The 57,671-nt window shown below is 47.9% G+C and carries 42 protein-coding genes and 1 rRNA gene (1 of these 43 running past the window's edge); 18 read left to right on the forward strand and 25 right to left on the reverse strand.

The window, feature by feature from the left end:
- Positions 1-345: ribosomal RNA gene (locus B5P39_RS15090) — 16S ribosomal RNA — on the reverse strand; the annotation flags it as partial.
- 553 nt (positions 346-898) lie between these two features.
- The gene (gene gmhB, locus B5P39_RS15095; protein ID WP_088212104.1) at positions 899-1,450 is read right to left on the reverse strand and encodes a D-glycero-beta-D-manno-heptose 1,7-bisphosphate 7-phosphatase; all 552 of its coding nucleotides are present in this window, start codon (positions 1,448-1,450) and stop codon (positions 899-901) included.
- A gap of 316 nt (positions 1,451-1,766) precedes the next feature.
- Between gmhB and B5P39_RS15100 the strand changes: the two genes are divergently transcribed.
- Both B5P39_RS15100 and B5P39_RS15105 read left to right on the forward strand, forming a co-directional pair.
- Positions 1,767-2,438 carry a GntR family transcriptional regulator gene (locus B5P39_RS15100; protein ID WP_086904656.1) on the forward strand — a complete coding sequence of 224 codons (672 nt, stop codon included), beginning with the start codon at positions 1,767-1,769 and terminating at the stop codon, positions 2,436-2,438.
- A gap of 92 nt (positions 2,439-2,530) precedes the next feature.
- Complete coding sequence (locus B5P39_RS15105) at positions 2,531-3,595, forward strand: ketoacyl-ACP synthase III (protein WP_088212105.1); 1,065 nt, start codon at positions 2,531-2,533, stop codon at positions 3,593-3,595.
- Positions 3,596-3,637: 42 nt separating this feature from the next.
- On the opposite strand, the gene B5P39_RS15110 is transcribed toward B5P39_RS15105, so the two are convergent.
- Positions 3,638-4,237: a lecithin retinol acyltransferase family protein gene (locus B5P39_RS15110; protein WP_088212106.1), complete on the reverse strand. Its 600-nt coding sequence runs from the start codon at positions 4,235-4,237 to the stop codon at positions 3,638-3,640.
- A 588-nt stretch (positions 4,238-4,825) separates the two neighbouring features.
- Positions 4,826-5,821: an NADP-dependent oxidoreductase gene (locus tag B5P39_RS15115; protein ID WP_088212107.1), complete on the reverse strand. Its 996-nt coding sequence runs from the start codon at positions 5,819-5,821 to the stop codon at positions 4,826-4,828.
- A 236-nt stretch (positions 5,822-6,057) separates the two neighbouring features.
- Between B5P39_RS15115 and B5P39_RS15120 the strand changes: the two genes are divergently transcribed.
- The gene (locus B5P39_RS15120; protein WP_011716622.1) at positions 6,058-6,483 is read left to right on the forward strand and encodes a MarR family winged helix-turn-helix transcriptional regulator; all 426 of its coding nucleotides are present in this window, start codon (positions 6,058-6,060) and stop codon (positions 6,481-6,483) included.
- Between the two features lie 155 nt (positions 6,484-6,638).
- Here the strand turns inward: B5P39_RS15120 and B5P39_RS15125 are convergent, their stop codons facing one another.
- The 11 genes from B5P39_RS15125 to smc all read right to left on the reverse strand — a co-directional run bounded on the left by B5P39_RS15125 (position 6,639) and on the right by smc (position 22,285).
- On the reverse strand, positions 6,639-7,325 hold the full coding sequence (locus tag B5P39_RS15125; RefSeq protein ID WP_088212108.1) for an exonuclease domain-containing protein: 687 nt from the start codon (positions 7,323-7,325) through the stop codon (positions 6,639-6,641).
- Entirely contained in the window at positions 7,325-9,187 is a 1,863-nt protein-coding gene (locus tag B5P39_RS15130) for a DUF294 nucleotidyltransferase-like domain-containing protein (RefSeq protein ID WP_088212109.1), read from the reverse strand. Before B5P39_RS15130 ends, B5P39_RS15125 begins: the two co-directional genes overlap by 1 nt.
- Positions 9,188-9,354: 167 nt before the next feature.
- Positions 9,355-11,091 carry a sodium:solute symporter family protein gene (locus tag B5P39_RS15135; protein WP_088212110.1) on the reverse strand — a complete coding sequence of 579 codons (1,737 nt, stop codon included), beginning with the start codon at positions 11,089-11,091 and terminating at the stop codon, positions 9,355-9,357.
- A gap of 11 nt (positions 11,092-11,102) precedes the next feature.
- A complete protein-coding gene (locus B5P39_RS15140) occupies positions 11,103-11,369 on the reverse strand; it encodes a DUF4212 domain-containing protein (protein WP_011622295.1) in 267 nt (88 codons plus the stop codon).
- A gap of 447 nt (positions 11,370-11,816) precedes the next feature.
- Entirely contained in the window at positions 11,817-12,440 is a 624-nt protein-coding gene (locus tag B5P39_RS15145; protein ID WP_088212111.1) for a thiol:disulfide interchange protein DsbA/DsbL, read from the reverse strand.
- A 130-nt stretch (positions 12,441-12,570) separates the two neighbouring features.
- Positions 12,571-13,422 (reverse strand): SDR family oxidoreductase, encoded by an 852-nt coding sequence (locus B5P39_RS15150; protein ID WP_088212213.1) that lies wholly within the window; start codon positions 13,420-13,422, stop codon positions 12,571-12,573.
- 62 nt (positions 13,423-13,484) lie between these two features.
- Entirely contained in the window at positions 13,485-14,690 is a 1,206-nt protein-coding gene (locus B5P39_RS15155; RefSeq protein WP_088212112.1) for an HD-GYP domain-containing protein, read from the reverse strand.
- 210 nt (positions 14,691-14,900) lie between these two features.
- Positions 14,901-15,389: a DUF2919 domain-containing protein gene (locus B5P39_RS15160; protein ID WP_088212113.1), complete on the reverse strand. Its 489-nt coding sequence runs from the start codon at positions 15,387-15,389 to the stop codon at positions 14,901-14,903.
- A gap of 232 nt (positions 15,390-15,621) precedes the next feature.
- Positions 15,622-17,691 carry an NAD-dependent DNA ligase LigA gene (gene ligA, locus B5P39_RS15165; RefSeq protein WP_088212214.1) on the reverse strand — a complete coding sequence of 690 codons (2,070 nt, stop codon included), beginning with the start codon at positions 17,689-17,691 and terminating at the stop codon, positions 15,622-15,624.
- Between the two features lie 98 nt (positions 17,692-17,789).
- Positions 17,790-18,830 carry a cell division protein ZipA gene (zipA, locus tag B5P39_RS15170; protein WP_088212114.1) on the reverse strand — a complete coding sequence of 347 codons (1,041 nt, stop codon included), beginning with the start codon at positions 18,828-18,830 and terminating at the stop codon, positions 17,790-17,792.
- 26 nt (positions 18,831-18,856) lie between these two features.
- The gene (gene smc, locus B5P39_RS15175; RefSeq protein ID WP_088212115.1) at positions 18,857-22,285 is read right to left on the reverse strand and encodes a chromosome segregation protein SMC; all 3,429 of its coding nucleotides are present in this window, start codon (positions 22,283-22,285) and stop codon (positions 18,857-18,859) included.
- 241 nt (positions 22,286-22,526) lie between these two features.
- Here smc and cysZ point away from each other — a divergent pair, with 241 nt between their 5' ends.
- Together cysZ and B5P39_RS15185 are read left to right on the forward strand one after the other, a co-directional pair.
- Positions 22,527-23,306: a sulfate transporter CysZ gene (gene cysZ, locus B5P39_RS15180; RefSeq protein WP_088212116.1), complete on the forward strand. Its 780-nt coding sequence runs from the start codon at positions 22,527-22,529 to the stop codon at positions 23,304-23,306.
- Positions 23,307-23,435: 129 nt separating this feature from the next.
- A complete protein-coding gene (locus B5P39_RS15185; protein ID WP_176399956.1) occupies positions 23,436-25,835 on the forward strand; it encodes a carbohydrate binding family 9 domain-containing protein in 2,400 nt (799 codons plus the stop codon).
- Positions 25,836-25,894: 59 nt separating this feature from the next.
- On the opposite strand, the gene B5P39_RS15190 is transcribed toward B5P39_RS15185, so the two are convergent.
- From B5P39_RS15190 to B5P39_RS15200, 3 genes are all read right to left on the reverse strand, one after another.
- Complete coding sequence (locus B5P39_RS15190) at positions 25,895-26,425, reverse strand: hypothetical protein (protein WP_249554678.1); 531 nt, start codon at positions 26,423-26,425, stop codon at positions 25,895-25,897.
- 89 nt (positions 26,426-26,514) lie between these two features.
- Positions 26,515-27,636 carry a beta-ketoacyl-ACP synthase III gene (locus B5P39_RS15195; RefSeq protein WP_088212117.1) on the reverse strand — a complete coding sequence of 374 codons (1,122 nt, stop codon included), beginning with the start codon at positions 27,634-27,636 and terminating at the stop codon, positions 26,515-26,517.
- Positions 27,633-28,967 (reverse strand): RDD family protein, encoded by a 1,335-nt coding sequence (locus B5P39_RS15200; RefSeq protein ID WP_088212118.1) that lies wholly within the window; start codon positions 28,965-28,967, stop codon positions 27,633-27,635. The genes B5P39_RS15195 and B5P39_RS15200 overlap by 4 nt, the downstream gene beginning before the upstream one ends.
- A gap of 245 nt (positions 28,968-29,212) precedes the next feature.
- On the opposite strand from B5P39_RS15200, the gene cysK reads away from it, so the two are divergent.
- From cysK to B5P39_RS15220, 4 genes are all read left to right on the forward strand, one after another.
- A complete protein-coding gene (gene cysK / locus B5P39_RS15205; RefSeq protein ID WP_011622282.1) occupies positions 29,213-30,181 on the forward strand; it encodes a cysteine synthase A in 969 nt (322 codons plus the stop codon).
- A gap of 213 nt (positions 30,182-30,394) precedes the next feature.
- Positions 30,395-31,468: a methyltransferase gene (locus tag B5P39_RS15210; RefSeq protein ID WP_088212119.1), complete on the forward strand. Its 1,074-nt coding sequence runs from the start codon at positions 30,395-30,397 to the stop codon at positions 31,466-31,468.
- 121 nt (positions 31,469-31,589) lie between these two features.
- On the forward strand, positions 31,590-32,579 hold the full coding sequence (locus tag B5P39_RS15215) for a TDT family transporter (protein WP_088212120.1): 990 nt from the start codon (positions 31,590-31,592) through the stop codon (positions 32,577-32,579).
- A gap of 665 nt (positions 32,580-33,244) precedes the next feature.
- Positions 33,245-35,893 carry a TonB-dependent receptor plug domain-containing protein gene (locus B5P39_RS15220; protein WP_088212121.1) on the forward strand — a complete coding sequence of 883 codons (2,649 nt, stop codon included), beginning with the start codon at positions 33,245-33,247 and terminating at the stop codon, positions 35,891-35,893.
- Between the two features lie 151 nt (positions 35,894-36,044).
- Here the strand turns inward: B5P39_RS15220 and yfcC are convergent, their stop codons facing one another.
- Positions 36,045-37,613, reverse strand: coding sequence for a putative basic amino acid antiporter YfcC (yfcC, locus tag B5P39_RS15225; protein WP_217895745.1), 1,569 nt, complete (start codon positions 37,611-37,613; stop codon positions 36,045-36,047).
- Between the two features lie 269 nt (positions 37,614-37,882).
- Positions 37,883-38,857: a formate transporter FocA gene (gene focA, locus B5P39_RS15230; RefSeq protein WP_011716602.1), complete on the reverse strand. Its 975-nt coding sequence runs from the start codon at positions 38,855-38,857 to the stop codon at positions 37,883-37,885.
- A 1,019-nt stretch (positions 38,858-39,876) separates the two neighbouring features.
- On the opposite strand from focA, the gene pflB reads away from it, so the two are divergent.
- Together pflB and pflA are read left to right on the forward strand one after the other, a co-directional pair.
- A complete protein-coding gene (pflB, locus tag B5P39_RS15240; protein WP_088212123.1) occupies positions 39,877-42,159 on the forward strand; it encodes a formate C-acetyltransferase in 2,283 nt (760 codons plus the stop codon).
- 63 nt (positions 42,160-42,222) lie between these two features.
- Positions 42,223-42,963, forward strand: a complete 741-nt coding sequence (gene pflA, locus B5P39_RS15245) for a pyruvate formate lyase 1-activating protein (protein WP_088212124.1) — start codon at positions 42,223-42,225, stop codon at positions 42,961-42,963.
- A 15-nt stretch (positions 42,964-42,978) separates the two neighbouring features.
- Here the strand turns inward: pflA and yfbV are convergent, their stop codons facing one another.
- Entirely contained in the window at positions 42,979-43,422 is a 444-nt protein-coding gene (gene yfbV, locus B5P39_RS15250; RefSeq protein ID WP_083757889.1) for a terminus macrodomain insulation protein YfbV, read from the reverse strand.
- A 141-nt stretch (positions 43,423-43,563) separates the two neighbouring features.
- On the opposite strand from yfbV, the gene ackA reads away from it, so the two are divergent.
- The 4 genes from ackA (at position 43,564) to B5P39_RS15275 (ending at position 48,724) form a co-directional block, all read left to right on the forward strand.
- On the forward strand, positions 43,564-44,763 hold the full coding sequence (gene ackA / locus B5P39_RS15255; protein WP_011716599.1) for an acetate kinase: 1,200 nt from the start codon (positions 43,564-43,566) through the stop codon (positions 44,761-44,763).
- Between the two features lie 125 nt (positions 44,764-44,888).
- Entirely contained in the window at positions 44,889-47,042 is a 2,154-nt protein-coding gene (gene pta, locus B5P39_RS15260) for a phosphate acetyltransferase (RefSeq protein ID WP_088212125.1), read from the forward strand.
- 472 nt (positions 47,043-47,514) lie between these two features.
- The gene (locus B5P39_RS15265; protein ID WP_088212126.1) at positions 47,515-47,949 is read left to right on the forward strand and encodes a hypothetical protein; all 435 of its coding nucleotides are present in this window, start codon (positions 47,515-47,517) and stop codon (positions 47,947-47,949) included.
- 550 nt (positions 47,950-48,499) lie between these two features.
- A complete protein-coding gene (locus tag B5P39_RS15275; RefSeq protein WP_088212127.1) occupies positions 48,500-48,724 on the forward strand; it encodes a hypothetical protein in 225 nt (74 codons plus the stop codon).
- Positions 48,725-48,852: 128 nt separating this feature from the next.
- On the opposite strand, the gene B5P39_RS15280 is transcribed toward B5P39_RS15275, so the two are convergent.
- Together B5P39_RS15280 and B5P39_RS15285 are read right to left on the reverse strand one after the other, a co-directional pair.
- Positions 48,853-49,764 (reverse strand): class I SAM-dependent methyltransferase, encoded by a 912-nt coding sequence (locus tag B5P39_RS15280; RefSeq protein ID WP_088212128.1) that lies wholly within the window; start codon positions 49,762-49,764, stop codon positions 48,853-48,855.
- 6 nt (positions 49,765-49,770) lie between these two features.
- Positions 49,771-50,877 carry an AI-2E family transporter gene (locus B5P39_RS15285; protein ID WP_088212129.1) on the reverse strand — a complete coding sequence of 369 codons (1,107 nt, stop codon included), beginning with the start codon at positions 50,875-50,877 and terminating at the stop codon, positions 49,771-49,773.
- A gap of 97 nt (positions 50,878-50,974) precedes the next feature.
- On the opposite strand from B5P39_RS15285, the gene folX reads away from it, so the two are divergent.
- The 3 genes from folX to gltS all read left to right on the forward strand — a co-directional run bounded on the left by folX (position 50,975) and on the right by gltS (position 54,093).
- Entirely contained in the window at positions 50,975-51,343 is a 369-nt protein-coding gene (gene folX, locus B5P39_RS15290; protein WP_011622266.1) for a dihydroneopterin triphosphate 2'-epimerase, read from the forward strand.
- Between the two features lie 70 nt (positions 51,344-51,413).
- On the forward strand, positions 51,414-52,304 hold the full coding sequence (locus B5P39_RS15295) for a TIGR01777 family oxidoreductase (RefSeq protein ID WP_088212130.1): 891 nt from the start codon (positions 51,414-51,416) through the stop codon (positions 52,302-52,304).
- A gap of 565 nt (positions 52,305-52,869) precedes the next feature.
- A complete protein-coding gene (gene gltS, locus B5P39_RS15300; protein ID WP_088212131.1) occupies positions 52,870-54,093 on the forward strand; it encodes a sodium/glutamate symporter in 1,224 nt (407 codons plus the stop codon).
- 100 nt (positions 54,094-54,193) lie between these two features.
- Here gltS and lepB read toward each other — a convergent pair whose 3' ends face one another.
- Together lepB and B5P39_RS15310 are read right to left on the reverse strand one after the other, a co-directional pair.
- The gene (gene lepB, locus B5P39_RS15305) at positions 54,194-54,856 is read right to left on the reverse strand and encodes a signal peptidase I (protein ID WP_088212132.1); all 663 of its coding nucleotides are present in this window, start codon (positions 54,854-54,856) and stop codon (positions 54,194-54,196) included.
- Between the two features lie 340 nt (positions 54,857-55,196).
- Positions 55,197-57,671 carry the 3' portion of an ABC transporter permease gene (locus B5P39_RS15310; protein WP_088212133.1) on the reverse strand. Its footprint extends 27 nt past the window's final position, so 2,475 of the gene's 2,502 nt are visible here — the last part of the coding sequence; the start codon falls outside the window, past its right edge; the stop codon is at positions 55,197-55,199.

Here is a 57,671-nt window from a genome sequence, read left to right on the forward strand (position 1 = left end):
GTAGGAGTCTGGGCCGTGTCTCAGTCCCAGTGTGGCTGATCATCCTCTCAGAACAGCTAGGGATCGTCGCCTTGGTGAGCCATTACCTCACCAACTAGCTAATCCCACCTAGGTTCATCCAATCGCGAAAGGCCCGAAGGTCCCCTCCTTTCCCCCGTAGGGCGTATGCGGTATTAGCAGTCGTTTCCAACTGTTATCCCCCTCGACTGGGCAGATCCCTAGGCATTACTCACCCGTCCGCCGCTCGCCACCCCAGGAGTAAACTCCCTTGTGCTGCCGCTCGACTTGCATGTGTTAGGCCTGCCGCCAGCGTTCAATCTGAGCCATGATCAAACTCTTCAATTAAAAGTTTTTTGTTTAACTCGCGTTAAACGACTCAATGAATTCTGATTTGTCGTTTCGACTCAAAAGTCAAAACAAACTGTACATATTGCTATGAACACTCATTCATTGATTTAAATTTTGATTACTCGCCAAACGGCAGAGTAATTTCGATTAACTCAACATCTGTGAGTGTCCACACAGATTTGCTTGATAAATTGTTAAAGAGCATGGTTATTTGCCTTGAGCAGTTAACGCTTTTGGCTTTCACCGTCTGACCCCGCTGGACCAGTGGATGCGCATTATAGGGATGTCAGATTTTACCGCAACCCCTTTAGGCAAAATAATTAGAAAAACCAAAGTGAGTGCGCATTTTTTAAACCAAACGTCGATTTTAGCGCCTAATTCGCTGTAATTTCCATCACTTTGGCTATATCAATCACCTAGCTAACGCCGTTAGCATCGGTCACAAAGCAAAACGATAAAGCCAATACCGCACTTTTTGCAGTTAAGCTCGCGCCTCAAGTTCAATATTACGATTCGAATAGATTGATGCGCACTTTAAGTAGCAAATAGGCTACTTCTTTAAAAACCTCGGCACATCGGCAATGCTATCGAGCACCACAGACGCCTCGCTGTCATCGGCGATTTCTTTGCCAGTACGGACGAGGATACGTGTCGGCACCCCTGCCGCTTTAGCCGCAAGCATATCATCGGCTTTATCGCCCACCATCACCGACTGCGACAAATCGATTTTCAGGAATTTTGCCGCATCGAGTAGCATGCCAGGTTTTGGCTTGCGGCAATCGCAATCGACTTTATATTCACCGAGACCTTTTTCATTATGATGCGGGCAATAATAAATGCCATCGAGGTCGACACCTTTATCGGCAAAGTTCCAATCCATCCATTCGGTGAGACTGTGGAATTGGTCTTCGCTATACATGCCACGGGCAATTCCCGACTGATTGGTGACCACCACCAATTTGTATCCCATTTGTTTTAAGGCGAGGCAGGCTTCAAACACACCTTCTATATATTCAAAGTCATCCACCTGATGCACATAACCATGATCTTTGTTGATCACACCATCACGGTCTAAAAATACGGCTCGATTGACTGTACCCACAGTACTACTCCACTCACTAAAAACGGCGCTTAATGCGTAATTTCCCTATTATTCCATCCATTGCAAGAAATTGCACCGCGAAGTTGTCAGCGACATGACGGAGTTTGAACAAGTTCCGGCTTATCTCGCCCCAAGCGGCCGTAAAACGGTATTAAATCGTACTTATCCCGATGCATTTCGCCGATAAAATCGGCCGATAATGCTTTTTTAGGCTTAAGGGATGCGGTATTCAATCGAGCTTTTCCCTTTATTTGTGCTGTTTTTAACGGTAATCTTGCACGGATAACAATAAAACACCTAAAAATAGACGGTCATAATGAGTCGAACTACGCCTATAGTCCATAAAACCCGCACCCAATTAGTTGTAGAAGTGCTCAGAGAGAAAATTCTTTCGGGTGATATAGCCGCAGGGGAACCACTCAGACAAAGCGCCTTAGCCGAAGCCTTACATGTAAGCCGCATTCCCGTAAGAGAAGCCTTACTACAACTTGAGGCGGAGGGGCTGGTGAAGTTCGAACCCCATAAAGGGGCGACCGCGACCGAATTATCCGTTGAACAAGTGACTGAGCTTTTTGAATTACGCGCCATGATCGAGACCGATCTGCTCGCCAAAGCCATACCACGACTTCAAGAAGACGATTTAATCAAAGCAGAACGCGTATTGGAGCAATTGGAATCGGCCTTTAAACATGAAGATGCCGTCGCCAGTTGGAGCGAGCTAAATACACAGTTTCATACCTGTTTATATCAAGCCGCCAATCGTCCACATACGCTAGAGGTTGTCCACGGCCTCAATACTAACTGCGATAGATATATCCGTTTGCAATTGCTGCTCGCAGGAGGTATTCCCGCAGCAGAGCACGAGCACCGCGAACTGCTCAACTATTGCAAACAAAGAGAAACAGAGAAAGCCACGGCGTTGCTGCGACATCATATTTTGCATGCCGCAATGACAATTCGGGATCTCGTCGCCAAACAGGTGGTCTAGATCACGGACTGTCATTCGTTATACCGATAAGCTTTGTTGTCGATTTGAGGCAGCACTTCAGGTTCTGCCTTTTTTATTTGAGAGAAAACACCATGCAGTACGCCACTATCACTGGCTGGGGAAAATGTGTTCCTCCCGCCACTTTGACTAACGATGATCTTGCTACTTTTATCGAAACTTCCGATGAATGGATTAAAAGCCGTACCGGGATCAGCCAGCGTCATATCAGCCATGTGAATACCTCTGAGTTAGCATCGGTTGCCGCTAAACGCGCCCTTGCTGCGGCGGGCATTGACGGCAGCGAAATTGATATGATCATTTTAGCCAGCGCCAGCCCAGATACCTTGATCCCGAATATTGCCTCCACAGTCCAGGCCAATATTGGTGCAAGTTGCGCAGCCTTCGATATCAACGCGGCCTGCAGTGGCTTTTTGTATGGCTTAGGCTTAGCCAGCTCACAGATCAAGAGTGGCCAATGCAAAAAAGTACTAGTAGTCGGTGCAGAGCGTTTATCTTTCTACCTCGATTGGTCACGCCGTGAAACCGCCGTGTTGTTTGGTGATGGCGCTGGCGCGGTTGTCGTGGAAGCGACGGATGTGCCAGGCGGTGTGTTAGGCTATGAGCTGAATAACGACCCTGAAGGTCGCGATATCCTAAAAGCCGGTTTTGGTACTGCGATGGATAGATTCTCTGCAGAATCCTTGGACTTTTATATTCAATTCGATGGCCAAGAAATCTTTAAACGTGCCATTAACGGTATGAATAAGTTAAGCACTCAAGTGCTGGAAAAATGTGGCGTCGATAAAGATGAAGTCGACTTAGTGATTCCACACCAAGCGAACGAGCGCATTATCGATACCCTCGTTAGCCGCATGAAGATCCCTAAAGAAAAAGCCTTCGTGAACATTGCTAACTATGGTAATACCTCTGCGGCCACTATCCCTATCGCCATCTGTGATGCATTGGAGAAAGGCTTAATTAAGCCAAATCAAACCATTCTGTCATGTGCCTTCGGTGCGGGGTTAACTTCTGCAGCGCTGCTATTGCAATGGGGCGAGCGCGTAACGCCGGTTCAGGTGAGTGATGCTCAGCTGCCACCTTGCGAGTTGAGTGGCATTGAGCTGGTTAAACGTGCAGTGGATTATTTCTGTAAGTAATAAATCCCGAACACAGATAAAAGGCCATCTTCGGATGGCCTTTTACATTTTTATCTCTTCAGGTACTCGACGCATTTCATCCCAGTAAATCCCCTGCTTAAAATAGCCTGCGAGTTTTTGATTTAATTCGTTAAAACTTTTTATAGCCAGCTCTTCACCACACAAGCATGACCAGACAAATCGATGGCAGTTGTTGTCGAACAAATCGTATTCGCGGTACTGATAAATGGCCCGCTCGGCGCGGCTCACCATATCACTGGCAATCAGTGGTTGATGTTGATGATTACAGGCAATATAGATTTGGCTACCAGTGCGCCCCGCTAAAAAGCGCTTTACCGATACCGCCCTTATCAGCCCTGAGCCATGTAGCTCGACGAGGCAATCATCCGCCAACCAAATACCCGTATGTTCAATGACCCCAAACACATAGCAGCAGACAATACTGCCTGGCTGCGGCGAGACTTGTTTAAAGCCCTTTTGCCACTGACTTGGCGCTGCGACCATGGCTTGGCTACCCGTCGTTTGCCGTGGAGCCTTGCCTAATAAGCGGTCACGCTCAAGCTGCTGGCGCTTTTCACGCTCATCGGCGAGCAATAACGCGCCCATCGCAGCGCTGCCTAGCCAAAGTAACGGTAATGGCATCATCATCCCCTTATGACATCAGTTATCTGTAAAAGGCATCATTAAGAAAGTCGAATGGAGTTTGCGCCCTCTTCATACGCTCACCTTTGTTTAAGGCCTCATTTTTAAACCTAAAGTTCTTTAAACCCACAGTACTTTAAACTCACCTTTCTTTAAACCGATAGTTCTAGAGAACTATCGTTCGGTCAGTATGTCTTAGCCTTTGAATTCTCAATAATAAGAGTGAAGTTCAGTTTCACTTAATTGCCAAGTTTTCCGTAAGGATCACCAAGCGAGATACGGATAACTTACCTTTTATCGGGTTATTGGCCGTTAAAAGGAGTGCGACTTTTTGCAGTGTAATGGGATAAACGTGAATTAAAGATGAAATCGCTAGCCGGAGCACAAACTCAGCCGACTTGATTGTGAATAGCCAAAACTGAAGCCTTAGTAACACAGGCTTCAGCTCAAACGGTAACTTTATTCGTGGCAGCAGTTGGCATGAGCAGCATCAAAGGACATGAATCACGCTTGACATGCTCCACGGCATCAAGGTGCATCGGATTTCACCTTTGCACCTTGATACTAAGCCGTAAGAGTACTGCAAGATTAGAGCTTAACCAGCATTTTGCCTTTGTTTTTACCTTCAAACAGGCCGATAAACGCCTCAGCAGCTTGCTCTAGACCTTGATAAACGGTTTCTTCCGATTTTACTTTACCCGCTTGCAGCCACTGCGCCATTTGAGCGATGAATTCTTCAAACTGATCGAAGTAGTCCATCACAATAAAGCCCTGCATGGTTAACTTTTTAGTGTTGATGGCTAACAGATTACTTGGCCCTGGGACTGGTGCCTGCGCATTGTAATCGGCAATCATCCCACATACAGGAATGCGACTATATTCGTTTAGCACATTCAACGCGGCTTCAAGATGAGCGCCGCCGACATTCTCAAAATACACATCAATGCCATTAGGCGCCGCGTCGCGCAAAGCCTGAGTTAAATCAGTGACTTTTTTATAGTTAATCACTGCATCCACGCCCAAACTTTGAACCAATTCGGCCTTCTCATCCGAGCCAACCGAAGCAATCACTTTGCAGCCATTAAGCTTAGCGATTTGACAGACAACCATACCGACAGCGCCCGATGCGGCTGAAACAAACACAGTATCCGTTGGTTTTAACTTAGCGATTTGCATCAGCCCCACCCAAGCGGTTAATCCGGGCATGCCGATAACACCTAAAAAGTATTGCTCAGGAATATTCACCGCAGGTAATAAGGTGAGATCCTGCCCATCACTGATAAAGGCGCTGCGCCAACCGCTGATATGGCTCACTTTTGAACCTACTGGGAATTGTGGATTGAGTGACTCAATCACTTCGCCTATGGCCCCGCCGTCCATAACCGCATCAATCTGGAAGGGTGGAATGTAGGAATCCCTATCCATCATACGACCACGCATATAGGGATCGACTGACATCCAGGTGTTTTTAACCAGCACTTCGCCGGCTTTTAATGCGGGCAACGTCACCTCGACCTGTTTAAAGTTTGCCAGCGTCGGCATACCAACAGGGCGTGATGCTAAATGAATTTGACTGCTTATCATGGGGTTAACCTCTATTACGTCTAACACACAGCAAACAGGCTGTCGAGTGATATGTTGTCGACAATGAACCAATTTATTAGCTTACAAATAGTTTGCGCACAAACTGTTTGCCAATAAACTACCCACAAGTGACGCACAAATCAACCATTACTCCTAAAAATATTTTGCACGCAAACTATTTTTACAGGGTGGAATTTGTTAACATCAGCCTTCATTGTTTATTCTGGGTACGCTTTATGGCTCAAAAATTATCAGACAACGTATGCTTTGCACTGTATTCGGCGACCAACTCATTAGTGCGAGCCTTTCGTCCCATCCTTGACGAGTATGATCTCACCTACCCCCAGTACATAGTGATGCACTCACTTTGGTACGTGAACGACGTCAGCCTCAAAGAGTTGTCTAACGACACACGTTTAGATCCCAGTACCTTAACGCCAATCGTTAAACGCTTGGAGTCAAAAGGATTACTCACCCGTAACTTATCCGAGTTGGATGAACGTAAAAAGGTCATTTCCCTCACCGATAAGGGCCGGCAGTTACAGGAAGAAGCGACTCAACTTACCGAGAAATTGGTGGCACGCTCCAACATGAATGCTGAGCGTATTGAGGAGTTACGTCGCTTATGTCTTGAATTAGAAGCGGATTTATCGAAAGACTAGCGAGTCGAATTAGTACGCTTTTAAAGCCGCTTTTTGTGAGCACTCAATTCTAACTACACGGCGTTAAACTTAGAGATTCAATCTAAGAAAACAAGCTGAAGAGATTTTGGGGCAAAGACAATCGAACGCTAACCTTTAGGGCGCTAACACACCGCTTAGCGTGAGTAAGCCAACAATTCACCCACCTTTAACTCATCAGCGCCGCCCATGCTTGCCACCTGCGCCAATAACAGTTCGCCGCAGGCCAGTGCGTCAGTAAGCGCGCTGTGAGCGCCATATATCGGCAATACATATCGCTCTCGGCATGCCCCAAGCCTTAAGCTGCCTTCTTTAAGCACTGAGTGTTCGCGTAACAAACGGTGTTTTTCCAGCAGTAGGGTATCAATCGCAGGCAGTACAATCGTTTGATGATAAATCGACAAGATATCTTGCTGTAAGAAACGGCAATCTAGGGGGGAATGGTGCGCGACCAATACATGACCACGGGTTTGAGCCACAAACCATGCCATCGCCTCTTCAATCGTCACCGCCTCGGTTAAATGATTATCGAGGATCCCATGAATTGTCGCACTCTGCCCCACACTACCTTGAATTTGCACCAGTTTTTGCTGCGCGCCCATCAGGGGAATCGTTCCATTTTCAATCGGCACTAGCCCAATACTTAAGATTTGGTCCTGTAAGGGGTTGAGGCCTGTCATCTCCAAATCCATCGCCATCAAGGGCGCCCGACTAATGGGTAATTCCAACAGCGGCACTAAGGATTGGTAATAATCCTTAAATAGCCGATGCTGACAGCGTAACGCACGCCAGCGCAGCTTAGCGTTCTCCCACCAAGGCCCCATTAAAAGCTCCGCATAAATTTCATCTTCATCCCCGACTGGGCATCATGGACCACCTTAAACGCATCCCGCAGTTGATGCCTCACCAAAGAAGATAAATGGCCGGGTAACAAATAATTACTGATCTTAAGCCCCTGCGTATGTTGGTAGCCTTGATTCGATAAACGCATATGGGCAATAAATTCATGGGCATCGGCCAAGTTAAGCGCATCCTTACGATTGAGAATATTGGCGTCCATCAGCGCCCGAATTCGTTTGGCGGTATTCACTTCCTTAATCCCCGCGGACAGCGCATACACGCGGGCGATATCGTTGATTAACGCATTTCCTTTATGTTTTAAATCAATGCCTTTTACCTCACTGCCATCGCGCTCTAACACAAATTTTCGAAAGAAGCCTAAGGGCGGCGACTCGACGAGGGAATTGCCCGTCATCCCAGCAAGGAAAATATCATTGTCTTTGGTTTGTGCCAGCACTTTGTCCTGTAGGGCATCAAACAGGGATTGCGGGCCAAAGACTGAACGCATATCGAAGAAAATACTCGCATGCATCAATGCCTTAGGTTCTGGCGTGACCACCCACTTTTCAAAGACCTGCTGCCATTCGTTGAGTGACATCCGCCACTGTGGATTTTGCGCCATGATATTACCGGGACAAAAAGCATAACCACATTGATCAAGTCCAGCACAAATCGCATGGGTCAAGGCATCGAAATAGCCTTTGGCGTAGTCGTCCATTTCTTCGGCCACCAGCAGGCCGTTATCTTGATCCGAACAAGCGGCTTGGTCTTGTCGCCCTTGCGAGCCAAAGGCTAACCAGCAAAACGCCATCGGCGCCTCACCGAGAATTTGCTGATTGAGCACAATCAAGCGCCGTGTCAGCGCATCAGTGACCGAGGTCAATACCCGACCAATCTCCTCTGCCCTGGCATCGGCACTGATTAAATTTTGTAATAACAAGGGGATTTGTTTACTGACGCTAATGAGACTGGCGAGGTCATGCTGCCGCTCGATTTCACCAATCAGCAGCAAGGGCTGCGAACCTTGACCGCGCAAAATGTCGGTACTGGTCACCATGCCAATGGCTTTTACTTCCTCGGTATTTTGCTCATCAATGATCGGCAAGTGATGAATGTTATGCTCACTCATCAATAGCATAGCCTCGAAAATCAACGCATTGGATGAAATCGAAATCGGCGATGTGGTCATGGCTTGATGCACGGCGATTCGGCCATCGAGCCCTGCGGCGAGCACCCGATTACGTAGATCCTTATCGGTTAAAATCCCCACTAGCTTATGATTGTCCGTAACCAATAAGGACGAAACCCGCGAATTGCGCATCAAGAGCGCGGCTTGCGTGACGCTGGCATGGGCGTCGATCATAATAGGCGAAGATGACATTAAGGTACTGATTCGACTAGTAGTCGTTAAATCTTTCGCCTTAAACCGTGCCTCGTGACGTAAACGCTTGGCAAAGGCACGGGTAAAAAATTTATCGAAGTGTCGGCTCTCGCTTCGCAGTTGGTCAAACAATGCCTGCGGTAGGTGATACACTAGACTGTCTTCAAGAATAGCGACCCGGTTAACCACTTTCTCCCCAGACAACAACGTCGAAAAGCCAAAAAACTCCCCTTCGGCGACCCTGTCGACTAGCACTCCTTCGGGATCCCGCACCTCAAAGGCGCCGCTACGCACCAAGTACAATTTCGGCGCATCGGCATCAAATTTCACAAACCCCGAGGCTTTACTGTAGTAACCAACGGTCACCGACTTAGCGCAACGTAAGATGATCTCGTTGGGCAAAGTATCGAAGGGGGCTGTGGATGTTAAAAACTGCACAACGGGTTGTAATTCGCTGGCGTTCATAGCAACACCTTATTTTAGGTGAATTTTATCCCACTATAGCGCGCCCAATTGTTGGGCCATATACGACTAAAGTCAGCCTTAAGCTTGCGCTGACTCCATAAAAACAAAAGGACGCATTAGCGTCCTTTTATCTTAATTTAGCTAAGTTAGGCTAAACTCAGCAGTGATTAATGGCTGCTCGCTTCTCCCGCCCCTTTAGGGAAACGGATAGACTCAACCATATCTTGTACATGGGCAGGTGCCGCTGCGGTCACTTTACAGACAATAGCCGCCACCGCAAAGTTCACCACCATACCGACCATACCGATACCTTCTGGCGAAATACCGAGGAACCAGTTAGCCGCTACGTTAGCCGTTGGGTCTACAAACTTGAAGTAAATGATGTAACCCGCAGTGAACAGTAGACCGATAACCATACCTGCGATTGCACCTTCTTTGTTCATCGTCTTAGAGAAGATACCCATGATGATGGCTGGGAACAGAGAGGATGCCGCCAGACCGAAGGCGAACGCCACTACCGCTGCCACGAATCCTGGTGGGTTAACCCCGAAGTAACCCGCAATCACGATGCCGATACCAGCAGCCAGTCGAGCGTACATCAGCTCTTTCTTGTCAGAGATATTGGGCATAAGGTTTTTCTTCAGTAAGTCGTGTGATACTGAAGTGGAGATAACCAATAACAGACCCGCAGAGGTAGATAACGCCGCCGCTAAACCACCCGCAGCTACCAGTGCGATAACCCAAGCTGGCAGATTCGCGATTTCTGGCGTTGCTAATACGATGATATCGTTGTCGATCTTCATTTCGTTAGGGCTAGCAGCATCTTCCATTTTGCCTTTGGCATAGTAGATTTTGCCGTCGCCGTTTTTGTCATCCCATTTGATCAGACCGGTTTTTTCCCAGTTTTTGATCCAATCTGGCGCAGTTTCATAGGCAACACCCTTTTGATCTGGACCGTTAATGGTTTCGATCATATTGACGCGAGAGAATGCCGCCAATGCAGGAACTGTGGTGTACATTATGGCGATAAACACCAGCGCCCAACCGGCTGATACACGCGCATCTTTCACTTTAGGAACAGTAAAGAAACGCACGATAACGTGGGGTAAGCCCGCAGTACCCACCATCAAAGCGCCAGTAATACAGAACACGTCGATCATGCTCTTAGAGCCATCGGTGTAAGGTGCAAAGCCTAGATCCGCAGACAGATTGTTCAGTTTCTCTAACAGATAGACGCCAGAGTTATTCCCCGCAGCATCAAGTAACTGAGCACCGAAACCGATTTGAGGAATGATATGACCCGTCATCATCACAGATAAGAAGATTGCTGGCACCATAAAGGCAAAGATCAGTACGCAGTATTGGGCAACCTGAGTATAGGTAATCCCTTTCATACCTCCGAGTACAGCGTAGAAGAACACCACAGCCATACCGATATACACGCCAGTGTCCACATCCACTTCGAGGAAGCGCGAGAATACCACGCCCACACCGCGCATTTGGCCCGCGATGTAAGTAAAGCAGATGAAGATAGCGCAAATAACCGCGACCGTACGTGCCGCTTGTGAGTAGTAACGCTCACCCACGAAATCAGGCACAGTGAACTTACCAAATTTACGTAAGTAAGGCGCCATACACAGGGCTAATAATACGTAACCGCCCGTCCAGCCCATTAGGTACACACTGCCGTCGTAACCGACGAAAGAGACAATACCCGCTAACGAAATAAAAGATGCCGCTGACATCCAGTCGGCTGCAGTCGCCATACCGTTCACGACAGGGTGAACACCGCCACCCGCAACATAGAACTCTTTAGTCGAACCCGCGCGGGACCAAATCGCGATCCCAATGTAGAGCGCGAAAGACAGCCCCACAATCAGATAAGTTAATCCTTGTACACCCATTTCCGTTCTCCTTAGTCTTCTTGTACGTTATATTTTTTATCTAAGGCATTGGCTTTTGCCGCGTAGACAAAAATAAGCGCAACAAAGACATACATAGATCCCTGTTGGGCAAACCAGAAACCTAACTTGAAGCCCATGAAATGGATTTCATTGAGTACATCAACCAATAGAATGCCACATCCGAATGAGACTGCGGCCCAAATAGCCAATAGGCCTAAAACGAGACGTAAATTCTCATTCCAGTAACCTTTTGCTTTATCGTTGTTTTCAAATGCCATAGCGACTCCCCTGTGCTGTTTTATTTTTAAGTCTTGTTAAATCTAGCAACAGCTGGAGTGACCACAATCAAGACCTTAGTCTAATTTGCGAAGCACCTCACATCAGAAAAAATCGAATAGTATTTAAAATCATAAAGTTAACAATGAATTTACATTTTGATGCAAAAGTTATTTTTTAAGCGGCTTAGACCAATGTCGAAGATCCTAAGGCTAGAAACCGACAAAATGACGTGCTAGATGACAGTAAAATACGACGATAGGTAACACTAACTGGCTGTGATATAAACAAAATATCGTACTGCATTGGGGTTAATAGGCGGTCATAAACCCAATTGCTACAGCTCAGATGTCTCAACAAAATGGCAAAAAATAACCCAGCATCGCTGGGTTATTTGAAAACAGATCGGCGGGTAAGTTTACGCTGCCATAAACACAGCTATCAGCCTTTTACTTGGCGGCTAAGAACTTGACTAGCTCGGCCAATTCTTCAGGTGTATGCACCTTAGACGTCACTAAATAGCGACCATTAACTAATAACGATGGCACACCCTTAATACCCGATAATTCCGCCTGCGAGTCGTAATTCATCAAAGTAAATTTCGCATCGACAGAGTTCATCGCCGCATCGACATCATCGGCCTTCGCGCCTTGAGCCACAAAAAAAGCTTTTACCTGTTCAGGTCGAGTAAATTGTTCACCCTTTTCATGGATCTGTTTAAAAATCGCTTCGTGCACTTGCTTGGTCATTTTCAGCTTTTGTGCAACAAAATAGGCTAATTGACTCAACTCCCACGCAGGACGCCCCGCGCCCACTGGCGTGCGCTCGAAGGCAACATCTTTGCCTAAGAGTTTTACCGTGGAAGCGACAAAGGGTTCCTGCTTGTAGCAATGCGGGCAGTTATAGGAGAAGAACTCTCGCAGCACAGGCTTTTGTGCTTCGTTGATGCCAGCGACAGTGACATAATCCTTCCCTTCTTCAAAACTCGCCGCCTGCAGTGCAAAGCTCACACTTAACACCAATCCACAGGCCAACGCCGCCAAAGGTCGAACAAAATTAGTTAGGCTTTTCATATTTTCTCTTCTTATTAGTAACTGCATCATTGAATCGTAAGTCGTTTGCGACACGCACAGGCCATTAAGATACCTCAAAATATGGCCAAGGTTCTTAAACATTTGTTAACAATAGGCGCTAAATCACCCACTAACTGGCAGCCAGCATTGCAAGGGGTGAAGCATACTGATACTCAAACCCAAGCTCGCGGACTATCGCATCACCTAGAATGACTTTGCTGGCTTGTAGCTGCTCATTAAATTGCGGCGCCGCTAATCCCAAGGATTCGGCGGCAGCCACATAAAATTCACTTCTGGAAGGATGCTCTGGCGCGCAAAGATTATAGATAGCAGCGACCTTCTCTCCCTTCGCCTTTGCAGCAATAATCAAGCTCACCGCCGCGACACAGTCCTGTAAATGCACCAGATTAACCGCAACATTACCACCCGCCACATCGGTTTTACCGGCAAAGAAGCGACCCGGATGACGTTTAGGTCCAACCAAGCCAGCAAAACGAACGATGCAGCTATTCGCTTGGCGAGCAAATAAGGCTTCGGCATCCAATAACACCTGTGATGAAGCCGATTCAGCCTGTGCGTCCGCTTCGGTCATCGACTTGTCGAGGGAGGGATAAACGCCCGTAGTGCTGATAAACACTATGCCTTGATAGTGCCAGCCTTGGGTTAGCGCAATTAACTGCTGTAATTCTTGAAGATAGGCACTATTGCCATGTTTTAGGCGCGGAGGAATATTGACGACAAGAAAGTCTGTCTGAAACAAGGCTTTTAAAGCCTGCGCATCGGGGACAACATCAGCCTCACCCCCGAGTTGCAGTTGGAATCCATGGATCCCCGCCTCAGTGAGAGGTGCTAACTCCTCTGCGTGGCGTTTAGCGCCAGTGACTCGGTAACCCGCTTGCACTAACTGCTTAGCGAGGGCAAAACCAAACCAACCACAACCAACAACCGCTACACTTTTTTGATCTGCCACACTCAGCTCCATTTCCATTGACCGACACCACAAGGTATTTCGGCCAATAGCATACGGAACTCAGGTGGCGGGATTCAAGCTTGGAACAAGCTAAAATAAAAACTAATGCCTTTATCCATTTGCAAGGTGCGGATCGCGCCCTCGGTTAACTCTTCCGCGCGAATGGTTTTTTGTACTGTCACCCCTTCATCACTTAAAAAGCGTAACGAAGCCTCACTGCCATCTTCCTTACAGGCCCACACCTGCGGCTGACTCACCTCTTTGGTGGTCATGATCACCTTAGCAACAGTGTCGTCGGATAACTTGACGATAGTACCCGGCGGGTAGATACCTAAAATCTTAACCAACACCGAAATTAAGGATTCAGCATGTTTACTCGCACGATTTTTAAATAAATAGCCTAATGCCACCTGCGGTGAAGATGCCTGCTCGCCACTAAGCTGCTGATCGTAATCGTTCGCTAAACTCACTATTTGAGTGGTAATGGGGATTTTGGCACCTGTTAATCCATCGGGAAAACCTGAACCATCAATAAACTCATGGTGGTGCAATACAATATTCAGCACTTCCTTTGGGAAGAGTCCCGAACGATTCAGCATGTCATAGCCAAAGTTCGGGTGCATTTGCAGGTAATTGGCCTCATGGGCAGTGAGCGCGCCCCGTTTACGGCGGATCACATCCGGGACTTTGAGTTTGCCTATATCATGGAACAGGCTCCCCAAGGCAATATCGCGCAGATCCCGCGCTGGTAAGTCGAGTGCCTGACCTATCATCATGGCTAATACTGCTACCGAGATGCCGTGTTGAGTCACGCTGACATCTTTTTCATCCATTCCGACCAAAGTGAGGAAAGGTTTCTCGACCTCTTGCAGATGGCTGAGTAAATCCTCCACTAAGGCGGCCGACAAGCGATAAGCGCCTTCTGGGTCGCTCACCACTTTGCCATACACATTGCGGCACTGGTTAACGCTCTCTAAAAAACGCTTCTGGCTTAAACGCATCGCCTTACGGGTATCGGCCTTTAAGTCACGCTCCGGTGGCGCTTCTTCAACCTCCTCGACATTTTCCTCTTCATCGGTCGATTCGAGTTCATCACTACTACCTGAGATCAGATACACATAGGGCACACCGAGTCCGCGGATCATCTCAATGTGAGCCGGGCTACTGATATCCACACGGTTAAATAAAAAAGGGTGATTCGTCCATGACAAAGGCAACTTGACCCTCATGCCAAGTTGAAGTTCGGAAAGTAATAATTTTCGTTGAGCTGCTTTTGCCACGCAATATGACTCCTTTCATGTACGCAAGACGCATCAAATATTTGCTTCTTTGGTCGCACATTTAAGCTAAGTACATATAACTATAGATGATTCAACAAAATCAGTAAGCTATAAGTGAAAAAATGCTTATCAAACTGAGGGATAGTACACACAAATTATCCCTCAGGGATTAGATATTAGATAAAAAGCTGAAATTACAACGAGATGAACCTAGTTTTCTTTTACCGACGTCACAGTCTCTTTCGGCCAATCGGCGAGGTAATAGCTGAGACGTTTTGACTTGTAGACATACAAACCTGACCAGAACAACACTAAGGCGTCGAGGGCTAAACTCCAATGGAATAAAAATTGCCCATGGATTAATCGCTGCGCGAGTAAGGTCGCATCGAGTAATAATAAAATCCACAATCCCCATTTAAGGTGGACAAACACCGGGCGCAGCCATGAGGGTGAACGGCGCCGCTCCGCCAGCACCACAACATAGAGCACCACGGCGCCCAGCCCCGCGGCGAGTGCGAGTAAAAAGTCAGACTTTTCGGGATAGAAGAGCCTGACTAATTCTGATCTATCACTGGCTTGAGTAAGCGAGGCAATAAAAATACACCAGCCGCGGGCGAGGAAAGCCAGGATAGCATATAAAAATATCGGTGGTTTGATATGGCCTTTATCATCGAGCCAAGTGATGTGACTAAAGTTCAATCGCAATCCATTTAGTAAAAACTAAAGCAATATAAACAAAATGGTGGCGTAACGGCTAAATTCAATGGCTGGTGTGAATAATTCGTGCAAGCTTGTTACGTTTAAGTGTCACGCTCAAGTTTGCTAGACTCAAGTTGTGTTATGCCAAGTTCACCACACAAACCACGGCCCCCATATCTTAGCCATAAAAAAGCCCCGCAAGGCAGGGCTTTATCAATGAAGCGGCAGCGTGTTAGCTATTTGCTGCAAGAAGAGCCAATAATTCATCTTCACCAATCACTTTGACGCCAAGCTCCTGCGCTTTGGCAAGCTTAGACCCCGCCGCTTCACCCGCAACTAAGCAATCGGTATTTTTCGAGACACTGCCCGCGACTTTGGCGCCTAAGGCCTGTAATTGCGCCTTAGCATCGTTACGGTTGAGTTGATTTAAGGTGCCTGTTAGCACCCAAGTCTGCCCCTTCAATGGCTGCTCATCGGTGCTTGGCGCTGCAATTGCAGGCCAGTTGACGCCAGCCGCAATCAAAGCATCGATCACTTTTAGGTTATGGGGCTGGGCAAAGAAATGCGCCACATGCTGGGCAACCACTTCACCAATATCTTCAACTTGAATAAGCTGCTCTATGGTGGCCACGCGCAGCGCCTCTAGGCTACCAAAGTGAGTAGCCAGGTTAGCCGCCGTGGCCTCCCCCACCTCACGAATGCCTAAGGCATAAAGGAAACGTGGCAAAGTCGTGGTTTTAGCCGCTTCAATCGCCTGCGCGAGATTGGTGGCGGACTTCATTCCCATACGGTCGAGCATGGTCATCATAGAGGCGGTGAGTTTAAATAAGTCAGCAGGGCTTTGAACCAGCTCCTTATCAATCAACTGCTCGACAATTTTATCGCCCATGCCGTCGATATCTAATGCCTTACGGGAGGCAAAATGTTTGATCGCCTCTTTACGCTGCGCCTCACAGAATAAGCCGCCACTGCAACGCGCCACGGCTTCACCTTCTAATCGCTCAACCAAACTGCCGCAAACGGGGCAATGTTGCGGGAAGGCAATCGCCTTAGCATCTTCTGGGCGACGCTCGGGCACTATGGCCACAATTTGCGGGATCACATCGCCGGCGCGGCGGATAATCACAGTATCACCCACCATCACACCTAAACGGGCGATTTCATCGGCATTGTGCAAAGTCGCGTTCGATACAGTCACGCCACCGACAAACACAGGTTTTAGGCGCGCAACCGGAGTCACCGCGCCAGTACGGCCGACCTGAAAATCTACGCCTTCGAGCAGCGTCATTTCTTCCTGCGCGGGAAATTTATAGGCAATCGCCCAACGGGGAGATTTAGCCACAAACCCTAAGGTTTGCTGCTGGGCGATATCGTTCACCTTCATCACCACACCATCGATCTCAAAGGGTAAGTCGGCGCGGCGAGTCAATATATCTTGATAGTAGGCAAAGACTTGGCTGAGTTCGTCGCAGACTTTAATCTCGCTGCTGACTGGCAGCCCCCAAGATTTTAGTTGTTGCAATTGCTCATAATGCGTCTTAGCTAATTCGTGAGAAGTCGGCTCCACCACACCTAAGGCATAGGCATAAAACGACAGCGCCCGTGACGCGGTAATTTTACTATCGAGCTGACGTAAGCTGCCCGCAGCCGCATTACGCGGATTGACGAACAGTTTTTCATCCTTTAAGCGCGCACGCTCATTTAGCGCCTCAAATGCCGCCTTGGGCATAAAGGCTTCACCGCGCACTTCGACCAATTCGGGATAGTTGTCACCACGCAGTTTGAGCGGAATCGACTTAATGGTTTTAACGTTTTCGGTAATATCTTCGCCCACGGAACCATCACCCCGAGTCGCGGCGCGCTCAAGCACACCATTGCGATACAAAATACTCACCGCTAAACCATCGAGCTTAGGCTCACAGCAAAAACTCACTTGGCCAACTCTGTCGCTGACACGTTTATGAAACGCGCTAAAGTCTGCCTCATCGAAGGCATTATCGAGACTTAACATGGGTTTAAGGTGAGTAATTTGTTCAAACTTGGCCAGCGCCATGCCGCCGACTCTTTGGGTGGGCGAGTCGGCAGCAACAAACTGAGGATACTCGGCCTCTAGTTGTTTTAGCTGCTGCATTAATCTGTCGTATTCGGAGTCGGTAATGCTTGGCGCATCATCGACATAGTAACGAATATTGTGTTCATTCAGAGATTGGCAGAGCGCCTGCATCAATGGCTGCGCATTTTGTGGCGTGACAGCTTGAGAAAGCAGTTCAGATAGGCGTTTATCGAGTTGAATGTCTTGCATATTCATTATCCAGAATTCTTAAGCATCAAAAAGTTGCAAAAAATGAGGCCGCATTTAGCGGCCCCATCTGTCTATCACCGCGGTCTCGCGGCGTTGCATTAAGCGTTTGCGCGAATGCGGTGTAAATAATCTTGCTTAGTAAACTCGCCCCAAGGTTGACGCTGACCATCGAGCACCACAGCATCGATATCATCCGCCAATTGGCGCGCTGAGTTAAGCATGATGGAGAAGTTCATTAGCGCATCGCCGTAGCAAGGTAAGGTCATAAAGAATACCACGCCTTGGGTGCTGAATTGTTCCATATTGTCTGGGTCAAAAATCCCAGGTTTAACCATATTCGCAATGGAGAACAACACCTTACCATTACCCGCATTATCCACATGGCGGTGGAAAATATTCATATCGCCATATTTAAAATTAAGGGTTAAAAAGCAAGGTAGCAATTCGGCGCCATTAAGCTGCTGACCTTCTTTTGCCACTACGTGCAGCACTAATACATCACGTGGCTCGCCTAAATCATCATCTGGCTGTTCAACGGCTTGAGGTTGCTCTTCTTCATACGCCTCTTCCTCATCGAACAGAGCGGTTTGTGTAGGCATTTGCACCTGCGCACGTTGCTCTTCGGCGGCTTTTTGCGCCACCATGGCCGCATGGGATTGCCCTACATGGGCTTGGGCTAGATTGGCAGAATGTCCTGGTAATACGGGCTCTTGGCGTGATGCTTTAGGACCACGGTGTTGCTCTTTGGCCGTTGGCGATTGCAGACTAAAATCCGGCTGCGCCATGCTTGGCTCTTGCTTAAACAGTGGCTTAGGTTCAACTTGCACGGGTTCCACGGGTTGCGGTTGTGCTTTGGCTTCTTGCTTTAAATAAGGGTTAAACGCAGGTGCCTCTGGGGTATGGGCTTCATTCGCTTTACGGACTCTGACGGCACCAATACCATCGGCGTCGAAACCATCGGCATCTACACGCTTAGGCGCACCCTCGCCGCGTTCGGCCTGCTTTTTATAGAAATTGCCCATCGGACTATCTTTCAATGACTTAGGTTGTTGTCTTCTGATAGACCAAAATCCATGCACCAGCACAGCAACTATGGCTATGGCGCCTAAAACGAACAATACTAGTTGCAAATCTTCCATTGGTTACCCTGTCTTTCTTCTAGTTATCAAGCGTCGGCCATTGCCACCGCTTGCTCTAAATCTACTGCGACTATACGGGATACACCCGGCTCATGCATAGTCACACCGATAAGTTGATCAGCCATCTCCATCGTAATTTTGTTATGGCTGATATAGATAAACTGTACGCTCTGCGACATTTCCTTCAATAATCGACAGAATCGTTCTACGTTGGCATCGTCTAAGGGCGCATCCACTTCGTCTAACATACAGAAGGGAGCTGGATTCAACCTGAAAATCGCGAATACCAATGATAAAGCCGTTAGGGCTTTTTCACCACCGGAAAGAAGATGGATGGTACTGTTCTTCTTACCTGGCGGCTGGGCCATGATGGTCACGCCCGTTTCTAATAAATCGTCTTCCGTCAGCGCTAAATACGCGCGTCCGCCACCGAATACCTTAGGGAATAAACGCCCTAGGTCTTCGTTTACCGCATCAAATGTGGTCTTAAAGCGAGTGCGGGTCTCCTTATCGATTTTCCGAATGGCTTCCTCTAGGGTGGCCAGACCGTTATTTAGATCTTCATCTTGATGATCCAAATAGGATTTTCGCTCACTTTGTTGCTCGAATTCTTCGATCGCAGCGAGGTTTATCGCCCCTAAGCGAATAATTTTTTGGCGGATCTGATCCAAATCACGCTGCCACTTGTCGGGATGCCCATCAGCAGGCAGGGAATCGACAATCTGAGCAAGCACAATTTGTTGCTCTGACAGCGCAGCCAATTGGCTATCGGCCTGCCCTTTTAATCCCTCACGACGTAACTTTAACGTGCTGAGGCTTTGAGTCAAGCCCTCAAGCTTACCAAGCTCTTGTTTTTGCTTTAATCCTATACTGTTTAGCGTTTCAGTGAGCGAACTTTGTTGTGACCTGAGGCTTTTAAGTGCTTGTTGCTGACTCTGCTGTTGATTGAGTAACTGCGCCAGTTGTTCGCTGAGCTGTGCGGTTTGCTGATCGCCCTCTTGTGCCGCTACGTTGGCAAGTTGGGCTGACAGTGTTTCCTTTGAGTGGACTAATTCACTGACACGTACACGCTGTAATTCAATTTGTTCAGTGCTCACCGCCATCCGAGTGGTGACCGATTGCAGACTGGCATTGAGGCTCGCTAAGCGGCGCTCGGCATCACCAATCTGCGCCTTCAAGGCTTGATGACGTGCCATATCCCCTTGGGCATCTTGGCTTTGTTGCTGCTGCTGCTCAAGGCTTAACTCCAGCGCCTCTGCCAGTTCATCCTCTTGCTCCGCAAGCAGCATTAACTGCTCGGCAAGCTCGGCTAACTCGGCTTGGGTTCGGGCAACGGTTTCTGCGAGTTGCTCCCGTTTAGCTTCACGCTGTTTGGCCTGCGCCTGTGCATTATTAAGCTGGGTAGATTTGGTGGCTTTATCGAGCTGTAACTGGTGTAAGCGTTTAGTGCCTTGACTTAAGCTGTCACGCACTTGGGTTAATTGCTGCGCTAATTCATCAAGCTTTGCCTGCTGTATGGCTTTTGCCTGCTCGCAATCAGCGATAGCCTCGCTCAGCTGGGTTTGCTCTTTACTCAGTTGCACTAACGATTGGCTATTGTCTTGTTTGGCAATCAAAAAACCTTTGCCAAGCAGGTAACCGTCAGCGGTCACGATTCGCTCATCGGCCGCCAAACTCGCCACTTGTGCTTGCGCGCTGGCCAGATTATCGGCCCATTTGAGTCCCTTAAGCCAAGGAGCGAGGTTCAATTTAGCGCCTAAAATGGGAGAGCCATCGAGATGCGCATCCGCCGCCAAGGCCGCATCGGCAGAAAACCCTATCTCGTTGGCGTTAACGCCCACGGGCAGCGTCATCAATCCCTGCAGTGCAAGCTCTGCCGCGGCTTCCCAGCCGTTTTCGACTTGAATGCTTTGCCACAACTGCGGCTTATCACTTAACTCTTCTTGTTTCGCAAGCCATTGTTCAACCAGTTCGAAGCGTGCCCGCATCGAAGTTAAACGCTGCGATAATTGCTCAAACTCACCGCGAGCTAAATCTAACGCGTGAGTATCGGCAGCTAGAGTGGATTCAAACTCTTGATTAATTTCAACTTGTTCAGCTAATGCTTGCTCTAACTGGGCAATCTCGTCATTAAGTGATGCGCTGTTATCTTCGAGGGCATGCGCATTGAGCGAGGCCAACTCTTGTTGTTGCTCTTGGTGTAACTGGGTTTTATGGGCATTTAATTGCTGCTGATGAGCCAGTTTGCTGCGGTGTAATTCTAATTGCAGTTTATGCTGAGCGACGGCCGCCGCCAGCACTCTGGCGTTTTCACTTTGCGCCTCACTGCGCGAAACACTCATCTCCCACTGGGCTTGCAGCTCATCCATCATTTCTTGCTGCAATTCTTGTTGCGGCGCAAGTTGGCTAAGCTCCGCCTCAAGCGCTTGAAAACTGGCTTGGTAAGCGGCTAATTTCGCTTGGTTTTGAATGATCTGCTCGCTCAACTGCGCAAGCTGATTATGCAACTGGGCGTCGCGCTGCTTTTGGCTCTGTAACTGTTGCTCAAGCTTTGCGATTTCGGTACCCGTTAGATAATAGGCTTCGACCGCCTGCTGCTCCTGCTCGACTAACTGCGAAAGTGTGAGTTGCTGCTCGGTGCTTTCTAACTCGCCGGTTTGCGCTAAGGACTGGGCCGCAGCTTGTTGCAGCTCGAGCGAGCTAATCTGCTCCGATAAACTCGCCATTTGGCTCTGCAGCTCTTGATAGCGCATCACCAGCAGCTCGGCATGGGTTTTACGCTCAGCTTGCTTCAGCTCACGATATTGCTTCGCCGCCTTGGCCTGCTGACTGAGTTTTTCCAGCTGTTTGGCTAACTCGCTGCGAATATCCCCTAAACGCTCCAAGTTTTCGCGGGTATGACGGATACGGTTTTCCGTTTCACGCCGCCGTTCTTTATAGCGGGAAATCCCCGCCGCTTCTTCAATAAAAGTCCGTAAATCTTGAGGTTTAGATTCGATTAAACGTGAAATCGTGCCCTGTTCGATAATGGCGTAACTGCGCGGCCCAAGCCCGGTGCCCATAAACAGATCGGTGATGTCTTTACGGCGACATTTTTGGCCGTTGAGAAAATACCAAGACTCGCCGTCACGGCTCACCTGACGTTTTACCGAAATTTCTTCATAACTGGCGTATTGGCCCGCAAGGCGGCCCTCTTTATTTTCAAACACCAGTTCAACGCCCGCCACAGACACAGGTTTACGGGCGCTGGAGCCGTTAAAAATCACGTCACTCATGGAGTCGCCGCGCAAATGCTTTGCCGAGCTTTCGCCCAGCACCCAACGCACGGCGTCAATCACGTTGGACTTACCGCAACCATTTGGGCCAATAATGGCGCTTAATGCCTGTAAAAACGGAATTTTGGTGGGATCGACAAACGACTTAAAGCCGGCAAGTTTTATTTGTTTTAATCTCATGGTGCCAGTTAGCGCGTCTCAGTATAAAAAGCCATCAGGGCGATGGCCAATAGGGATGCAGGCCAATATTAGCCCGAGTCGTGTCATAGAATTCTGAGGCCAACTTTAGCAAAGCAGGCAGTATTTTGTAACGCTTTTTATTGAATTCATATGGCTTTTAGCTTGTCATCTCGCGACGAGTTGATCACAATCGCACTTATCTGTATCTCACGCTGTATCTCAACTTTTTTGGAATGACGATATGACACAGAAAACCTCCTCCCCTTCACAGGGTAAAAGTGGTGTGAATTATTTTCTCGATGGCTTTGGTTTAATCAAACGTAAAGGCCTGCGCACCTTTGTATTTATTCCCTTAATGATCAACTTAGTGCTGTTTGCGGCTGTTATCTATGTGGCGATTGGGCAGCTCGATGTGCTCTTCACTTGGATGAATGCCCAGCTCCCCGAATACTTAAGTTGGCTTAACTTTTTGCTCTGGCCGTTAGCGGTAACCACTATGTTGGTGATGCTGGCGTTTGTTTTTAGTTCGGTAATGAACTGGCTGGCCGCGCCCTTTAATGGTTTGCTGGCCGAAAAAGTCGAGCAGTTATTGACCGGCAAACCGATGAATACCGGCTCGGGCATGGACATAGTCAAAGACTTACCACGCATTCTTGGCCGTGAATGGATCAAACTCAAATACTATTTGCCCCGTGCGCTGGTATTTTTGTTGCTGTTTTTAGTGCCCATGGTGGGGCAAACCTTAGCGCCAATTTTGTGGTTTTTATTCAGCGCTTGGATGATGGCAATTCAATACTGCGACTATCCCTTTGATAACCATAAGGTAAGCTTCAAGGATATGCGCTTTGCCCTTAATCAAACCCGCGGCACCAGCTTTACCTTTGGCGCGACTGTTACCCTGTTTTCGATGATCCCTGTGGTGAATTTTATCGTGATGCCAGTGGCGATTTGTGGTGCCACCGCCATGTGGGTCGATAAGTACCGCGAAGCTTACCGTAATCCTGTGGTTTCTCCCGAATAATCCCCCCCAACGCACTGGATGACCGCCATCCAGTGCCGCCTTGGTTTCAGCTGTTTCTAATACAATTCTTGTAACAATTACCCACTCTTGTTAACGCGCAATTTCTGGCACACTGCGCGCCATTTCAGAATGATTTGGGCCTTGTTGTTGAAGACGTTTCTCCCCTTAGTGTTATCGACTGCGGTATTTCTCAGTTCGCCAAGCTTGGCGGGCTCTGCCAGCCAATTTCAATTAACGATCCCGACCTTAGAAGATGCCGCCAATATTGATGGCGAATTTGATGAGGCGGTGTGGCAGCACGCGGCGCAGGTCGAGCTACGCTATGAAACTCAGCCCAGTGAAAACACGGCGGCGCCGGTTTACACCGAGGCCAGAATCTACGCGACCCAAACCAGCCTATTTGTGGCCTTTACCGCCAAAGACAGTCAACCACAACATATTCGCGCCACACTCAAGGACAGGGATAATCTCTGGGGCGACGATCTGGTGGGGATCAAACTCGATACCTTTAACAACGCGCGTTTGGCCTATCAGTTTTTTATCAATCCACTGGGCGTGCAACTAGACTCGATAGAGAATGAGCTCACGGGCGAAGAGAGCGAAGCTTGGGATGGCATTTGGAAAACCGCCGGAAAAATCACCGCCGAGGGTTATCAGGTGGAAGTCGAGCTGCCATTACGACTATTTAACTTTGACGATAAAAAACCTGTTCAAGAATGGGGATTTGAGCTTATTCGCTACTATCCTCGCAATGAAAATCATCGCATCTCCACCCATAAAATCGATCGTAACATCAGTTGCCAGCTATGCCAGCTCGGCGTCGCCACGGGCTTAGCCTCCGCCAAGCAAGGACAAGATCTGCAAATAACCCCGTCCTTTGTCGCCAATCGCAATGAGCAAAAAAGCGCAAATGGCTGGCAAGCAGAGAGTAACTATGAGCCAGGGCTCGATTTGCGCTGGGGCATTAACTCGCGCACCTTGCTAAATGCCACCATAAATCCCGATTTCTCCCAGGTGGAGTCCGATGCTGGACAGCTCGATATCAACAGCACTTTTGCGCTGTTTTTTGATGAGAAACGCCCCTTCTTCCTCGACAATAAAGACTACTTCGATACCCAAGTGAATCTGCTTCATACCCGCAATATTGTATCGCCGGACTATGGGCTAAAACTCACCAGCCAAACCGAGCAACACACTTGGGCATTGCTGGCCGCCAATGACAGCCAAACGACCTTTTTGATGCCGGGTAATTTAAGTTCTGAGATCACCTCCTTAGCGGAGGAAAGCCTTAATCTGGCAGCACGTTACCGCTTCGACATGGATAAAACCTTCTCCTTTGGGGGGCTTATCACGGCAAAGAGCAGTGCCGACAATCAACTGACAGCATTTGCCGATCAAAATGATTACCACAATTATGTCATGAGCTTAGATGCGAAATACCAACCGACAGCCCAGGATATCTTTACCGCTCAAATCGCCCATTCGCAGACACGTTACCCCACAGCCCTGTACCAACAATTTTGTGGCAATGTGGGGGGAGAACTGACCGAAGGACTACTCTGCGGCCAAACGCCGTTAAGCTGTGAGCTTGGCCAATGCCAAGTGAATGAACAAGTGTTACGTAGCCAATCGGATCGGGATTTCAGTGGCGCCCTGTATCAACTGACCTACGAACACAACGCCCGCGATTGGTTTGCCTACGGCGAGTACCACGACGTGTCCCCCGATTTTCGCGCCGATTTAGGCTTTGTGGAAAAAATTGATTACCGCACTTTTATGGCCGGTGGTGGCTTAATTTGGTATCCCGAAACCGTATTTAACAAGATTAAATTCGGTGGCGACTGGGATATCACCCACAATCAAGCCGGAGAGCAGCTCGAGCAAGAGTTTGAAATCTTTTGGGAAATGTATGGCGCGCTGCAGAGTGAGTTATCTTTTGGGATAGAAACTCGTGAACGCGTCGGCCCACGCCATGACAGCGCGCAACTGGCGGTGTTAGGTAACAGCAATCAATACCAAGAAACCCAAGGCTGGCTTTACGGCGCGATTACGCCCACCTCAGCCCTCAGCCTTGAGCTGGAGATCCATTACGGCGATGAGATTGACTTCCTTAACGATCGCTTAGGCACAAAAATCTTAATCAATCCGATGTTCAAATGGAAAATTGCCAACGGCCTGTCGGTGGATGTTTCCCATCAATATCAACATATGGAAATCGAGCAGGATAAACTCTTTACCGCAAATCTCTCGGATGTGCGCCTGCACTGGCAATTGAGTCTGCACAGCTTTATTCGCCTATCGAGCATTTACACCCAAATCGAGCGTAATCTTGCGCAGTATTTGTATTCGGCGCCCGATAGCGAAGCGGCACACTTAGGGAATGAAATCCTCTACGGCTACAAACTCAATCCCCAGAGCGTGTTCTATTTGGGCTATTCCGACAGTTTAACCTCGGATGATGAACTCACGCGGCTCACTCGGGATGAGAAGACCTATTTTATGAAGTTAAGCTACGCCTGGTTGCTCTAGGCTGAAAGATTTTGCATAAAGCCCACAACAAGGCTTGTGGGCTTAAATCGGAATACTAGCTAAGACTCATGGATACCCAATAAGCTTGGGCTGGGAAGCGCAATCCCCATTGCGGTGAGCTCCATTCCCCAATGCCGCAGCAGCGCAAGATACGCCTGCTCAAAGGGATAGCGTGGCTTAGGGAATGCCCACTCAGAGGGAAAACACCATTCCTCCTCGCTCTCATCAATCGCTAAATAGGCGGCGAAATCATGGTTTGTCTCAATCAGCGCAGCGGTTAGATTTTTCGCCATCGCGACCCTGTGGGCAGAAGTAAATCCCGACTGTTCACTAAACTCATCAAACACATAAGCATCGTACAGCGCTTGCAGCTGCGCGGGATCTAAAGGATCGTAGCGATTGAGAGTTTCCCCGAGCGTTTCCTCACGGTCATAACAATTAAAAGCGCCAAGAAACCAGCCAGGATTGGGCTGAAACGGAATATCCAAATCAGGGTGAAGAAGCGTCATGATGGCATGTTCTCGCATTGCAACTGAGGCTTTAAAAAAGTGTTTTTTAGGCAGCTCACTGCCTTGTCTGAGTAAAGGCATTTTCGGTTAAGGTACCGCATCAAACCGTTTAATCAATGTGCAGATATAAAAGCTAAAGCCCCATTGCTGGCAATGGGGCTTTAGTCGATTTAGCGTTTTTGCAAAATCACGCTACCGATGGAGTACCCCGCACCAAAGGAGCTTAATAGCCCTAAATCGCCCGCGTTAAAGTCAGCGGAATATTTATGGAAGGCAATCACTGAGCCTGCGGAGGCGGTATTGGCATACTCGTCGAGTACTACGGGCGCTTGCTCAGGCGTTACCTCATCCCCTAGCAGCTTTTTCACCACAAATTGGTTCATGTTGATGTTGGCTTGGTGCAACCACAAACGTTTAAAGGACTGTGGCGTGAGGGATTGCTCGGCCAGATGCTCGTCTAAATGCTGATAAATCATCGGCAACAGTTCTTTAAAGACTTTGCGGCCCTGCTGATGGAATAACTTATCCGCCTGATGCGCCGAGCTTGGATCGCAGCGATTTAAAAAACCGAAATTACTGCGAATATTGTTTGAGTAGTCAGTAAAACAACGACTTGAAACAATATTAAAGCCCTTATTGGCGGCCACTAGGCTTTGCTCTTCGAGCACCATAGCGGTCGCTACATCGCCGAAGATAAAGTGACTGTCACGGTCACGGTAGTTCACCTGCGCCGAACAAATTTCGGGGTTAATCACTAACACGCGCGACGCCGAGCCCGTCGCAATCGCATTGGCGGCGGCCACAATGGCAAAGGTGGCCGAAGAACAGGCAACCTGCATATCGTAGCCATAGCCACGGGTACCGAGTGCCCGCTGGATTTCAATCGCCATCGCAGGATAAGCGCGCTGCGTATAAGCACAGGCAACGATCACTAAATCGATTTGCTCGGCCTTCACATCCGCTTGCTTAAGTGCCATCACTGCCGCCTCAACCCCAATTTCAGCCTGCATAGATAACTCGTCACTGCCGCGCTCAGGAATAAGCGGCATCATGATTTCAGGATCGAGAATACCGTCTTTAACCATCACATATCTGTGTTTGATGCCCGAGGCCTTCTCGATAAACTCACTGGAGGAATAAGACAGCGGCTCAACATGGCCCTGCTCAATTAATCCTGCATTTTCAAGGTTAAACATATCGACATAGGCGTTGAAGCTCTCCACCAAAGCTTCATTTGAAATACTGTGTGGCGGCGTAAATAAACCGCTGCCAGAAATAACGACCTGTTTCATAGGTGCTCCGAACGGGTGCTTGTTGTAAGGTGAGCAGACGTCGCATTATTCTGTGTTGGCACGGCGGCCAATGCGTGTTCAGCCTGCGCCTGTTGCTGCTCTAATTGTTGCTTTTTATGCATTTGCGCTAAGTCTATCACGACTGTGGAAGATATTTTATCTTGGATCCCCTGCCGATTGGCATCCCAAAATATCTGCATAAAGCCCAGTAAGCCCGTCGTGAAGCCCGCCGCATAACCACCATAACGGCCAAATGCCCCCCAAAGACTGATTTTAGCGCCATCGAGTTGGATAACGCGGATGCCTAAGAGTTTCTTACCTAAGGTCTGACCATCAAATTTGGCGGTAAACACGGTGAAGTAAAATGCAGCCCAGCCAAAACCTAAGCCCATATCGCTCATAAAGCCTTTGATCCACGCCAGCACACTGCGGGTGTCACTCTCTTCTTCATCGGCGGTTTCACTGTTGCGGCCTTCGGTTTGATCTGCAGGATTGAGGTCGGTGTTAGAAACTAAGGGAACGTTATCCATGGCAGCTCGATTATCGATTTGAGCGTTGGCTAATCCATCAGTTTGCGGTTCAGATACGGGAACTGCGTCAAGCTTGCCATCAGACGACTGATTTGGCTTTGACGACGGTGATAATGTGCTTGAATCCTTGGCTGAATTCTTAGCTAATCCCTTGGTTGAATCCAGAGTGACTTCAAACACCTTCACCTCTGGCCAGAGGCTGCCCACCATAATTTCATCGCGTAACAGTGCTTTATCTGCCTCGGATAACTCCGAGCTCGCTAAAGTATCTAGTACCATATCGCGGCGCTCAGCTGCCGACATTCCCTCAATGGACACATTCTCAAGCGTCTGAGTCTCGAGCGTCTGTTGCAAAGCACGGATCTGTTCACGGGCACAATCGGTATTTTCACAGAGTCCGAGGGACACAAGGCCCGGAATCGCCTTAACAACAGCATTGATATCCTGGGGCGCGGAGACCTTTTCGCGCGAAGTTTTACCCGATTGATGGAAGTTCCACAAATTCCCCGCCGAGCTAAAGAGCATCAACCCCAGCATGGCCGCATACAGGCCCCATTTGAGTAAACGGCCAAACTGTCGACTGCGTTTCTCGATATAAATAATCCCCACCACCAGCAGAACAAACAGCCAATCCATTTGTTCGGCTAAAATAGTGATAAATAAACCGTCGATTAACATCGCCAATGCCCGCTTAAATGGCGTCGCTAACGGGGTATAAAGTACCGATTCGGCGATAGTGAATGCCTTAGGGGTGACCATAGTTCTTGGATCTTTGCCCAAGTCCGTTTGTTGTTGCTTCATAGTGTGGCAATCCGATTCCGATAGAAGTTTTATAAGTGAAACATCAAGTGGTTATTCTTATTTACAGGTTATTTTTTATTGATGTTAGCAAGAGGTTAACACAGTTAAACCCACTGCCAATTGGGCTTTGCGAATAACAGGATTATCTTTAATAACCAAATCGAATAAAGAAGAACAAACAATCACTTCTAAATGCGCCACAGGCGATTATGATTCAATAGTGCAAACATAGGAGCAAGCAATCCATGAGCAAAATTTTCGAAGACAATTCATATACTATTGGCAATACCCCGTTAGTGCGTTTAAACCGCGTAAGCCAAGGTAAAGTGCTGGCAAAGGTCGAAGCACGTAATCCAAGTTTCAGTGTCAAATGCCGTATCGGTGCCAATATGATTTGGGATGCCGAGAAAAAAGGCCTGCTCACCAAAGATCACGAACTGATTGAGCCTACCTCAGGTAATACCGGGATTGCCTTAGCCTATGTGGCGGCTGCCCGTGGTTACAAGCTGACGTTAACTATGCCAAATACTATGAGCTTAGAGCGGCGTAAACTGCTGAAAGCCTTAGGTGCGAACTTAGTGCTGACCGAAGGCGCAAAAGGCATGAAAGGTGCTATCGATAAAGCGGAAGAAATCCGTCAATCGGCGCCTGAAAAATACATTATGCTGCAACAGTTTAATAACCCTGCAAACCCTGAAATCCACGAAAAAACCACTGGTCCAGAGATTTGGAACGATACCGATGGTGCTGTGGATGTGTTTGTTGCGGGTGTAGGTACAGGCGGTACCATCACAGGTGTAAGCCGTTACCTGAAAAAAGTCGCTGGCAAAGCCATTACTTCTGTTGCGGTAGAACCCGCTGATTCACCGGTTATTACCCAAACCTTAGCGGGATTACCTGTGCAACCAGGCCCGCACAAGATTCAAGGTATTGGCGCAGGTTTTATCCCTGGCAACTTAGATCTTGAGTTAATCGATCGCGTTGAAACCGTCACCAACGATGAAGCCATCGACATGGCGCGCCGCTTGATGCAAGAAGAAGGCATTTTAGTCGGTATTTCTTCTGGTGCTGCTGTGGTTGCGGCGAACCGCATCGCGGCTCTGCCAGAGTTTGCGGATAAAAACATTGTGGTTATCCTGCCTTCGGCTGCCGAGCGTTACTTATCTTCTGTACTGTTCCAAGGTCAGTTTGGCGACGAAGAGAACATTCAGTAATAAGTCGATTCGTCCGGCTAAAAATACCCAGCATTGTCTGGGTATTTTTATGGCCGAAATTGATGGGCAATCACCATTAACACCGCTTCCCTCTCCTCCAGTTCTGTATTTATTCACTAAGTTGGAGCTAGTTCATAGTTTTCCACCGCAGCTCTGACTTTTGCCGTTAACTTCGCTATAAAGATTGTACTCCTTTGTAAACTCAACCAATTTATGTCCTTCTACCACACCCCGAAAACCTTAAGCGCTTTCGATGCCAAATTTGAAGCGCAAAAAATCGCCTTTGGCCCCATTAGTTTTCAGGTTGCCCATTGCCTGCTGAAATTTGAAGTATTAGCCACCATTGACCAAGCTGGCGAACAAGGGCTGAGTATCGCCCAACTTGCGCAAACCAGTGTGTTAAACGAGTATGCCCTTGGCGTGTTACTCGATATGGGATTGAGCATGGGGCTGGTATGGCTCAATGGTGACGCCTATGTGCTCGATAAAACTGGCTATTTTTTACTGCACGATGATATGGCGGCCATTAACCTCAATTTTGTGCAGGACGTGTGTTATCAGGGACTGTTTCAACTCGATAAGGCGCTAGTCGCGGGTAAACCCTCTGGCTTAGCGGTATTTGGCGATTGGCAAACGATTTACCCCGCCCTTAAGGATTTACCTGCTGAGGCTAAGGCCAGCTGGTTTGCCTTCGATCACTATTATTCTGATCATGCTTTTCCACAGATTTTACCCTTAGTGTTTGCCCATTCTCCCAAGCACTTAGTCGATATTGGCGGAAATACGGGTAAATGGGCGCTAAGCTGCTGCGAGTTTAATCCTGAGGTTGAAGTCACCCTGATGGACTTCCCTGGCCAATTAGCCGTAGCCAAAGACAATGCCGCCAAGCATGGCTTTGCCGAGCGGATCCACACCTTTGCCACCGATTTGCTCGATGAATCACGCCCCTTTGTCGAAGGCGCCGATACCTATTGGATGAGCCAGTTCCTCGACTGCTTCTCTCAAGAGCAAATCCTTAGCATCTTGCAACGCACCGCTCAGGCGATGACGCCAGACAGTCAGTTGTTCATTGTCGAAACCTTCTGGGACAGACAACCCTCTGCCGCCTCAGCCTATTGCGTCAATGCGACAAGCTTGTACTTTACTGCGATGGCCAACGGTAATAGCCGTATGTACCACTCTAAGGACTTGATAAAGTTACTACATCAAGCGGGCTTATACGTCGATGAAGACACTGACAACCTTGGCCTTGGGCATACTTTACTGCGCTGCAAACGCAAACCTTGAAATTAATAATATTTGAATCTCTGAATAAAATTAATCAATTTTATTTATCACGCTCTCAGCCATACACTGACATTAACAGACAAACACGTCGAATTAATGTCAGTGTTGAGAGGTAACAAACATGACTTCAAAACGTAAACGCTGGACAGCACGGGCAGCAAAATTACCCAGCCCCATGGGCGGACTCGCCCTCGCGATTGCAAGCTTAGGTTGGACCTGGGAGAGTGTGATGCCCTCACTCAATGGGTGGGGCCAACTGACAGGGGCTGTCATAGCCTCAGTCTTACTCATGCTGCTTGCTGCGAAATTTGTTCTGCATCCCTCAGTGCTGAAGAACGAACTCAGCCATCCGGTTGTTGGTAGCGTGATCCCAACATTCGCCATGGCGGTAATGGTGGTCTCGAACCTACTCGGCCATTATTTTCCCCATGCTGGCTTAACTCTGTGGCTAGGGGCCATTGTTATCCATGTCATCTTTTTAGGTGCCTTTATCTATTACCGCGCTATCGACTTCAAGCTCGAACATATGGTGCCTAGCTGGTTTGTGCCACCCATTGGCATCATAGTGGCGGCAGTATCCTTCCCCAGTAATGGCGCGCCATGGTTAGTGAACTTGATCCTAGCCTTCGGCATGCTCGCATATTTAGTCATGCTGCCATTGATGCTCTACCGATTAATCTTCTGTCAGGCAGTGCCCGATGCGGCTAAACCCACCATTGCCATCCTCGCCGCGCCAGCCAGTCTATCCTTAGCAGGCTACTTAACTGTGTGCGAGCAGCCTTCGATTGCCTTGGTCGCCGTATTGGCCAGTATTGCAGTATTGATGACAGCAGTGATTTATCTCGCTTTTTTCCATCTGCTCAAATTGCCCTTTAGCCCAGGCTATGCCGCTTTCACCTTTCCCATGGTGATCGGCGCGACGGCACTGTTTAAAACCGCCCACTGGCTCGCGCAATATCGTCAAATGAGCGACCTCACCCACTGGGTAAGGTTACTTGCGGACTTCGAACTCGGTGTTGCAACCATAGTCGTTTGTTATGTCGCACTCAGGTATTTAACTCATTATCTACCTAATCCTGCTCACATAATAGATAACACCACTACAGCTTAACCTACTCATAAGTATTAAAAACGCTTAGCATCGGGTGTCTATAACACATTCAAATCTCATGTCATAAAATATTTGCATGACAAAAGAAGTGAATTTAAATTCACTTCTTTTGTCTAGTTAAGTGCATTTTGCTAAAAAATCCCCATAAAATAGTTAGCTTAAATTAAAAACACAGAATACTTAAAATCCACTGAATAAAAGATATTCAACAACTAGTCAATAACCGTACAGCATCTACTGATTTAAGCTATTTTTAATACGGCACCAATAAAAATACAGTATTCAAAACCGTATAAACACCGAGGTTAAATAAAAATCTAAATATACAAAAAAAGTATGATTATTTTATTCTTACAAAAACTTTCAATTTTTACAAAATAAGAACAATTTATTAATATATATTCAAATTTAATGCTGATTTTATTGCCAAAATTGGTTTTAAACTTCTAAAAACCGCTAACACACTCACAAATAAAACCAACAAAAAACATTTAATTAACAATTAATAGCTAGGCATTGCAACTTACGCAAATTTACACTGTTGCACTTGTTATTTTCTTGTGGTTATATCTTGAGCCTAATTAAATAGGGCTCTATTTCTTAAAACGTTCCGTATTTAATTAAAATAACAATTAAACAAATAACAAGTGTTAAGGGAGAATGATATGCGCGCTAATTCGACATTAGCCAAAGCGGTTCGCTTTGCGTTAATTGGTGGTGCCACAACAGCAGCTTTATCTAGTACTGTTGTTTATGCTGCAGAGGATAACGCTAAGGTAGAACGTATTGAAGTAACAGGTTCCCGTATTCAAAGAACTGATATGGAATCAGCGTTACCTGTTACTGTTTTATCGGCCGAAGATATTGCCAAAACAGGTTTAAGTGATGTTTCTGCTGTTTTAGCACAAATGCCATTTAACACTGCTGGTAGTTTTATTAGTGATGCAGGTAGCTCTGCCAGTAACCATGCCAGTTCAGGTATGCGTGGTTTAGGTTCGAACCGTACGTTAACCTTAATCAACGGTCGCCGTATTGCGCCATCTGCAACCTTTGGTGGTGATGCTACTAACCTCAATTTAATTCCAATGGATGCAATCGAGCGTATTGAAATTTTACGTGACGGTGCATCAGCAATTTATGGTTCAGATGCTATCGGTGGTGTAATCAACATCATCCTTAAGAAGACTTTTGACGGTTTAGCATTCGATGCCAAATTTGGTAGCCCTACTCAAGGTGGAAGAGACGAAAAGTCAGCTTCTGTCACTTTCGGTAATACCAGTGATAAAAGCAGCAGCTTAGTGATCATCGAGCATAAGCAATTTGATCCACTGCAAGGCGGTCAACGTCCTCATTTAACCGCGAACTGGGACAAGAAATACGGCCGTAGTGGCTTATATGCACCAGAAGGCACATATCGTCCAGTTGAATCTCGCCCAGTGAAAGACGCAGATGGTACCTTCGGCACCCCAGTCTACACTGGCTTACAGGTTCCAGGTAAAGATTGTCCAGCCGATCGCATTGTAACCACCAAAGACGGTTCAGCTTGTGGTTTTAACCAGTTTGATGGTACAGACTATTTGCCAGATCAAACAAAAGACTCTGTATTCTCTAATATGACTTATCGTATTACTGATGAATTAGAGTGGTTTGGTCAAGCTATCGTAATGCGTGATAAATCCATCACGTCTTCTACCGCGCTGTGGACTCCTAACCTATACATGGCGGCAGATAATCCATTAAACCCAACATTCGGCACAGCGAATGCTTCAGAAGTTCAAGCTTATCATCGCTTGAAGGGCGTAGCTGATCGTAAGACTGAATTCGACTCAAACGTTGTAGACATTGTCACAGGTCTAAACCTTGAGTTAGATGCAGGCTCTCTGAGCTGGTACGTACAATACTCAGATCAAATCGTAAACATTGAAACTGACTCTTACGTATTCGAAGATAAGTTACAAGAAGCGGTTGATAAAGGTCTATACAACCCATTTGTTGAGGGTGGTAATGCGACCCAAGAAACTTTAGATACTTTCTTGCATACAGCGACTCGTAAAGCAACATCTAACACTACTGGTACAGGATTATCATGGGCCGCACTGGCTCCTATCTCCTTACCAGGTGGTGACTTAGGTTACGCTGTGGGTATGGAATACCAAAAAATCGAATACAAAGATACCCGTGATGCTCAACAAGCAGCTGGTAATGTATTAGGAACTTACGGTGGTGATTCTGCTGGTGATAGAAGCTACAAAGCAGCATTCGTTGAATTAGAACTACCAGTTTTAGATCACCTAAATGTGAAACTCGCTAGCCGTTACGACCAATATAGCTTGCCTGATGTTGGCCAGCTTTCTAGCTCAGTTAACGTCCGTTACGAAGCCTTAGATAACTTAGTGTTACGAGCATCTTACGGTCAAGGTTTTAGAGCTCCATCACTGGATGACCTGTTAGGCAAACCTGCGACTAGTTACGACAGAATCACAGACACCACTCTGTGCCAAAGTCTGCCTGCAGATCAAAAAGACAATCCAGCTTGTGAAGATAACCAGTACCTACGTAAGAGTTCAGGTAATAAAGACCTAGACCCAGAGAAATCTGCTCAATACTCTTTCGGTGCCGTATGGAATATTACTGAAAACATTGACTTAGTTGTTGACTACTACAACATCGAAATCACTGACCAAGTAAGCTATATCGATGCACAAACTATCGTTGATTTAGAAGCAATTGGTGGTTTAGGTGCTTATGACCCTAACTACATCTACGTTAAACGTAAAGCTGACGGCACCATCGATGAAATTGGCGCTGGTAACATCAACATGGATGGCGTACAAACCTCAGGTCTTGACGTGTCATTCACATCAAACTTCGATTTTGCTGAATTTGGTGCATTTAAGTTTGCCGTTGAAGGAACTTATGCGCTTGAATACACAGAACAAGCAAGCCCGATTGCTAAACGTTATGATGTGTTAGGTACTAAGGGTTATCCAGCATTACGTTTCAACACAACATTTAGCTACGCCATCGATGACTTCTCTGCATCTTTGATTGCTAAGTACATTGACTCTTATGATGGTGAAACTCCACAGCAACAAGAAGTTGGCACAAACAAGCAAGACTTCTCATCGTTCACTACATGGGACCTCACCCTGAACTATGACTTCGACAGCTATGGTAAAGTCACTGTAGGTGCTCGCAACTTGTTTGATGCAATGCCAACGGTTAACTACAGCTTAGGTTACCCTGGATACGATACTGATACTCATAATATCTTAGGTCGTGTCGTGTTTGCAGGATACAAAGTGAAATTCTAATCTCCCTATAGGAAGATAGAAAACCACAACAAAAACGGCATCCTCGGATGCCGTTTTTTATCTCCTGTTTAACCAATTAACTGAGTTAACCCTGAGCGCCTATTTACCCGCTGCTTTAGGTGGCCCCTAGCGCCTAGCTAAATCCTCGCAGCTAGTTAAAGCCAAGATAGTGCGCGCCAATCACCAGCACACTTGAGACCAACATCAGCAGCAACATAAAACGCCAGACAAATTTCAACCAGTTGCCCCAATCGACGCGGCATACACCAAGGGTCGCCATTAAAGACGCTGAGGTGGGCACTATGATATTGGTGAGCCCGTCGCCAAGCTGAAAGGCCAATACCGCCACTTGGCGCGTCACACCGACGATATCAGAGAGAGGTGCCATCAGTGGCATAGTCAGTGCGGCCTGCCCTGATCCTGAGGTCACAAAAAAGTTGAATACGGATTGAAATAACAACATAAACCACGCCGAGAGCGCATCCGGCAGATGGCCTATCACCCCGCCTGCGCTATTAAGAATCGAATTAAGCACACTCGGTTCAGTCGGTGTTCCACCGCCAAGGAGTAGTAAAATCCCCGAGGCGCATCCCACTAAAAGTGCTGGCTCTAGCATGGTTTTAGCGCCATCTTTAAAACTCTGCGCCACCTTGTTAAGCGTTAAGCCATTGAGCTTAAAAACGCAGCCAATGACGCCGGCAACTATGCCCATGGTAAAAAACTGACTAGCGATCTCAGGGATAAACCACGCCTTTGCCACAACGCCCCAAATCACCCACACCATAGTTAACACTAACAACAACAGCACCAACACATCCCCAAGATTAAAGCGGCTCTCGAGCTGAGTATTGGCATGGTGCTCACGGAAATAAGCATCGGACTGATAACTATGGGAGAGACTGGGTTGCTGCTGAATACGATGGGCGTAACGCATGGTAAAAACGATGCCAAGCAATGTGAATCCAAGCCACATGGGGAAACGAAACTCGCTGCCTGAAAGAACCGGGATCCCTGCAATGCCCTGCGCAATAGCCACACTGAAGGGATTCATCCAAGAACTGGCAAAACCAATTTGGGTCGCCACATAGGTCACCATCACAGTAGTGATACCGTCATACCCTAAACGGATCATGAGTGGGCAGATGATAATGGCAAAGGCAATGGCCTCTTCTCCCATGCCAAACACGGCGCCGCCTAAGGAAAACAGCGTAAATATCACCGGAATGAATAGCTTTTCATTGCCACGGGTTTTATCGATTAACTTTAAGATGCCGTTATCTATGGTGCCTGTGGCCATTACGACCCCAAAAGAGCCGCCAATCACTAGCATAAACATGATAACGCCAATCGCGCTGCCCCATTTAGACCCCGATGTCAGGCCCTCAAAAGCGAAGTTAAAAAAGCCAACGCCGCCCTCGCCTTTAAACAGTGCCACGGGTTGTAACTTAGGCTCGCCCGCATCATCCAATTGATAGGCAAAAGAATTAGGGTCGACGACAGTCCGCGCTTTATCGACGCCATCGGCCAGATAATGCACCTCTTGGGTTTGAAACGAGCCAATGGGGATAAAGTAAGTCATTAATCCCGCAAGTAATGCCACAAAAAAGATGATCACTAAGGTATCGGGCATTTGAAAGGCTGAGGGAGTATGTGAAACGGATGGGGCCATAGCAGTCTGAGCTGCTTCTGTTGGCTGAGTCGTCGAGGGTGGAGTCGTCATAGATGCGCCATTTTATGTCAAACGGAAAAGGCCGCACTATAAACTAAAGCGCTGTAAATCAGTACATAAAATCTTCATTCGCTTACATGAATACGCAAAATGCTTACATCTATCACAAACAGCTAATCTGCATAAAAAGCGTGTTACTGCGAATGCAGCACAAAAATGCCCAGTAACACTGGGCATTTTTTATAAGCCTAAGGCAAACAATCACTCAAGGAGCTGTTATCCCAAATCTAAGCGACTGACTCGCTTAGTGACTAACTCTCTTACTTACTTTCTTGGCTATTTTTCGCCTTTTCGGTATGTAAGGGCGATGCAAAAAAGTGCGGTTGATGGGATTTTTGCGGATCGGGTAAGGCAATTTGGCCCTGCTCAATCCACCAATAACCGAGGCCAACGATCACACCGCCGCCGACAATGTTTCCTAAGGTCACGGGAATTAAGTTATTGAATACGAAGTTTGCCACGGTTAAATCGGCAAATTGTTCTTGGGTCACGCCTAGGGATGCAAAAAACTCAGGGCTAGCGACCGACTGAATAGTGATCCCAAGCGGCACCATAAACAGGTTTGCGATACTGTGTTCAAAGCCACTGCTGACAAACATGGCTACCGGGAGGATCAGTAAAATCGCTTTAGTTAGGGATTCGCGGCTGGCGAAGGTCATCCAAATACCCAGACACACCAACATGTTACATAAAATACCTAAGCTAAATGCCTGTACCCAAGTATGGTGTAGCTTATGTTGCGACACTTTTAACGCATTTAAGCCCCAGTTGCCGCCATCGAGTTCATATAAACCCGCCGCCATGATCAAGCCAACCATTAACATGGCGCCGACAAAGTTGCCGATATACACGCGGCTCCAGCATTTGAGCAATTCACTGGTGGTCACCTGCTTTTGCGCCCATGCAACGCTGCTCAGCACCGAGCTCGTAAAGAGCTCGCCACCACAAATTACCACCAAAATTAAGCCTAAGCTGAAGGCAATCCCGCCCACGAGGCGCACTAAGCCCCAAGCGCTATCACCCGCACCCGTGGTGACAGTCAGATAAAACACAAAGGCTAAGGCAATAAAAGCGCCAGCAAATACCGCTAAACCAAAGGATTGCCAAGGCGCCTTAACCACTTTGCTTTTGCCGTAAATTTCGGCTTGGTGATAACAGCTAAAATGCGAAGAAACCTGTATTGGCTCATGGCCAGTCGAGGATGTTTGTGGAGCGTTAGCGTGTGAGTCTTTCATAACTGTACTCCCAAAGCCGATAAACAAACGCGAACTTGCAACATAGGTCTCTCCTACAGCGCCCAAGCGCAGATCAAACCAATCAACATTTACATTAAGACTTGCTTAAATGATGACTCACTAAAGTCACGCTTTGTAACATACAATTCGCATTAGCCGTGAAGCAGAGTTTGCCAAAGCGTGATGTTATTCACAGGTAAAATGTAAAAATTTTGAAGCCATAAACACAAAAGGTTAATTGGTCATACCAATTTAAATCACCTTTAGCCAATTTGCCATGCTGCTTTTCAAGATCATTTTTAGGCAAGATGAAGCAGATTTAACCTTACAAAAGGTGAGTTTCTATAATCAAGATGACGGCTTGTTGACGACGCCACTGTTCGCCCTGCATTAATTTGAGGAGAAACAATCATGTTTCCTATCCCCTCAAACCAAACGATTTCATACTGACTTATTTTCCGTCAAATACCCTACCACCGCCTAGCATCCCGTATAAACAAGCCTTTTGCGACGACTGTATTATCAGGCCAAAGACCGCCTAAATCGTAAACAATTAAAATCAATCGATACGGTGATAGCTTTCGTCGGTTAAAAGCGCGACAGTCAATCAAATAAGCGATGACATTGGCTGCTAATGGGCCAGCAAAAGCGTGCTTTAAACCTTATTGTGCTAAAAAAATGCTACCTTGCTAGCAAATTTGCGATTAACCGGGCACAAACTCGCCCGTTTAAGATGCGCGAGTATAAGAGCTATGCTAATATGCTCATGGATAATTGGTCTTACCAATTTATAAAAGAGTTATCGATAACCGATAATCCAAGTTAAACGAATATTTGTCATCTTATCGGGTATCAATAGACAGACACTTGGCGCGATAAATATCCCCAAGTTCCAGTTCCCATCATAGGGCGTCATCTTGAAGGGAGCTTTAATCAGGAAATAGCGATTGGCCTATACTCAACATGGTTTGCCCCATGAGCGCCAATGACCTTTATCTCAACCAAAAGGTATTAGTACGATGACCGACAAAACTGAACTGTTTGCCAACGCATGGGAAGGTTTTACCCCTGGCGATTGGAAATCTGAAGTCAATGTACGTGACTTTATTCAACAAAACTATGCTCCCTATGAAGGTGACGAGTCATTCCTAGCCGGTGCCACCGAAGCCACAACCCAGTTGTGGGACAAAGTGATGGAAGGCATCAAGCAAGAAAACCGCACCCACGCGCCAGTTGATTTCGATACTAAGATGGTCTCTACCATCACTTCCCATGACGCGGGTTATATCAATAAAGATTTAGAAACTATCGTTGGTTTACAAACTGATGCGCCGCTCAAGCGCGCTATGTTACCTAACGGTGGTATTCGCATGGTTGAAGGCTCATGTGCCGCTTACAACCGCGAACTCGACGCCGATGTAAAATACATCTACTCAGAACTGCGTAAAACCCACAACCAAGGCGTATTCGACGTCTACACCCCAGAAATCATGGCGTGCCGTAAATCCGGCGTATTAACCGGTTTACCCGATGCCTATGGTCGTGGCCGTATTATCGGTGACTATCGCCGCGTAGCGCTCTACGGTATCGACTTCTTAATGAAAGATAAATTTGCCCAGTTCAGCTCACTGCAAGCGCAGTTCGAAGCCGGCGAAGATTTATCTAACGTTATCCAACTGCGTGAAGAAATTGCCGAGCAGCACCGCGCTCTAGGTCAAATGAAGACCATGGCGGCTAAATACGGTTTCGATATTTCTCGCCCAGCCGCTAACGCCAAAGAAGCGATTCAATGGACATATTTTGGCTACTTAGCCGCTGTGAAGAGCCAAAACGGCGCGGCAATGTCTTTAGGCCGTACCTCATCTTTCCTCGACATCTACATCGAGCGCGATCTGAAAAACGGCATCATCACTGAGCAACAAGCTCAAGAAATGATTGACCATTTCGTGATGAAACTGCGTATGGTGCGCTTCCTACGTACCCCAGAATACGATGAGTTATTCTCAGGCGATCCAATTTGGGCAACTGAATCAATCGGCGGTATGGGCTTAGATGGCCGTACACTGGTAACCAAATCCAGCTTCCGTTTCTTAAACACCTTATACACTATGGGCCCAAGCCCAGAGCCAAACATCACTGTGCTCTGGTCTGACAAACTACCTGTAGGCTTTAAAAAGTACTGCGCGAAAGTGTCTATCGACACCAGCTCTATCCAGTACGAAAACGATGACTTAATGCGCCCAGATTTCCAATCTGACGATTACGCTATCGCTTGCTGCGTGAGCCCAATGGTTGTGGGTAAACACATGCAGTTTTTCGGCGCCCGTGCAAACTTGGCAAAAACCATGTTGTATGCGATTAACGGCGGTGTTGACGAAAAACTGAAAATCCAAATCGCCCCAAAAGCCGACCCCATCACCGACGAAGTGTTGAACTTCGATGACGTGATGAATCGTTTAGACGGCCTGATGGATTGGTTAGCGACGCAATATGTCACTGCGCTGAACTCTATTCACTACATGCACGACAAGTACTCCTACGAAGCTGCGCTAATGGCGCTGCACGACAGAGACGTACGTCGTACTATGGCTTGTGGTATCGCAGGGCTTTCTATCGCAGCCGACTCACTGTCTGCCATCAAGTACGCTCAAGTTAAACCTGTGCGTGATGAAAAAGGCATTGCCGTCGACTTTGAGATCAGCGGTGATTATCCAAAATTTGGTAACAATGACCCACGCGTCGACGATATCGCCTGTGACTTAGTGGAACGTTTTATGTCGAAGATCCGCGACCGTAAAATGTACCGCAACGCTATCCCAACTCAGTCAATTCTGACCATTACCTCTAACGTGGTTTATGGTAAGAAAACCGGTAACACGCCAGACGGTCGCCGTTCAGGTGCGCCATTTGCACCGGGTGCAAACCCAATGCACGGCCGTGATGAGAAAGGCGCGATTGCCTCGTTAACCTCAGTGGCAAAACTGCCTTTTGCCCACGCACAGGACGGTATCTCTTACACCTTCTCCATCGTGCCTAATGCCTTAGGTAAAGATGAAGACGGTCGACGTACTAACCTCGCGGCGTTGATGGACGGATATTTCGCCCACAACGAAGGACACGAAGGCGGTCAACACTTGAACGTTAACGTGATGAACCGTGAAATGCTTGAGGATGCGGTCGTTAACCCTGACAAGTATCCGCAACTGACCATCCGGGTATCGGGTTACGCAGTGCGCTTTAACTCTTTGACCCCAGAGCAGCAGCAAGACGTGATCACACGTACTTTCACAAAAGGTCTGTAAGCTAAATTAGGTAAGGCTGTAGTACAATGTGCTACAGCCTCACTTATTTCAACAGGAGTCACAATGGCAGTTACCGGTCGGATCCACTCAGTGGAATCCTTTGGCACAGTGGATGGTCCAGGCATACGGTTTATCACCTTTATGCAGGGCTGTTTAATGCGCTGTCAGTATTGTCATAACCGTGATACTTGGGATCTTGATGGTGGCAAAGAAGTACAGGTCGACGAGTTAATGAGCCAAATCGTTAGCTACCGCCCCTTCCTCGATGCCAGCAACGGCGGTGTGACTGCCAGCGGTGGCGAAGCCATATTACAGGCGGAGTTTGTCGCCGAACTCTTTAAAGCCTGTAAGAAAGAAGGCATTCATACCTGTTTAGATACCAACGGCTTTGTGCGTAAGTACACGCCAGTGATTGATGAGCTACTCGATAATACCGATCTGGTGTTGCTCGATATCAAACAAATGAATGACGATAAACACATTGAACTGACTAAGGTCAGTAACCACAGAACGTTGCAATTTGCCGAGTATCTCGCCAAACGCAATCAGCCTACCTGGATACGTTATGTGGTCGTGGGTGGATTTACCGACGATGAAGCTTCGGCATTACAGCTGGCCGAATTTATCAAGCCCATGAAGAATATTGAAAAAGTTGAACTCCTGCCCTACCACGAGCTGGGTAAACACAAGTGGGAAGCGATGGGAGAAAGTTATCAACTCGATGGCGTCGCACCACCGAGTCGCGACACCATGGAAAAAATTAAAGCTGTGTTTAGCTCACAGGGGATTAATGCGGTGTATTAAGACGCCAAGGGAGGCTTAAAGCTCCTCCCAATAACTGGCATCTAAGCGCTCAAAGGCTATTTTTAAAATGAGCGCCATATCGAGGTAACACGCCTTAGCGCCCAAGGATTGGCAATGAATGCCCATGGCAGATAATTTCGCACTCAACTGATTACTCCAGTCGAACAGCGATAAAGGTAAAGGATGGCGCGCACGCCAGCCTAACCACAATAAGCCCTGCAACGGCAGGCTAATAAAGAACAACGCGATAGTGAGGGCTTGGGGTAAAAACGCCCAACCATAGGTATAAATCTGACTCACACTCGCCAAAATCGCCAGCACTGGCATCACCAGAATGGCAAGCTGAGTGGCGCGTACCACCCGATACTCAGGAAAATACAAACCCAGTTGTCTAACCATAGGCCACGTCTTCATATAACGACGACCGTCACCTAAGGTTTTGAGAATATTGATACTCAATTCTAGACACCTACAACAGAGGAACACTGCTTTTACCATAGCACAATCTGGCACTGCGCCCCAAGACTGTGATGGCAAATTACGCAAGCGTTCCCAAGATTTTGAATCGTTAACTTAAACACAATGGCAAAAGGTTTACACATGTCTAATAAACTGGTTTTAGTACTCAATTGCGGTAGCTCTTCACTCAAATTTGCCGTCATTGACGCGCAAACAGGTGACGATCAGATCTCTGGCCTAGCCGAGTGTTTTGGCTTAGAAGACTCACGCATTAAATGGAAAATCAACGGTGAAAAGCATGAGTCCTCTTTAGGTGCATTTACCGCTCACCGCGAAGCCGTTGAATTTATCGTCAATAAAATCCTTGCTGGTCAACCTGAATTAGCCGCGCAGATTCAAGCCGTGGGTCACCGAATCGTACACGGCGGTGAGAAGTTCACCCGCTCTGTAATTATTGATGAGCATGTGATCAAAGGTATTGAAGAATGTTCTTCACTGGCGCCACTGCATAACCCAGCCCACCTTATCGGTATTCGCGCGGCCATTGCCTCTTTCCCTAAACTGCCACAAGTGGCGGTATTCGATACTGCATTCCATCAAAGCATGCCTGAGCGCGCGTACATCTACGCTCTACCATACAAGCTGTACCGTGAGCACGGTATCCGCCGCTATGGTATGCACGGCACTAGCCACCTGTTTGTCAGCCGTGAAGCCGCTAAAGTGTTGAACAAACCTTTAGAAGAAACCAATGTGATCTGCGCGCACTTAGGTAACGGTGCCTCTGTGACGGCGGTTAAAGGCGGTAAGAGTGTTGATACCTCAATGGGACTGACGCCGCTTGAAGGCTTAGTCATGGGCACTCGCTGTGGCGATCTCGACCCATCAATTATCTACCACTTAGTGCACCAACTGGGTTACACACTGGAAGAAGTCAACAACCTGATGAACAAGCAAAGTGGTTTGCTCGGGATTTCTGAGCTGACCAACGATTGCCGTGGCATCGAAGAAGGTTATGCAGATGGTCACAAAGGCGCGACCTTAGCACTGGAAATCTTCTGCTACCGTCTGGCGAAATATATCGCGTCTTACACTGTGCCGCTCGGTCGTTTAGATGCAGTGGTCTTTACCGGTGGTATCGGCGAAAACTCTGACATCATCCGTGAGAAAGTGCTCAACATGCTGCAAATCTTCAATTTCCATGTGGATAGCGAGCGTAACAAAGCGGCCCGCTTCGGCAAGAAAGGCATCATCACCACAGACAACAGTACTGTTGCCATGGTCATCCCGACCAACGAAGAGTGGGTTATCGCCGAAGATTCGATTAAACTCATTACTAAATAATAAGATGATCCAAGCCGTTTGCTCTGCCAAACGGCTTTGTTATTAGCGACCTACAGCTAAATAAACACAAGCAAAGCTGCAGAGACGACTCACTCTGCCAAAAACCATCGAACTTAGAGGTTTTTATGTCTCGAAATATTATGTTAATCCCCATAGGCACAGGAGTTGGCCTGACCTCCTTAAGCCTAGGTATGGTGCGTGCATTAGAGCGCCACGGGGTAAAAGTCCAATTCTTTAAACCCATTTCCCAGCTACGTCCTAATGATAATGGCCCAGAGCGCTCTACCACGATTTTAAGCAAATCGCCCACGGTCAATCCATTAGAGCCCTTCGATATGGCCCATGCCGAAGCACTGATCCGCGCTGACCAAACTGATGTGCTGATGGAGCAAATCATTGCCCGCGCCGCGGAATGCGCCAGCAACACCGAAACCCTGATTGTTGAAGGTCTGGTACCTACCCGCAACCATCCCTTTGCCGATGACGTTAACTACGCTATCGCCAAGGCAATGGACGCGGACGTGATTTTCATTGCCACTCCCGGCAGCGACACGCCAACCGGCCTGATGAACCGCCTCGAAATTGCCTACAACTCCTGGGGCGGCAAAAACAACAAACGTCTTATTGGTGCCGTGATCAACAAGATTGGCGCGCCAGTGGACGATGAAGGTCGCGCGCGCCCAGACTTATCGGAAGTGTTCGATCATCAAGGCGTACAACGCTCTGATGCGTCCATCATGTTCCAAATGCCAGGTAAGAGCCCACTGCGCATCTTAGGTAGCGTGCCTTACAACCTCGATTTGGTTGCACCTCGCGCATCGGATCTCGCGAAACATCTACGTGCCCGCATTCTCAATGCCGGCGAGATGAACACCCGCCGCCTACGTAAAGTCACCTTCTGCGCCCGCAGCTTGCCCAATATGGTCAACCACATTAAGACAGATTCACTGCTAGTGACTTCAGGCGATCGCTCCGATGTGATAGTGTCAGCGTGCCTTGCCGCCATGAATGGCGTGAAGATTGGTGCCCTGCTACTGACGGGTAGCTACGAGCCAGAGCCTGAAATTCTGAAACTGTGTGAACAGGCCTTCGAGACAGGTTTACCGGTATTCCTCATCGATACCAACACTTGGCAGACTTCATTAAATATCCAACGCTTCGACCACGAAGTGCCAGTGGATGATGCGGTACGTATCGATTTAGTCCAAGAATACGTCGCCAGCCATATCGATCAGAGCTGGATTGAAAGCGTGACCAAAAACTCTCCAAGGGAACATCGCTTATCACCTCCCGCGTTCCGTTATAAGCTCACCGAACTTGCGCGCGCCGCCCACAAAACCGTGGTGCTGCCAGAGGGTGATGAGCCTCGTACCATCAAGGCCGCCGCGATTTGTGCCGAACGGGGTATAGCGCGTTGCGTACTGTTAGGTAAAAAAGATGAAATTCAACGTATTGCAGCACAGCAAGACGTTGTTCTGGGTGAAGGCGTTGTGATTGTCGACCCCGATGAAGTACGCGACCGCTATGTTGAGCCGATGCTCGATCTGCGTCGCAGCAAAGGCTTGACTGAAGTCGTTGCCAAAGAGCAGTTAGAAGACAACATGGTGCTCGGCACTATGATGCTGGCGCAAAACGAAGTCGATGGTATCGTCTCTGGCGCGGTAAACACCACGGCCAATACGATTCGTCCGCCGCTGCAGTTGATCAAAACTGCACCGGGTTCTAGCCTTGTTTCTTCCATCTTCTTTATGTTGATGCCAGACCAAGTGCTGGTTTACGGTGACTGCGCGATTAACCCCGATCCAAACGCCGAACAACTGGCCGATATCGCCATTCAATCGGCAGAATCTGCCAAGGCCTTCGGTATCGAACCAAGAGTGGCGATGATCAGCTACTCAACAGGTAACTCAGGTACTGGTTCGGATGTGGATAAAGTACGTGAAGCGACCCGTATCGCGAAAGAAAAACGTCCTGATCTAGTAATCGACGGTCCACTGCAATACGACGCGGCCGTGATGCCAAACGTGGCTCGCTCTAAGGCGCCTAACAGCCCTGTTGCGGGCCAAGCGACTGTATTTGTGTTCCCAGATCTCAACACGGGTAACACCACCTACAAAGCAGTACAGCGTAGTGCTGACCTCATCAGTATTGGCCCCATGCTGCAAGGCATGCGTAAGCCTGTGAACGACTTATCCCGCGGCGCCTTAGTGGACGATATTGTCTACACTATCGCACTGACGGCTATCCAAGCGTCACAAAACGATGCTAGCAAAGCCTAATGTAGGCTGCTAAAGCTACACAAAAAGCATCATCAAAAAAGCACTGACCTGTTCAGTGCTTTTTTATTTCCGAATAGAAAGGCTCACAAAAAGCGGACAGCATTAAACGCTTAAAATATCCTCAAAAGGCCATAAAAATGCTGTTTGGGGGAATTCACACGCTGTGAATAGACTGGGAAAATCTAAGAAAATATCCACAAGGAAATGGCTGGAGAACGGCATCATTGAAAAGCGTCACTTTTTAACCAGCAATTAAAAGCATATATAATCAGCTACTTAAAAATTATCCCTCTAGTCTTCAACATGGTTTTCCACAGATTCTGTGGATAACCTAATGAAGTCATCCTTTCAGATATGCCACAGGCGGCCGATCCGAGTCAAGTCATTTTCGGCAGTGACCGCCATTATTACAAAACTTGAACATAGCCGCTAAAATCGCGATACTCATGACAAATTCCTATAACGAAAAGCCATGAGAACCTTATTTTTTCTTTCATTCCTGTTTTTGTTTGGTTGTGGTGATGCTGGAGACAAAGAGCAGCACGTGCTCACTCCCGAAGAGGTGAGTCTCGGCTTTTTTAGCGCCATTTATGTTGACCGCGATGTGGAGAAGGCCAAGTTATATGTCGATGCTCCACTCAAAGAAGTCCTAACCCACTATTACATTGCCGCCGCGGTGCAGCGCAATATGCTCGGCCTGTCGATGACCAATGTCGAAATGGAAATTGATGATATTGATATCGACTTTTTCCGCAAGTTCACCAAAGACGTCATGGTGGTCGTTAAGATGAAGGGCTTAAAGGGTGGACAGCCTTGGATTGATGACAGAACGCTGCGGCTGCATAAGATTAACGGCAAGTGGATTATCGTTGAGATCATGCCTGAAAAACGTAAGGTGAATGGTTAATCGGTTTATTACTCCCTTTCCGTTTGATATCCAAAATCAGATAAAAAAAATCGCAACCCTAGGGTTGCGATTTTTTTGTGCTTGTATTTGTTACTTCAGACTCAGAATTCGCACTGTAAACCTTAGGCTTACAGGACTTAGACCGCTTCTTCTTCGCTCTGTGCAGGTAAAGACGTCATTACGTCGTCTTTAACTTGGTAGTAAGCGTTTTCGTATTCATGAACTTCCATAACAACTCCTGCTCGATTTTGTAAGGTCGCAAAGGCATGCCGTTCTATGCTGACATTTTGCCCATGAGGAAAGGGAATTTCCGTGGTGCAGAGTATACCAAAGCCAGATCAATAATTACAGAAAACTTTCAGTTTTGTTTCGATGCAAAAGGTAAAAACGGTTTTTAACGCTAAAAAAGCCGCCAAACCGTATCTAAAAATGAAAGACTTTCAGTTGATATAGCCTAATGCACTAAAGGGCGCGGGCTTACAAACAAAGAATCTAGGAAGACGGGCACAAACTGCTATCAATTAAGTAATGATGCGAGTAGGAGGTCGATATGAATGCCATCATTGAGTTTGAAGCCGCAAAACTCACCACCTTATTCAGCCACGGCGATATCTTGGGGATCCATATGTTTATGGAGCAAATGAATATCCCGCTCGATGTGCAGGATAAGCTCTATGCTGAAATTTCTGCGCTTAAGCACTTAGATCCACACAATGTCAGTCTCGCCATTGAACATCATGGACAATCACAACTCTCAGAGCGGTTAAGCTATTAACAGGCTCGTATGAGTGAAGATGGGATAAGGCGCGAAGCTACATCATGAAGCGCCATCATAAAGCCTCTTTCGGTCTTATGATGGCGTTTTATGATGGCTTTTATGACCGCATTTTATGACAAAAGTGCTTACGCCTTTAAGCGGTAACGCAGCACCTTTAATGATTTCTCCTCAGAGACATCAACAAAGGTGGCGGGATTGGCTAAGCGCTCAAGGTATTCGAGCGCAGGCGCGGCGTCTTCAACCTGCTGGCGTAAAAACTGAGTATCGAGTTCAGGCGCATTTAAACAGAGTAGCACTTCAGCATTCTCGGCTAACAACTCGGGTAAATGCCTGATCAAACGCACGTAATCTTTAGTCGCCACAAAACTGCCCTTTTGATTACTCGGCGGATCGGCAACCACTATGTCATAGGGTCCTAACTTGCGTAACTTACCCCATGACTTAAAAATATCGTGCCCTAAGAAGCGTGCCCCCGCACTAAAGCCATTCAGCAGATGGTTCTGCTTACCTATGGCTAACGCCCCTTTACTCATGTCCATATTCACTACTTCATCGGCGCCGCCCTGTAGCGCTGCCACCGAGAAACCACAGGTATAAGCAAACAAATTCAGCACTTTCTTATGGCGAGCATGGGCTCTGACCCATTCACGGCCATTAGCCATATCGAGGAACAAACCGTGGTTTTGTCCCCGCAATAAATGCACCTGAAACTGGGCGCCGTTTTCGGTGACAACATGGGGATCGGGCACCTCACCCGCCAATACTTGGCTAAAGGTTTCGCCACCGCTGCGGTATTGATACACCAAGTTTAACGGCCGATTAGGCTGTATCACTTGCCAACGCGCCGTAATCGCCTGTTGGCACTCAGCCAACTCGGCCGCATCGAGGGGAGTAAAACTAGTCAATAACAACACGGGCGCGAACCAATCTAAACAAAGATGTTCGCAACCAGGGTAATAACCGCCGCGGCCATGGAATAATCGCGTGGCATCTTCCCCGACCTCTATCGTCGCCAGTGCTTCTATAAAACGTTGCATTATCTACTACTTATTATCTGTTGAATGGGTATCGACAGGTTCAGAAATCGGAGCGGTGCTTGTCGATTGGCCTACCAGTTTATCATCCACATCGTCGGATAATAAAATGGCTAACCAGCTACCACTCTTGCTGGATTCGAGGGCGATTTTCACCACCATGGTTAAGGGAACCGACAGCAACATGCCGACCGAGCCCAGCAACCACCCCCAAAAAATTAACGATAAAAAAACCACTAAGGTAGAGAGCCCAAGACCGCGGCCCATAAATTTAGGCTCAACCACGTTTCCCATTACCATGTTGGCCCCAACGTACAGCAGCGCAGTTCCGCCCGCCGCTGCGGGACCTAATTGGATAAAGGCCAACAACACGGCGGGAATGGCCGCGATAATCGAGCCGATATTAGGGATATAGTTGAATAAAAAGGCGATAACCGCCCAAAGCAGAGCGTAATCCACGCCGATAATCGCGAGCCCAACACCGACAATCAAGCCCGTCGCTAAACTGACTAAGGTCTTGATCACCATATATTGATTCACCGATTGCAGAAAACGGTCAATCTGCTGCAAACGCATGTCGGGATCGTCCAGTGCCAAGTGCAGTTTTTTCGGCAAAGATTGAGCCTCAAACAACATGAAGACGATGGTCAGAATGATCAGGAACAAATTCGCCATCACATTGCCGACACCCGAGAGCATATTGGTGGTCATAGATAACGCCATGCCGGGGTCGAAATAGGCCAGCACTTGCTCCTTGGAGATTTGGATATTCAACGCCTGCAACTTATGCAGCACCCAAGAAAACTGCTCCACCAGCTGATCGCGATACTGCGGCAACTGCTTAGAAAACTCATTAATGGAGCTACCTACCAAAGAGGCGAGCCATAAGCCCATCAACACGATAAACCCCATCAGCAGGATCACGGCGAGCCATTTAGGTACGCGGTATTTGGTCATCAAGCCAATCGCCGGATTACAGATCACCGCAATAAAACTGGATAGCACAAAGGGAACAACAATCGGGCTGGCGGCCTTGATCCCTGCCAAAATAATCACCACAAAGGCCATGACGGCAAAACCTTTGTAAGCGGCAGACGGCGTATTGGAACGTGTCATGGCGTAAAAATCCTTCTTGATCTTAGATAAAGTTGTTAGGCTAGCCCAAGAAAAGTCTCAAACTCAATCATCTAAGCCATAAAACTAGATTGTCATTATGAAACCAGAAACCGCGATTATACGCATTAAAAACTTAAGACTGCGCACTTTTATCGGTATAAAAGAAGATGAAATCCAAAATCGGCAGGATGTGATCGTCAATGTCGTCATCCACTACTGTGCCGACAAGGCGCGCAACAGTGATAATGTCGACGATGCGCTGAATTATCGTACTATCACAAAAAAAATCATTGAGTTGATTGAAAACAATCGCTTCTCACTGCTCGAAAACCTCACCAGCCAAACATTAGCCATCGCCAGCGAGCATCCTTGGGTCGAATTTGCCAGTGTCGAAATCGATAAACCCCACGCCCTGCGCTTTGCCGATTCGGTGTCGATGGAGTTGTGTTACCAAAAACAGCAATAAAGTGATCCCCGCACGCCCGTTATCGTATATTGCTTATAATCAAAGAAAACCATCAACCAAGGACTCGACGATGAAGATATTGATAACGGGTGCAAGTGGGTTTATTGGTCAGCAATTAGTCGCCCATTTAGCCAATCAGCATGAATTGGTCTTGCTCACCCGCCACCCCGGCAGCAGTCGGCAATTATTAGGCCCGCAGCACCAATATCTCAGCAACTTAGACGAAATTGATGATTTAAATCATATTGATGCAGTGATAAATCTCGCCGGCGAGCCCATTGTTGCTAAACGTTGGAGCGCGCAGCAAAAGCAGCGCATCTGCGATAGTCGCTGGAATACCACAGCGCGACTGAGCCAACTGATTTTACACAGCTGCACCCCGCCCAAAGTGATGATAAGTGGCTCTGCCATCGGTTTTTATGGCCGCCAAGGCGCCATCCCCATCGATGAAACCGCAGCCCCACACCCCGAATTTAGCCATGATATTTGTCAGGAATGGGAGCGACTCGCGCTACAAGCCGCCAGCAAAACCCGCGTCTGCATTCTACGCACGGGTATAGTGCTTGGCCATGGTGGCGCGCTTGCGAAGATGTTACCGCCGTTTAAGTTAGGACTCGGTGGACCGATAGGCCACGGCTGCCAGGGCATGAGTTGGATACACATTCAGGATATAGTGGCGCTGATAGACTTCTTGCTCAACCATGACGAATGCGAAGGCATTTTTAATGCCACCGCGCCCAATCCTGTCAGTAACGCTGAGTTTGCCACCACCTTAGGTCGAGTGTTAAATCGCCCGACCTTTATCACAACCCCAGTCGCTATGCTGCGACTCGCCATGGGCGAAATGGCGGAGTTGCTCATCGAAGGGCAATTTGTGCTCCCCAAACATGCGCTAGATGCAGGGTTTAGCTTCCGTTTTGAGCGACTCGAACCTGCGCTAAGGGACGTACTCGCGAGTTAACAGCTTTTTCGACTCCGCCATTACCGGTAACTGGCTTGAGAATAAAATGTTACCAAGCGCAGAGTCGAGGGTTAACGCCGTGCTGAATAATGGCTTGAAAATCAGAGATAAAAATCCCCTGTGGCGATTTATTTATCGACGTGATTTTTTGCAATGCAGCGCTCGCATCTGGCAACAGCCGAAAAACATAAATGCAACACAATGATTTTAAAGACAATTTAACGACATTGGCGCATTTTCCTGTTACACTCCCCACCTCTTGCTTATCGCTATTGACGTGTTAGCGCCCGCACTGAAGCACAGTTAACACTCCGAGCAAGTTCATTATCTTCAGTATCCGCACCCTCTGCCGCGATGCTGATCAACTACACCAATACGGTTCATATTCGCGCTAAATACTCCTTCTCCAGTCTTGGGGATTGATAAGAATCTGTCCTTAGATCGCGCGTTTAACACTTAGCATTAGATAATGCTAAATAACTAGATGGGTCGCCCTCACTCAGCTTGAATACAGCCTGCTTGAGTACAGCGGTATTCCCACACAAACCATTTGTAAGGAACTATCATGCACACCACTTATACAATTGGCGAACTCGAGTCGTTCTTAATTGCTATCTTCGTGCTGTTTATTGGCCATTCCATCAATCGCCATGTGCGTGTTTTTAGACAATACAATATTCCCGAACCTATCGTTGGCGGGCTAGTCGTCGCCGCCGTCGTGGCCTTTTTACATTTCCAAGACATCACTCTCGCCTTTAGTTTACCCATGCAAAACACCTTAATGCTGATGTTTTTCAGTACGATAGGTTTATCGGCAAACTATAAGCTACTGCTCAGTGGCGGCAAAAAAGTGTTTATCTTCCTCGGCGTCGCTTCGGTCTATATCGTCATTCAAAATGCTGTCGGCGTGAGCCTTGCAAGCCTCCTAGGCTTAGATCCCATCTTAGGCCTTATCGCAGGCTCGATTACGCTGTCAGGCGGCCATGGGACTGGCGTTGCTTGGTCACAAACCTTTGCCGAGAACTACGGCATCAACACCTTAGAGCTGGCCATGGCGGCGGCCACCTTTGGCTTAGTCATGGGCGGCATTATCGGCGGCCCCGTCGCGCAGCGATTAATTGGCAAACACAATTTAGTATCCAGCTACGGCATGGGCCGTAAACACCACGCCACGCATCCACAACTGGTAACCTACGATCAGCTCGAAGAAGACCAAGTCACCGCTAAGACAATCATCGAAACCCTGTTTGTACTGCTGATCTGCGTTGCTGGGGCCAAATGGTTTACTGTTTTTGTTAGCGAATATCAGCTGAATTGGCTCAAGATGCCGGACTTTGTCTATGCCCTGTTTCTTGGGGTGATCATCGCCAACATCACCGAAATGACCCGAGGTTATAAACCCCATACTGAGAGTATCGATGTGATAGGTACTGTGGCGCTGTCGTTATTCCTGTCTATGGCCTTGATGAACCTCAAGTTGTGGGAAATTTTGGATCTGGCTATCCCACTACTGATTATCCTGCTGGTGCAAACCGCAGTGCTGGCGGTATTCGCCTATTTTGTGACCTTTAAAATCATGGGCAGCAACTATGACGCTGCGGTGATCACTGGCGGTCACTGTGGCTTTGGTATGGGCGCCACTCCTACGGCGGTGATGAATATGGGCGCACTAGTATCACGCACAGGCCCTTCTCCGCAGGCCTTTATGGTGGTACCGATTGTCGGCGCCTTCTTTATCGATATAGTCAATTTAATTGTATTGCAGGGCTACCTCAGCTTTTTGATGTAATCGCACAAGGTTTTGTGAGAAAGCTTAGACATCAAACTAAAATGGCGCCGATAAGGGCGCCATTTTTTATATCTCATGGAGAGTGAAATCTAAGGACAAGTTAGAACGCGCGCATCATGCGCTCTGGCCGCGGCAAGTAATAATCGTTGTAATCCAATGAGAAGACCACTGAGCTTGAGCGGCCAACAATCTCCTCTCTGGGCACAAAACCTATGACTCTTGAATCGGCACTGTTATCTCGATTGTCCCCTAGCGCCAAATACTGGTTATCAGGAACCGTAACTGGGCCAAAATTAGCCAGCTGCGAGGGCTGCGGATTAAGTCGAATACTGTGGGCTATGCCGAGTAGATCCTCCTGCCATTCGGTGACATTCTCCGGCGCATAGGCACTTAATGTTTGCTGTGTATATGCGAGTGGTTTGCCATTTAAATACAAGCGATTATCCCGCATCATCACAGTATCACCGGGTACGGCAATCACCCGCTTAATCAGCTTTTTATCGGCTTTTTGAGAGTCGAACACGATAATATCCCCACGTGTAGGGTCTGAAAGTTTAACGAGTGGGATATGGGTAAATGGCACTCTGATATCGTAAGCCATCTTATTCACCAGAATTCGGTCGCCCTCAACAATCGTCGGCAACATAGAACCTGTCGGCACAGTATTCCAATCGGCCACCGCGCTCCTGAACACCAGCATTAGGCTGATAAACAATAAAATGGAGCGATTATCCCTAAGTAATGTTCTTATTCTTTTAAACATTCTGTTTATCTCCCTAAGGCCAAAATCCAGCAATCTTCTCGTTTGATGACAGTGCTAAGCTATCAATTGCCTGACGTAAGCAACGCTTGCAAGTTAAATAGACTCATAAATATCGGCTAAGTTCTTCGCGGATAACATCTTGGCTTTTCTCATTTGTAAGCCAATGTGACAAACGCTCAAACTTAGCCACAAACTTAACCACAAACTTAGCCTCAACCTAAAACACTCGAATAATCGCCAATAAAAAAGCACTGGTTTAGGCCAGTGCTTTTTATTTTACAAAAAATATTTACAAATTATGGCATTACGGCATTTGCCTTAACCGCTAACTCGCCTTAACTTAAGCGCCCGCTTTTAATAATTCGGCGCAGGATTGATTGAGCAATTGGCGGCAGCGCCAAACACCCAGCAGCGCGACTAGCAAGGCTCCGCAGACAGGGGCAATCCCCCACCAGGGCCAGTGCATATACACATTAAGTTCAAACACTTGGGTCTTTAACAGATACAGCGCAAATTCCGCCACAATTACTGCAAGCACCCCAGCTATGCCCCCCAGTAACGCAAATTCAAGCCCAGTGGCGCTACGCAGTAACCAGCCAGAGGCGCCAAAGGTGCGCAGTACCGCGAGTTCACGCTGGCGTGTCGCCATTCCCGCCTCGGTTTGCGCGATAAGCACTAAAGAACTAGCCAGTAAGACGAGAACCAAAACCAACGTCAGCGACAGTGACACCTGCTCAATAATCTGCCGCAATTGCCCCACCATAGCGCCGACATCGATAATCGACACCGTTGGGAACTGCTGGATAAGTTCGAGGATCACTGTGTTCTTCGGAGCATCACTCCCTTGTACATCCATTTTTTTGTCGTCGAGGTAGAAGCTTGCCATCGAGGTATAGGCAAAGGGCGCCAGCGCTTCTTGAGTGAAGATCATAAAGAAGTTTGGCTGCATGGTTTCCCAGTGCACGGCACGGATACTGGCGACCTTGACCTTAAGCTCTTGGTTATCAATCATGTAAGTCAGTGTATCGCCCAGCTTTAGCCCTAAACGCTCGGCAACACCTGACTCGACAGAAACCTCATCCGCCGCCTGATTAAAATGCCCTTCGACCAACTCGTTGTTGGCGGGCAAGGTATTGCGCCAGGTGAGATTAAGCTCGCGGGAGATCCCTACTCGCCCCTTCTCCCCCGCCTCGGCCTGCTCGTCGGAAATCAAGGTTTCACCATTGATTTGAGTCAAGCGGCCGCGAATCACGGGATAGATATCCGTTGCAGCTATGCCTTTTTGCGCCATAAAGTCATTTAATGGCTTAGCATCATCGGGGGCGATATTGACCAAGAAATAGTTGGGCGCATTCTCGGGCAGCTGTTTTTGCCACTCGTTCAGTAAATCCTGCCTCAGGGCCAAAATGGTCAGTAGTAATACCAAGGCCGCACTAAAGCCCACCAATTGCACCGCATTTTGCCGCGCGCGGCGGCGTAAACCCGCGAGTGCCAGTTGCAAGGGATTGGTGGTTTTCATGCCGACACTGTGACCAAGGCGGATCATCACAAAGCCCAAAATACTGAGCAATACGCCCAGTAGCAGCACAGCCGCGACCACCGTCAGTGTCAGCGCCCAGCTTTGGGAATACAAATATCCCAATAGTGCCATCGCCCCTAAACTGAGGAGTAAATGCAGCCACATGCCGAGCTGCAAACCTTCGAGCTGTCTTTGTAAGACCCGCAGTGGCGGAATCGCCAGCAGACGCATTAAAGGATAGGCTGAAAACATAAAGGCGCTGATAAGCCCGGTGCTGATCCCAAGCAGTAGCGGTCGCGTCAACGGCGGCGAATAGGCAGCGATTTCAGGGGGCAACAGTTGATTAATGCCTAAATCCAGCAGTGCCCCGCCGATTAACCCCAGCACAATGCCAAACAGTGTCACCAGCAGTAAATGGATGCCGAATAGCCGACGGATTTGTGTTGATGAGGCGCCAAAGGTTTTAAGCATAGCCACCACATCATAATGACGTTGGCAGTAACGCTGGGCAGCAATCCCAATCGCGGCGCAGGCCAGCGCAATACCGAGCAAGCTTGCCAGCAATAAAAAACGCTCCGCCCGCTTCACCGCGCCCGCTATCGGAGAGTCACCAGACTGCACATCGACCCAGCGCTGGGAATTATTCAGCAGCGGTTTAACGCTATTTTCAAAGGCGCTTAAGGCGCTTTCTTCACCCACAAATTGATACAGATAAGTCACTCGGCTGCCGGGTTGGATAACCCCTGTCTTGGCAACATCTTCAATCCGCATTAACACCACGGGGGAAGAAGCGAATGGGTTAAAACCCGCATCGGGTAAGCGGCTGATTTCTTGACTTAAACGAAACTCACTGTTGCCTAACTCCAGTGTTTTCGGGTATCCCAAGAGTCCCCCTAAGCGACTCTCGAACCACACCTCATCGGCGTAGGGCAAGCCTTGGGCTTTTTCATCTTGGCCATTGGCCGCTTTAAGTTCTATGTCGCCCTTAAGTGGATAACCAGACTCAACCGCACGCACTGTGACTAACTGAAACTTATCCCCCGCATACACCATGGAGTTAAATTGCATATTGGTCACATGCTTAAGACCAAGCTCGTCGGCCTTAGCCAGAATGCTGGCATCAATTGGAACGGGAGAGTCGATAATGCGATCGGCGGCGATAAACTGAGTCGCTTGCCCGTTTATCGCGACCTGCAAGCGCTCGCTGACTCGCGCAAGACCGCTAACCGACAGCACCGCCAAGGTAATCGCGAGGATAATCAATAACAACTGCCCCTGTTGCAGCTCTCGCTTAAA

It is taken from the genome of Shewanella sp. Shew256, from assembly GCF_002196695.1.
Classification (GTDB): domain Bacteria; phylum Pseudomonadota; class Gammaproteobacteria; order Enterobacterales; family Shewanellaceae; genus Shewanella; species Shewanella mangrovisoli.

Bases quoted from the DNA above. Each gene is read 5' to 3' on its own strand.
- B5P39_RS15120 (WP_011716622.1), top strand. From the start codon at position 6,058: ATGGCTCAAAAATTATCAGACAACGTATGCTTTGCACTGTATTCGGCG.
- B5P39_RS15150 (WP_088212213.1), bottom strand. From the start codon at position 13,422: ATGGAGCTGAGTGTGGCAGATCAAAAAAGTGTAGCGGTTGTTGGTTGT.
- cysK (WP_011622282.1), top strand. From the start codon at position 29,213: ATGAGCAAAATTTTCGAAGACAATTCATATACTATTGGCAATACCCCG.
- lepB (WP_088212132.1), bottom strand. From the start codon at position 54,856: ATGTTTAAAAGAATAAGAACATTACTTAGGGATAATCGCTCCATTTTA.
- yfcC (WP_217895745.1), bottom strand. From the start codon at position 37,613: ATGACGACTCCACCCTCGACGACTCAGCCAACAGAAGCAGCTCAGACT.
- B5P39_RS15110 (WP_088212106.1), bottom strand. From the start codon at position 4,237: ATGCCATTACCGTTACTTTGGCTAGGCAGCGCTGCGATGGGCGCGTTA.
- cysZ (WP_088212116.1), top strand. From the start codon at position 22,527: ATGACACAGAAAACCTCCTCCCCTTCACAGGGTAAAAGTGGTGTGAAT.
- B5P39_RS15285 (WP_088212129.1), bottom strand. From the start codon at position 50,877: ATGACACGTTCCAATACGCCGTCTGCCGCTTACAAAGGTTTTGCCGTC.
- ackA (WP_011716599.1), top strand. From the start codon at position 43,564: ATGTCTAATAAACTGGTTTTAGTACTCAATTGCGGTAGCTCTTCACTC.
- ligA (WP_088212214.1), bottom strand. From the start codon at position 17,691: ATGCAAGACATTCAACTCGATAAACGCCTATCTGAACTGCTTTCTCAA.
- pflB (WP_088212123.1), top strand. From the start codon at position 39,877: ATGACCGACAAAACTGAACTGTTTGCCAACGCATGGGAAGGTTTTACC.
- B5P39_RS15275 (WP_088212127.1), top strand. From the start codon at position 48,500: ATGAATGCCATCATTGAGTTTGAAGCCGCAAAACTCACCACCTTATTC.
- B5P39_RS15140 (WP_011622295.1), bottom strand. From the start codon at position 11,369: ATGGCATTTGAAAACAACGATAAAGCAAAAGGTTACTGGAATGAGAAT.
- B5P39_RS15190 (WP_249554678.1), bottom strand. From the start codon at position 26,425: ATGCCTTTACTCAGACAAGGCAGTGAGCTGCCTAAAAAACACTTTTTT.
- focA (WP_011716602.1), bottom strand. From the start codon at position 38,857: ATGAAAGACTCACACGCTAACGCTCCACAAACATCCTCGACTGGCCAT.
- B5P39_RS15100 (WP_086904656.1), top strand. From the start codon at position 1,767: ATGAGTCGAACTACGCCTATAGTCCATAAAACCCGCACCCAATTAGTT.
- B5P39_RS15135 (WP_088212110.1), bottom strand. From the start codon at position 11,091: ATGGGTGTACAAGGATTAACTTATCTGATTGTGGGGCTGTCTTTCGCG.
- B5P39_RS15200 (WP_088212118.1), bottom strand. From the start codon at position 28,967: ATGAAGCAACAACAAACGGACTTGGGCAAAGATCCAAGAACTATGGTC.
- B5P39_RS15295 (WP_088212130.1), top strand. From the start codon at position 51,414: ATGAAGATATTGATAACGGGTGCAAGTGGGTTTATTGGTCAGCAATTA.
- B5P39_RS15125 (WP_088212108.1), bottom strand. From the start codon at position 7,325: ATGGGGCCTTGGTGGGAGAACGCTAAGCTGCGCTGGCGTGCGTTACGC.
- B5P39_RS15265 (WP_088212126.1), top strand. From the start codon at position 47,515: ATGAGAACCTTATTTTTTCTTTCATTCCTGTTTTTGTTTGGTTGTGGT.
- B5P39_RS15115 (WP_088212107.1), bottom strand. From the start codon at position 5,821: ATGATAAGCAGTCAAATTCATTTAGCATCACGCCCTGTTGGTATGCCG.
- folX (WP_011622266.1), top strand. From the start codon at position 50,975: ATGAAACCAGAAACCGCGATTATACGCATTAAAAACTTAAGACTGCGC.
- B5P39_RS15145 (WP_088212111.1), bottom strand. From the start codon at position 12,440: ATGAAAAGCCTAACTAATTTTGTTCGACCTTTGGCGGCGTTGGCCTGT.
- B5P39_RS15210 (WP_088212119.1), top strand. From the start codon at position 30,395: ATGTCCTTCTACCACACCCCGAAAACCTTAAGCGCTTTCGATGCCAAA.
- B5P39_RS15280 (WP_088212128.1), bottom strand. From the start codon at position 49,764: ATGCAACGTTTTATAGAAGCACTGGCGACGATAGAGGTCGGGGAAGAT.
- B5P39_RS15185 (WP_176399956.1), top strand. From the start codon at position 23,436: ATGATTTGGGCCTTGTTGTTGAAGACGTTTCTCCCCTTAGTGTTATCG.
- pta (WP_088212125.1), top strand. From the start codon at position 44,889: ATGTCTCGAAATATTATGTTAATCCCCATAGGCACAGGAGTTGGCCTG.
- zipA (WP_088212114.1), bottom strand. From the start codon at position 18,830: ATGGAAGATTTGCAACTAGTATTGTTCGTTTTAGGCGCCATAGCCATA.
- gltS (WP_088212131.1), top strand. From the start codon at position 52,870: ATGCACACCACTTATACAATTGGCGAACTCGAGTCGTTCTTAATTGCT.
- smc (WP_088212115.1), bottom strand. From the start codon at position 22,285: ATGAGATTAAAACAAATAAAACTTGCCGGCTTTAAGTCGTTTGTCGAT.
- pflA (WP_088212124.1), top strand. From the start codon at position 42,223: ATGGCAGTTACCGGTCGGATCCACTCAGTGGAATCCTTTGGCACAGTG.
- B5P39_RS15195 (WP_088212117.1), bottom strand. From the start codon at position 27,636: ATGAAACAGGTCGTTATTTCTGGCAGCGGTTTATTTACGCCGCCACAC.
- B5P39_RS15215 (WP_088212120.1), top strand. From the start codon at position 31,590: ATGACTTCAAAACGTAAACGCTGGACAGCACGGGCAGCAAAATTACCC.
- B5P39_RS15130 (WP_088212109.1), bottom strand. From the start codon at position 9,187: ATGAACGCCAGCGAATTACAACCCGTTGTGCAGTTTTTAACATCCACA.
- B5P39_RS15220 (WP_088212121.1), top strand. From the start codon at position 33,245: ATGCGCGCTAATTCGACATTAGCCAAAGCGGTTCGCTTTGCGTTAATT.
- B5P39_RS15105 (WP_088212105.1), top strand. From the start codon at position 2,531: ATGCAGTACGCCACTATCACTGGCTGGGGAAAATGTGTTCCTCCCGCC.